49 protein-coding genes (2 of these 49 cut by a window edge) are annotated in these 57,671 nt (G+C 42.8%); 32 read left to right on the top strand and 17 right to left on the bottom strand.

Features of this window, described 5'->3' with window-relative positions; translation table 11 throughout:
• On the bottom strand, window positions 1-974 hold the 5' portion of the coding sequence (locus tag L0991_12385; protein ID XGB62171.1) for a polysaccharide biosynthesis protein. It extends 898 nt beyond the left edge of the window; only the first 974 of its 1,872 coding nucleotides appear in the window; the start codon lies at window positions 972-974; the stop codon falls past the left edge of the window.
• A gap of 187 nt (window positions 975-1,161) precedes the next feature.
• Here L0991_12385 and L0991_12380 point away from each other — a divergent pair, with 187 nt between their 5' ends.
• The 25 genes from L0991_12380 to cysN all read left to right on the top strand — a co-directional run bounded on the left by L0991_12380 (window position 1,162) and on the right by cysN (window position 31,619).
• On the top strand, window positions 1,162-2,106 hold the full coding sequence (locus tag L0991_12380; GenBank protein XGB62170.1) for an SDR family oxidoreductase: 945 nt from the start codon (window positions 1,162-1,164) through the stop codon (window positions 2,104-2,106).
• A gap of 112 nt (window positions 2,107-2,218) precedes the next feature.
• Window positions 2,219-2,767: a sugar transferase gene (locus L0991_12375; GenBank protein XGB63899.1), complete on the top strand. Its 549-nt coding sequence runs from the start codon at window positions 2,219-2,221 to the stop codon at window positions 2,765-2,767.
• A gap of 453 nt (window positions 2,768-3,220) precedes the next feature.
• A complete protein-coding gene (locus L0991_12370) occupies window positions 3,221-3,763 on the top strand; it encodes an outer membrane beta-barrel protein (GenBank protein XGB62169.1) in 543 nt (180 codons plus the stop codon).
• Window positions 3,764-3,782: 19 nt separating this feature from the next.
• On the top strand, window positions 3,783-4,676 hold the full coding sequence (locus L0991_12365) for a serine/threonine protein kinase (protein ID XGB62168.1): 894 nt from the start codon (window positions 3,783-3,785) through the stop codon (window positions 4,674-4,676).
• 133 nt (window positions 4,677-4,809) lie between these two features.
• Window positions 4,810-6,927 carry a YjbH domain-containing protein gene (locus L0991_12360; GenBank protein XGB62167.1) on the top strand — a complete coding sequence of 706 codons (2,118 nt, stop codon included), beginning with the start codon at window positions 4,810-4,812 and terminating at the stop codon, window positions 6,925-6,927.
• Window positions 6,928-7,536: 609 nt separating this feature from the next.
• A complete protein-coding gene (locus L0991_12355; GenBank protein XGB62166.1) occupies window positions 7,537-8,673 on the top strand; it encodes a polysaccharide export protein in 1,137 nt (378 codons plus the stop codon).
• Between the two features lie 81 nt (window positions 8,674-8,754).
• Window positions 8,755-9,195 carry a low molecular weight phosphotyrosine protein phosphatase gene (locus tag L0991_12350; protein XGB62165.1) on the top strand — a complete coding sequence of 147 codons (441 nt, stop codon included), beginning with the start codon at window positions 8,755-8,757 and terminating at the stop codon, window positions 9,193-9,195.
• Between the two features lie 135 nt (window positions 9,196-9,330).
• Window positions 9,331-11,502, top strand: a complete 2,172-nt coding sequence (locus L0991_12345) for a polysaccharide biosynthesis tyrosine autokinase (GenBank protein XGB62164.1) — start codon at window positions 9,331-9,333, stop codon at window positions 11,500-11,502.
• Between the two features lie 879 nt (window positions 11,503-12,381).
• On the top strand, window positions 12,382-13,698 hold the full coding sequence (locus tag L0991_12340; GenBank protein XGB62163.1) for an APC family permease: 1,317 nt from the start codon (window positions 12,382-12,384) through the stop codon (window positions 13,696-13,698).
• A gap of 20 nt (window positions 13,699-13,718) precedes the next feature.
• Complete coding sequence (locus L0991_12335; protein XGB62162.1) at window positions 13,719-14,822, top strand: hypothetical protein; 1,104 nt, start codon at window positions 13,719-13,721, stop codon at window positions 14,820-14,822.
• Window position 14,823: 1 nt separating this feature from the next.
• Window positions 14,824-16,044, top strand: coding sequence for an oligosaccharide flippase family protein (locus L0991_12330; protein XGB62161.1), 1,221 nt, complete (start codon window positions 14,824-14,826; stop codon window positions 16,042-16,044).
• Window positions 16,045-16,047: 3 nt separating this feature from the next.
• Window positions 16,048-17,028 carry a hypothetical protein gene (locus L0991_12325; GenBank protein XGB62160.1) on the top strand — a complete coding sequence of 327 codons (981 nt, stop codon included), beginning with the start codon at window positions 16,048-16,050 and terminating at the stop codon, window positions 17,026-17,028.
• Between the two features lies 1 nt (window position 17,029).
• The gene (locus L0991_12320) at window positions 17,030-18,145 is read left to right on the top strand and encodes a glycosyltransferase (GenBank protein ID XGB62159.1); all 1,116 of its coding nucleotides are present in this window, start codon (window positions 17,030-17,032) and stop codon (window positions 18,143-18,145) included.
• Window positions 18,132-18,683, top strand: coding sequence for a serine acetyltransferase (locus L0991_12315; GenBank protein XGB62158.1), 552 nt, complete (start codon window positions 18,132-18,134; stop codon window positions 18,681-18,683). Before L0991_12320 ends, L0991_12315 begins: the two co-directional genes overlap by 14 nt.
• 11 nt (window positions 18,684-18,694) lie before the next feature.
• Entirely contained in the window at window positions 18,695-19,873 is a 1,179-nt protein-coding gene (locus L0991_12310; GenBank protein XGB62157.1) for a hypothetical protein, read from the top strand.
• Complete coding sequence (locus tag L0991_12305; protein XGB62156.1) at window positions 19,821-20,912, top strand: glycosyltransferase; 1,092 nt, start codon at window positions 19,821-19,823, stop codon at window positions 20,910-20,912. Before L0991_12310 ends, L0991_12305 begins: the two co-directional genes overlap by 53 nt.
• A gap of 4 nt (window positions 20,913-20,916) precedes the next feature.
• A complete protein-coding gene (locus L0991_12300; GenBank protein XGB62155.1) occupies window positions 20,917-22,047 on the top strand; it encodes an NAD(P) transhydrogenase subunit alpha in 1,131 nt (376 codons plus the stop codon).
• Window positions 22,048-22,051: 4 nt separating this feature from the next.
• Window positions 22,052-23,218 carry a nucleotide sugar dehydrogenase gene (locus L0991_12295; GenBank protein ID XGB62154.1) on the top strand — a complete coding sequence of 389 codons (1,167 nt, stop codon included), beginning with the start codon at window positions 22,052-22,054 and terminating at the stop codon, window positions 23,216-23,218.
• Between the two features lie 9 nt (window positions 23,219-23,227).
• A complete protein-coding gene (locus L0991_12290; protein XGB62153.1) occupies window positions 23,228-24,232 on the top strand; it encodes an NAD-dependent epimerase in 1,005 nt (334 codons plus the stop codon).
• 201 nt (window positions 24,233-24,433) lie between these two features.
• Window positions 24,434-25,537, top strand: a complete 1,104-nt coding sequence (gene wecA / locus L0991_12285; GenBank protein ID XGB62152.1) for a UDP-N-acetylglucosamine--undecaprenyl-phosphate N-acetylglucosaminephosphotransferase — start codon at window positions 24,434-24,436, stop codon at window positions 25,535-25,537.
• A 287-nt stretch (window positions 25,538-25,824) separates the two neighbouring features.
• Window positions 25,825-27,564, top strand: a complete 1,740-nt coding sequence (locus tag L0991_12280; GenBank protein XGB62151.1) for an SLC13 family permease — start codon at window positions 25,825-25,827, stop codon at window positions 27,562-27,564.
• Between the two features lie 19 nt (window positions 27,565-27,583).
• Window positions 27,584-28,498: a sulfate adenylyltransferase subunit CysD gene (gene cysD / locus L0991_12275; protein ID XGB62150.1), complete on the top strand. Its 915-nt coding sequence runs from the start codon at window positions 27,584-27,586 to the stop codon at window positions 28,496-28,498.
• 6 nt (window positions 28,499-28,504) lie between these two features.
• Entirely contained in the window at window positions 28,505-29,152 is a 648-nt protein-coding gene (gene cysC / locus L0991_12270; protein ID XGB62149.1) for an adenylyl-sulfate kinase, read from the top strand.
• Window positions 29,152-30,111: a DHH family phosphoesterase gene (locus L0991_12265; protein ID XGB62148.1), complete on the top strand. Its 960-nt coding sequence runs from the start codon at window positions 29,152-29,154 to the stop codon at window positions 30,109-30,111. The genes cysC and L0991_12265 overlap by 1 nt, the downstream gene beginning before the upstream one ends.
• A 98-nt stretch (window positions 30,112-30,209) precedes the next feature.
• Entirely contained in the window at window positions 30,210-31,619 is a 1,410-nt protein-coding gene (cysN, locus tag L0991_12260; GenBank protein XGB62147.1) for a sulfate adenylyltransferase subunit CysN, read from the top strand.
• Window positions 31,620-31,741: 122 nt separating this feature from the next.
• Here the strand turns inward: cysN and wecA (L0991_12255) are convergent, their stop codons facing one another.
• Complete coding sequence (wecA, locus tag L0991_12255) at window positions 31,742-32,806, bottom strand: UDP-N-acetylglucosamine--undecaprenyl-phosphate N-acetylglucosaminephosphotransferase (protein ID XGB62146.1); 1,065 nt, start codon at window positions 32,804-32,806, stop codon at window positions 31,742-31,744.
• 349 nt (window positions 32,807-33,155) lie between these two features.
• Here wecA (L0991_12255) and gpmM point away from each other — a divergent pair, with 349 nt between their 5' ends.
• On the top strand, window positions 33,156-34,688 hold the full coding sequence (gene gpmM / locus L0991_12250; protein XGB62145.1) for a 2,3-bisphosphoglycerate-independent phosphoglycerate mutase: 1,533 nt from the start codon (window positions 33,156-33,158) through the stop codon (window positions 34,686-34,688).
• Window positions 34,689-35,077: 389 nt separating this feature from the next.
• Here the strand turns inward: gpmM and L0991_12245 are convergent, their stop codons facing one another.
• Both L0991_12245 and L0991_12240 read right to left on the bottom strand, forming a co-directional pair.
• Complete coding sequence (locus tag L0991_12245; GenBank protein ID XGB62144.1) at window positions 35,078-35,572, bottom strand: methylated-DNA--[protein]-cysteine S-methyltransferase; 495 nt, start codon at window positions 35,570-35,572, stop codon at window positions 35,078-35,080.
• A gap of 226 nt (window positions 35,573-35,798) precedes the next feature.
• Window positions 35,799-37,142, bottom strand: coding sequence for an MATE family efflux transporter (locus L0991_12240; GenBank protein XGB62143.1), 1,344 nt, complete (start codon window positions 37,140-37,142; stop codon window positions 35,799-35,801).
• 498 nt (window positions 37,143-37,640) lie between these two features.
• Here L0991_12240 and L0991_12235 point away from each other — a divergent pair, with 498 nt between their 5' ends.
• From L0991_12235 to L0991_12220, 4 genes are all read left to right on the top strand, one after another.
• A complete protein-coding gene (locus L0991_12235) occupies window positions 37,641-37,931 on the top strand; it encodes a co-chaperone GroES (protein XGB62142.1) in 291 nt (96 codons plus the stop codon).
• Between the two features lie 51 nt (window positions 37,932-37,982).
• Window positions 37,983-39,629 carry a chaperonin GroEL gene (gene groL, locus L0991_12230; protein XGB62141.1) on the top strand — a complete coding sequence of 549 codons (1,647 nt, stop codon included), beginning with the start codon at window positions 37,983-37,985 and terminating at the stop codon, window positions 39,627-39,629.
• A gap of 316 nt (window positions 39,630-39,945) precedes the next feature.
• The gene (locus L0991_12225) at window positions 39,946-40,503 is read left to right on the top strand and encodes a phaC PHA synthase (GenBank protein ID XGB62140.1); all 558 of its coding nucleotides are present in this window, start codon (window positions 39,946-39,948) and stop codon (window positions 40,501-40,503) included.
• Window positions 40,504-40,697: 194 nt separating this feature from the next.
• Window positions 40,698-42,176, top strand: a complete 1,479-nt coding sequence (locus tag L0991_12220) for a diguanylate cyclase (GenBank protein XGB62139.1) — start codon at window positions 40,698-40,700, stop codon at window positions 42,174-42,176.
• 86 nt (window positions 42,177-42,262) lie between these two features.
• On the opposite strand, the gene L0991_12215 is transcribed toward L0991_12220, so the two are convergent.
• The 3 genes from L0991_12215 to epmB form a co-directional block, all read right to left on the bottom strand.
• Complete coding sequence (locus L0991_12215) at window positions 42,263-42,751, bottom strand: MgtC/SapB family protein (GenBank protein ID XGB62138.1); 489 nt, start codon at window positions 42,749-42,751, stop codon at window positions 42,263-42,265.
• Window positions 42,752-42,854: 103 nt separating this feature from the next.
• Window positions 42,855-43,382, bottom strand: a complete 528-nt coding sequence (locus L0991_12210) for a prepilin-type N-terminal cleavage/methylation domain-containing protein (GenBank protein ID XGB62137.1) — start codon at window positions 43,380-43,382, stop codon at window positions 42,855-42,857.
• Window positions 43,383-43,395: 13 nt separating this feature from the next.
• On the bottom strand, window positions 43,396-44,418 hold the full coding sequence (gene epmB, locus L0991_12205; GenBank protein XGB62136.1) for an EF-P beta-lysylation protein EpmB: 1,023 nt from the start codon (window positions 44,416-44,418) through the stop codon (window positions 43,396-43,398).
• Window positions 44,419-44,451: 33 nt separating this feature from the next.
• Between epmB and efp the strand changes: the two genes are divergently transcribed.
• Window positions 44,452-45,018, top strand: a complete 567-nt coding sequence (gene efp, locus L0991_12200; protein XGB62135.1) for an elongation factor P — start codon at window positions 44,452-44,454, stop codon at window positions 45,016-45,018.
• A gap of 97 nt (window positions 45,019-45,115) precedes the next feature.
• Here the strand turns inward: efp and L0991_12195 are convergent, their stop codons facing one another.
• From L0991_12195 to frdA, 5 genes are all read right to left on the bottom strand, one after another.
• A complete protein-coding gene (locus tag L0991_12195) occupies window positions 45,116-46,111 on the bottom strand; it encodes a histidine ammonia-lyase (GenBank protein ID XGB62134.1) in 996 nt (331 codons plus the stop codon).
• Window positions 46,112-46,393: 282 nt separating this feature from the next.
• Window positions 46,394-46,780 carry a fumarate reductase subunit FrdD gene (gene frdD / locus L0991_12190; protein ID XGB62133.1) on the bottom strand — a complete coding sequence of 129 codons (387 nt, stop codon included), beginning with the start codon at window positions 46,778-46,780 and terminating at the stop codon, window positions 46,394-46,396.
• Window positions 46,781-46,792: 12 nt separating this feature from the next.
• Window positions 46,793-47,176: a fumarate reductase subunit FrdC gene (gene frdC, locus L0991_12185; GenBank protein XGB62132.1), complete on the bottom strand. Its 384-nt coding sequence runs from the start codon at window positions 47,174-47,176 to the stop codon at window positions 46,793-46,795.
• Between the two features lies 1 nt (window position 47,177).
• The gene (locus L0991_12180) at window positions 47,178-47,957 is read right to left on the bottom strand and encodes a succinate dehydrogenase/fumarate reductase iron-sulfur subunit (protein XGB62131.1); all 780 of its coding nucleotides are present in this window, start codon (window positions 47,955-47,957) and stop codon (window positions 47,178-47,180) included.
• Window positions 47,957-49,789 (bottom strand): fumarate reductase (quinol) flavoprotein subunit, encoded by a 1,833-nt coding sequence (gene frdA, locus L0991_12175; GenBank protein XGB62130.1) that lies wholly within the window; start codon window positions 49,787-49,789, stop codon window positions 47,957-47,959. Before frdA ends, L0991_12180 begins: the two co-directional genes overlap by 1 nt.
• Window positions 49,790-50,240: 451 nt before the next feature.
• On the opposite strand from frdA, the gene epmA reads away from it, so the two are divergent.
• On the top strand, window positions 50,241-51,212 hold the full coding sequence (gene epmA / locus L0991_12170) for an elongation factor P--(R)-beta-lysine ligase (protein XGB62129.1): 972 nt from the start codon (window positions 50,241-50,243) through the stop codon (window positions 51,210-51,212).
• Window positions 51,213-51,247: 35 nt separating this feature from the next.
• On the opposite strand, the gene L0991_12165 is transcribed toward epmA, so the two are convergent.
• From L0991_12165 to rsgA, 5 genes are all read right to left on the bottom strand, one after another.
• Window positions 51,248-52,135, bottom strand: coding sequence for a DMT family transporter (locus L0991_12165; protein XGB62128.1), 888 nt, complete (start codon window positions 52,133-52,135; stop codon window positions 51,248-51,250).
• A 152-nt stretch (window positions 52,136-52,287) separates the two neighbouring features.
• Window positions 52,288-54,168 (bottom strand): methyl-accepting chemotaxis protein, encoded by a 1,881-nt coding sequence (locus tag L0991_12160; GenBank protein ID XGB62127.1) that lies wholly within the window; start codon window positions 54,166-54,168, stop codon window positions 52,288-52,290.
• A gap of 561 nt (window positions 54,169-54,729) precedes the next feature.
• Entirely contained in the window at window positions 54,730-56,145 is a 1,416-nt protein-coding gene (locus tag L0991_12155) for an SLC13 family permease (protein ID XGB62126.1), read from the bottom strand.
• Window positions 56,146-56,411: 266 nt separating this feature from the next.
• Entirely contained in the window at window positions 56,412-57,323 is a 912-nt protein-coding gene (gene asd, locus L0991_12150) for an archaetidylserine decarboxylase (protein ID XGB62125.1), read from the bottom strand.
• Between the two features lie 124 nt (window positions 57,324-57,447).
• On the bottom strand, window positions 57,448-57,671 hold the 3' end of the coding sequence (rsgA, locus tag L0991_12145; GenBank protein ID XGB62124.1) for a small ribosomal subunit biogenesis GTPase RsgA. Its footprint extends 832 nt past the window's final position; 224 of the gene's 1,056 nt are visible here — the last part of the coding sequence; the start codon falls outside the window, past its right edge; it ends in the stop codon at window positions 57,448-57,450.

Here is a 57,671-nt window from a genome sequence, read left to right as displayed (position 1 = left end):
TCTTGTTCAATTTTGTATAGGTTGTACTCATTGAGTTCGAATAGAACTAATGTTTTAGGTTGCTGTGCCAAGATTTGACGACATAGCTCTGAACCAATGGAGCCACCGGCACCGGTTACCATGACACACTTGTTATGAATATTCTTTGCCAGCAATTCACCGTCGGGTGTGATAGGCGCTCTGCCCAATAGATCAGCTACGTCGAGATCTTTGATCTCTGTCGCAGTTGCTTTACCTGCTGCTATGTCCTCTACCGATGGGACAGACTGAATTGCAATAGGCCAATCAGATAATTTTTCTACGAGTCTTAATCGCTTACCTTTATTAATATTATTAATAGCTAGTAATAGCTTTACTGGCTGATAAAGAGATTGAAGCTGCTCAAATTCGCTTGGGTGATGGACTTTTAGCCCAAATAAGATATTTCCCCTTTTGCTCGGGTCGTCGTCTAATAATATAACCGGGTTATATTCATCACCGTGTATTAGCGCATACACTAGCTCACGACCAGTAGCTCCTGCACCGTAGATAAATACATTGGGTTTTTTTCGCTTGATCATCTGATCATAGACAGAGCGAATCATTATTCTTGGTCCACCTAAGGTCAGAGTTGCTAACCCTGCGTAGATAAACGGAACGCTTCTTGGGATAAAGCTATGAAAAAAGAACTCACTAATCACTAATGTTAGAGATGAGATAAATACAGCGAGGAAGATGTGACCTACGGCAGGAAACATCATGTAACGTAGGACTGCACGATACATCCCAAGTTTGGTAAATGTGAATATCGTGACTGAAATTGTCAGGAATAATGTGACCCATTCGTTAGGCCCTACGTCAAAGGTATATGTTCCCAACCTTAAAGCAACGGCAAGGTAAATCGACATTGCTATTGCAAATATGTCGTAGCCAATACTAATTAAGCGCTTATTTTTCCGCTTGGTGTTGAGAATCGCTCGTATTGGCTTGATCATTATTTTCCTTGATAACTTTTAATTCAGTCTAATAAGCTGTAGCTGAGTATTTGATATGAAGATATTTTAATGTTCTTAAGTGCGGTAAGCTAGATGTAATTGGTTGTTATGTGTTGCCTAATCAATTTACTGTTGATTTTTTTAATTTTTGTTTAATTTTTGTTCGTTTTTTTTGAGCGTTTTTTTTATGAAACTTTTGGTTACGGGTAGTACGGGGTTTGTTGGTGCTCGAGTGGTCGAGCTAGCAGAAGCGCGTGATTGGGAAGTGGTGTCTGTAGTTCGTCAGAGTTCCAGAACACAAGCTAACTGCTTTAGGGTTTCCTCTATAGGTGCAGAAACTGACTGGTTTGATGCATTCGAAGGTGTAGATTGTGTTGTTCATTGTGCTGCTCGCGTGCATCAAATGAATGAAAGTGAGCAAGATGCTTTGGCTGCCTATCGAGATATCAACACCCTTGGCACTTTGAACCTAGCGAAGCAAGCGGCTGAAGCCGGCGTTAAACGGTTTGTGTTCGTCAGTTCTATTAAAGTTAACGGTGAGTTTACCGAACCTGGTTCAGCTTTTTTACCTAACCTAGATAACATCCCAAAAGACCCTTACGGTTTGAGTAAGTATGAAGCGGAAGTTGAACTAACGAAGCTCTCAAAAGAAACAGGCTTAGAAGTCGTTATTGTTAGGCCCCCACTGGTTTATGGACCAGGTGTGAAAGCAAATTTCTTATCAATGATGCGTATGGTTGAAAAGGGCATCCCACTTCCATTTGGCGCGATTCATAATAAGAGAAGCTTGGTATATGTAGATAACTTATCAAGTTTGATATTAACTTGTTGTGAGCACCCCGCTGCGCCTGGGTATACCTTCTTGGCTTCTGATAACCAGGATGTTTCGACTAGCCAATTAATAAGAGCTATTGCGCTTTCAATGGATAAATCACCGAGGCTTTTACCGATTCCAATGCCTTGGATAAGAGCAGGTGCGTCTGTATTGCGAAAGCAGCATGTAGTACAAAGAGTATGTGGAAACCTTCAAGTGGAAACTCGCCATACAAAAGAGATTTTGGGCTGGATCCCTCCGGTGACTTTCAAAGACGGGATCAGTAAAACCGTAGAATCATACTTGAAGTCACACTGATGTGTTTCCGCTGACTTATACCATTCATATAAGTAATTGAGTCAGGTACTTTTTATCAACGAATGTCAGTCACGGCATTCTCAATATTCGTTTATTAGAGTTTAAGGCATCCATTTTGATTCGTTTATTAGATTTCTTTTTTGCATTGTTCGGCTTGCTGGTCCTTTGGCCTATTTTTGTTGTCATTTGTATTCTTGGTTACTTTGACACTGGCTCCCCTGTCTTTTTTCAAACTCGGGTAGGGCGTAACAAAAAGCCATTTACCTTAGTGAAATTCCGTACTATGCCGGTAGAAACACAATCAGTGGCCACTCACTTGGTGGGGGCGAGCTCAGTGACTAAATTGGGTGGGTTCTTACGCAAGACTAAGCTGGATGAACTACCACAGTTATACAACGTCCTGAAAGGCGAAATGAGTCTCGTTGGTCCGCGACCATGCTTATTCAACCAGCAAGAGCTCATCGATGAGAGAGAGTCGAGAGGCGTGCTGGCGGTAAGACCCGGTGTTACGGGGTTGGCTCAAATCAATGATATCGATATGTCGACACCTAAGCTATTGGCGGAATGGGATCAACGTATGCTCAAGACCTTAACGACCAAGCTTTACTTTCAATACATCATTCAAACAGTATTGGGCAAAGGAGCAGGTGATCGAGTGTGAGTTGCGATGCTTAAGGCTCACGATATATGAGATGTGTGCCAAACTTTACAGGTTTGCGTACCGGCGAGCTCTAATGTGATGCTTTATAAGGTATTGTTTATGATTTACCCATTTACTTGAATGTGCTTATTAACTATCATGTTGTTCAATTAGTTGTTTAAGCTGAGTGCTTTATTTTGAGATATCTAATAAGTAAGAGGTTTTAGGGTCGCCTTACGTCTCTTGCTTGTGGTGTTTTTTCATATCGCTTTCGAAATATCTTGCTTAGTTGATGTTCGGTGTTTAACCCAATCACTTTCGTGAAGGAAAGCCGTGCAGTTAAAGTGTCACGATACATGAACAAGTGAGGTGTACTGATATGTCCCTCGTTTGTATCGATATGATTTGCCTATAGCTCAAATTTGCTAGGAAAATCAGCCTCAGTTCAGTTTGAAATATGGAAGATATAATTATATGAAAATGCAGTGGTTAGCTAGGGTTTCACCGTTGTTGTTGCTATCAGCATCAGCTGTCGGAGCTGAAAACTTATACGTAGGTGCTAAAGTCGGTAATGTAACGGCCGATAACTTTGCACCATTAGTCGAAAGCCGCACGGCTATCGATGATTCAGATACGTCTTACGGCTTATTTGTTGGTTACCATATCGTAGACACACTAGCGATCGAGGGTGGTTATAACTACCTTGGTGAGTATGATCTAAAAGATATTGCCGGTGGTAGCTACGAAGCAAGCAGCTTTGATGTTGTTCTAAAAGCATCTGGCAATGTAACGGATAGCCTAGCGTTATACGCAAAAGGTGGTTTTGCAGTTTATGACTGGAAAGCAAACGGCCCAGGTGTTGAGTCTGACGATTCTGGCGTTACCCCAACGATTGCTTTCGGCTCTGAATACTCGATCACACCAGCGATGAAGGTTGGTATTGAATACCAAATCTATGATGATATCGGTGGTGTGAATATCGACTCGTTTAATGTTGCTTTGTCACATAGCTTCTAATCATTTGTAGGGATAAATTGTGAAATATAAAATTTTAGCGTTATCAGTCGTTGGTGCAATCCTTGGTGGTTGTGGCAGTGACAACAACAACAGCGTGCCACCTGAGCAAGCGTACCGTAATATCATGGCATTCGACCCTGCAGTTATGGGTATGAAAGGTACTTACAGCTGTGACAATGGTGCAACTGGTTCTCTAGAAGAAACAAACTACCACGGTATTTCTGAAGTTACAGACCTTACCGTTTTAAACTACCCTGAAACTTGTACATTTGCTTACAACGCAACTGCAGGCGCAGTGGACGTTTCAAACGGTAAAGACATGAGCAAGGTAAGCTACAAGTTCCCTAAAGGCTTAGCGAACTACGATGACTTAGTGACATCTTCTCCAATCTCTACTTTGATCGAGAAAGAGCTAGATGGGCAGCCATATACTGAAGCTACAGGCGTTCAAGTGCTTACAGACCTTGGCTTAGATGGCTTGCTAAACAATGGTGTTACTTCAGTAGCTGATTTCCTGCGTCGTACTCAAGAAATTATTGAAGACCTTCCAGCAAAAGATGCTAGCTTAGTTTCAGCGACAGCGGCGGTACTATCAGATGTTCTTGTAGTAAGCCCGGATGCATCAGCAACTCAGATATCTGACGCAGCGGTTGCAATTACAGAAGAAGTTATTAAAACCTACCCAGCCTATCCTGAAGCACCGGGTGGTGGTGAGATTTATTTAGATCTAACAGAAGATCCGAAGTTAATTGAAGATGCAGTGAAAGACCCTAGTAATGTAGGTACTCTTCCACCGCCAAAAGACTCTGAACCTGTTCCAGATCCTGATGAAGGTACTCCTCCACCAACTGGCGGTACTGGTGGTACTGGCGGTACTGGCGGTGGCGGTAACGGCGGTGGTACTGGCGGCTAATTTTAGTATTGTAATAAAAAGGCACCAATCGGTGCCTTTTTTACATGCTGTTCCTATCCACATAGTTACAAATAAACATGGTCGCTATTCAAGATAGCCACTTGCGAATACTGTTATAACTTATTGCATACTAATGAAAATACTCAGCCACTCTAGAAACGCAGCGCTCATTGTATCCGTCAGTGCATTCGCTATTGCTCCCAATGCATACGCTGTCGATAACTTGATGTCGTCCCAAAGCTACACTGGTGCGATCATCGTGCCCAATGCTCAAGTGATGGATACGGGCGATATCTCTTACCTCTATGGTCAAGGTGTACCGTACAAAGGAAAAACCAGCGACCTAGATAACATTTTGTTTAGTGTTGGCCTGTTTGAAGGCTTTGAAGCCGCGGGACGAATTGTTACCAAAACCTACGATTGTCACCTTTACACCAATGTACCGAACTACAACCCAAACTGTGGGAACGGCATTCGTGATCTGTCTGCATCGTTTAAGTACCAGCTCCCGTTCGTTAAAGATTGGACTGGGTTTGATTTGGCGGTAGGTGTTCAAGATTTAGGTGGTGCTGCCAGTAACTTTGAAACCTTCTATGCGGTTGCTGATTTTGAGCCTGATTTTGTACCAGCGAGGTTTAGTGCGGGTTACGGCAAGTCAGAAGTAAGCCATGGCGTTTTAAACGGGCCATTTGCTAGCTTAGAGTATCAGCCTCTGGACTTTGTTCAGCTTATTGCAGAGCACGACTCTCACCAATTCAATGCTGGCCTTAAGGTGTTTACACCAGAACATTATTTGCCGCTGGATACGCAGTTATCTTTTCAATATCAGTTTTATACCAGTGGTAATGCCGATATCGATATTTGGTCGGTAGCGGCATCAACTCCTTTAATGGGCTTTTCCGAGTCTCGCCGAGTTAATGAATTAACCCTAGAAGACAAGATCGCAGTAGAACAAGCGCATCATAAATTCGCCGGTCTGGTTCAGCTTAAAAAAGCACTGGTCGATGAAGGTTTTCTTAATGTTAGAGTCTCTGCGGACGATATTGGTTTAAACGTCGCGTTAGAAAACCGCCGTTATAATCGTAACCAAGTGGATGGTGTGGGTGTGGCTTTAGGTATCATCTCTTCTTATGTGGGAGAGGGCATGCTTCAAGACCTTGGTGTTAAGAATTACCAACAGCAAAATATTCGTCTGTTTAACTTGGTTAACGACATGCCGATGATGGAAGTGATCACTAGCGCACCATGTTACCGCGAGTTTGTAAAAACAGGTGAGCCTTGCAAAACACTTCTTGTTCGTACCTCTGATGTTAAAAAGAGCTACGCTAAAGCGAATTTTGGTGAAGAGGTTACTCGTTCTGGTTTCGGCCGTACACAAGTGATTGTGTCTCCAGCTTTGTATCACAACACGGCGACAGAGTACGGTGTATTTGATTACTCGCTAGCACTAGCGACTAACTTGTACACACCGCTTTGGAAAGGTGCCGCTTTGGATGTTCGACATGTCATGCCACTGGCTGAAAGCGATGATTTCGAAGAGGGCGAAATTTGGGGCGATGATGCGTTTGAGAATGAAGTCGATAGGGTTCTTTTCCATCAAGCATTCCAGCTGCCTTATAATCTCACCACTCAATTCTCATTCGGACAAGTCTACGGAAACTATTTAGGTGTCTTGAATGAAACCCAGTATGCGAGCAATAGTGGTCGTCATATATTGGGTACTGAATTCGCAAACTTTTCCGCTCAAGATAAGTACGACTCAAGAGGCAAAGCTATCTTAGATGCGACTCCAATGATTGGCCATTACACGTACTCAAGACCGGACTGGAACTGGCAAGGTAAAGTGCAAGCTGGTCAATTCTGGAAAGGCGATGAAGGGGTGCGTGTGACTACCAGCCACTGGTTGGGTGACGTAAGAGTTGATGCTTCATACCAAACGACAAAAGCGGTTGGCAAAAGTGAATATGAAGACTTTGTGACGCTGGGTATCGCGATTCCTTTAACACTATGGCGTGATATGAGCCCAGGCTACGTGCAGTTGCGCGGTATTGATCAATTTGTATACGCACTACAAACTCGTGTTGGTGAAAGTCATAACCAACTTGGCACAGGCTTAGGTGTCGATACAGGCTTGCAACACAATATTGAAAGGCAGTACTTCAACCGTAACCGCATTGGTGCAAGTTACTACCATGAAAACCGACAGCGCTTACGCAATGCTTACCTAAAATACTTAGAAGCCGTTAAATAGCGTAAATATAAATGGAGAGCCAACACCAAGCGTGCTGGCTCTTTTTTTTTGCTCTTAGCTTACTCGTATCTCGCTACTCTCATGCTTTTCGCATCCCGCATATGCTTTTATCTATCTTTGTCTCGATGTTAAACATGGGGGCGTGGCGGAGCAGAGATTCCAGACATTTCGTTCCTCAATTCTGGAATGACGGCGTGATTTAGATGAGAGTCATGGAATGCTACTCTCGGGCTCTCATGCTTTTCGTGTCTCGTTACTGCTCTTCCCCCTTAAAACCATTCAACTAGGTTGATAATAAACACAATTTGTGGATAATGCATACGGATTAAACAAACCGTATGCAAACGCTCTTTTTTGTTACGTTTTGGGCAAAAATTCCAACTCAATTCCCATATTGATGGGAACATATGATCTACGCAGTGTGGTGTCGCGGACTATCAAAGGGCGGTAGCGTCTTTTAATTTTATGAGACTAAATGGGAACAGGATCACAGTAACTCTAGGTCCTGACTCTATTAAACACGGTGTAGCTGATAAAATAACTCGCTTAATTTCCTTTGGGTGTCCTTTGGGGTATCACAACACATTCCGTTTCTAGAACTTGGTTAACATGAAGATTAATAAAAATCGTCTCCTTTTGGCGCTCCTTCCCGTATTACTTGCAGGGTGTACGACTCCAGGTAGTCACCTATCTACTGGTGGCAAGAATGTGATTCAGACTTCTGAAGATCAGCAAGAGTCTGATATTTCTGAAGTGGTGAACGTTTACCCACTTACTGCACAATCAGTATCGACTTACCAAACGGGCGAACTATCGGTTTCAAGAGCAAACCCTGAGTTAGACGTAGACATCGCAAAGTATGAATACAAAGTCGGTGTCGGTGACATCTTAAATATTACGATTTGGGATCATCCAGAGTTGACCATTCCAGCAGGTTCTTACCGTAGTAGCACCGAGGCCGGTAACTGGGTACATGCTGATGGCACCATCTTCTACCCTTACATTGGCACTGTAGAAGTGGCAGGAAAAACGGTTCGTCAAATTAGATCTGATATCGCGACACGTTTGGCTAAATACATCGAAAGCCCGCAAGTAGATGTCAACGTGGCGGCGTTTCGTTCTAAAAAAACCTACATTACTGGTGAAGTGTCTAAACCGGGCCAGCAACCGATCACCAATATTCCATTAACGCTACTGGATGCCGTTAACCGCTCCGGTGGTCTTTCAGAAGATGCCGATTGGCGCAACGTGTCATTAACGCGCAACGGTGTAGAAGAGAACCTGTCTCTTTATGGCTTAATGCAACGTGGTGATTTAACGCAAAACCGCTTACTGCAAGCGGGTGACATCGTTCACGTGCCGCGTAACGATAATCAGAAAGTCTTCGTTATGGGTGAAGTGAAAGAGCCTAAACTTCTGAAGATTGATCGCGTGGGCATGAGCCTAACCGAAGCGCTAAGCAATGTCGGCGGTATTAACGAACTGACGGCAGACGCAACCGGTGTGTTTGTGATTCGCACTTCTGATGATAAATCAGAGCGCATGGCAGACATCTACCAACTAGACATTGAAGATGCCTCAGCGCTAGTGATTGGTACCGAGTTTGATTTAAAACCTTACGATGTGGTTTACGTAACGGCAGCACCAATCAGCCGCTGGAACCGTGTAATTGGTCAATTACTACCGACCATCAACGGCTTCAACAACTTGACTGAAGGTGCATTGCGTATTCGTAATTGGCCGTAGGTTGAGAGAAAATGGCAATCAGGTCGCATGTTAAATGCGGCCTGATTTTTATGTATGAGCCAAATACAATTAGAGACAACTATGTTTAATAAAATTTTAGTCGTGTGCGTGGGCAATATTTGCCGTTCTCCAACGGGAGAGCGCGTTCTTCAAAAATTACTTCCAGGCAAAGAGATAGCCTCTGCCGGAATCGCGGCTGAAAAGAGTCGTTTACTCGGCAAGCCAGCCGATGAGACAGCGATTTTAATCGCAGCAGAAAATGGCGTAGATGTGGAAAGCCATCAAGCCCAACAAGTGACGCCTCAGCTGTGTGCTCAATACGATTTGATTTTGGTGATGGAGAAGGGCCATTTAGAAGCGCTCACTCAGATCTCACCAGAAGCACGCGGTAAAACCATGTTGTTTGGCCAGTGGATTGGTCAGAAAGACATTCCCGATCCGCACCGTCAAAGCCGAGAAGCATTTGAATACGCTTATCAGTTGATAGACGAAGCCGCGCAAGCGTGGGCCAAAAAGCTGTAGCTTGATATTTCGTCTTTAATCCGCGTATACGCCATTGACCGTCGAACCGTCACAAAAGCAACAATAACAGAATCATAGACAAGAGGTGCGTCGTTCACCCTCTTGAATAGCAATAATTTAGGAAGTAGCAAACAAATGACAACACAACCCTCCCAGTCATCGCATACAGATAACTCTGATGAGATCGATTTAGGAAAACTGCTTGGTATCTTATTAGATGCTAAATGGCTAATCATGCTCACCACATTCATCTTTGCTGTGCTTGGTATTGCGTTTGCACTGCTTTCAACACCGATCTACAAAGCCGATGCGCTGATTCAAATTGAAGAGAAGAGCTCTGGCGGCATCTCTTCTATGGTCGGCGATATGGGCGAGCTATTCTCGCAGGAGTCATCAGCAACCACCGAAGTCGAAATTATCAAATCGCGTATGATCTTAGGTGAAACCGTTGATAAATTTAACCTAACGACGGTGACGGCACCGATTTACGCACCCATCGTTGGTAAAGGCTTTGCACGCTTAACTGGTGACATCAACCATATTGCGGTCAGCCGCTTTAACTTGCCAAGCTATGCAAGTGCTTATGGTCACACCATCCAGATTCTTGATGCTGAACAAGGCACTTACCAACTGGTGCGTGATGACGAGCGCGTTATCCTTCAAGGTAAGGTGGGTGAGCTTGCAACGGCCGACGACTACAGCCTGTTTGTGGCAGGGTTTGAATCTCACAACGGTTTTGAATTCTCTATTGCTCAACGCAGCCGACTAGAAGCGATCGAATGGTTGAAAAAATCCTTATCTTTGTCTGAGCAAGGTAAGCAAACCGGTATTCTGAAGTTGAGCTTTGAAGGCGAAAATAAACAACAGATTACTGAAATTCTTAATCACATCAGCCAGATCTACTTCTTACAAAATGTGAAGCGCAATTCAGCGGAAGCAGAAAAGAGCTTACAGTTCCTAGAAAGTCACCTGCCAGGCATCAAGTCTGAGCTGACTGGCTATGAAGATACGCTAAACAACTACCGTCAGAAGAACGAATCGATCGACCTGGGCTTAGAAGCGCAATCTACCCTAAAAGTAATGGTAGAGCTTGAAGCGCAATTGAATGAACTGACGTTTAAAGAGAGTGAGATCAGCCAGCGCTTCACCAAAGATCACCCCGCTTATAAATCACTGCTTGATAAGCGCAAAACGCTGCTACGTGAGAAAGACCGCCTGAACGAACAGATTCAAAAGTTACCAAAAACGCAGCGTGAAGTACTGCGTATGACACGCGATGTAGAAGTGAACCAACAAATCTACATTCAGCTGTTAAACAAGGTGCAAGAGCTGAGCATCATTAAAGCGGGTACTGTAGGTAACGTTCGTATTCTAGACGACGCCCAAGCGTATAAGCGCGCTGTAAAACCGAAGAAGCCGCTGATCGTAGTATTAGCGACCTTGCTTGGTGGTATGTTGAGTGTGGCGTTTGTATTAGTGAAAGCGGCATTCCACCGCGGTGTTGAAAGCCCAGATCAAATTGAACAAATTGGCTTACCCGTTTATGCGGCTGTACCAAAATCAGATTTGCAAATTGAGCTAACCAACCGCTTTAAATCGAAGAAAATACAGACCAAAGGCGCGCAGGCACTGCTGGCAGAATCTAACCCGGCAGACCTTTCAGTTGAAGCGCTGCGTGGCCTTCGCACTAGCTTACACTTTGCGATGCTCGAAGCCAAAAACAACGTGTTAATGATCTCTGGCCCTGCGCCGGGCATTGGTAAATCTTTCATCTCGACCAATTTTGCGGCAGTAGCGGCCAAAACCGGCCAGAAAGTGCTGATCATTGATGCTGATATGCGTAAAGGTTACCTACAGCAAAGTTTTGGTGTGAAATGGGATAATGGCCTTTCTGATGTATTGAGCAACAAACAAGAGTTTGCGCAATCTATTAAAGCAACACCAGTAGAAAACCTAGACATTCTTACTCGCGGTCAAGTGCCACCAAACCCATCGGAACTGCTAATGCACCCGCGCTTTGCAGAGCTAATGGAGTGGGCGTCAAAAGAGTATGACTTGGTGATCGTCGATACTCCGCCAGTATTAGCGGTAACCGACCCGAGCATCGTTGGTGCGTTCGCTGGCACCACACTAATGGTGGCACGTTACGGCCAAAACACCATCAAAGAGATCGACGTTGCCCGCAACCGCTTCGAACAATCCGGTATAGAGGTGAAAGGCGTTATCTTCAACGCTATCGAGAAAAAGGCCTCAAGTTCTTACGGTTACGGTTACTATAACTACGCATATTCGAGCGACAAGAAATAACGGGATGTTAGTAATCTGGTAAACGAAGAGCTGAAAGGCAGATACGGGGTACGAGTGGTGAGATACGAAAAGCGCCACTTGCATCCTGTTTAATTGTATCTTATCTCTTTATCTAATCGTAAAAATAACCGCTAAAAAGTAGTACCAGTATTCTTGCAACCCTATTTCAACAGATACGGGGTGTAGCTACTACATCTCGCCATTCCAGAACTGAGGAACGAAGTATCTGGAATCTGATCTTAGTACTTTCGCATCCCGCTTACCCTACACTCGCATCTGCTCCTAAAGCCCTTAATCAATCTAAATAGGGAGAAAGCAACATGGACGATATTGGGACTAAAACTAAATCCCGGACAACAAGCCGAATTAGTGATGTGAGTGGAAGGGCGAGTTCTTTAAGATACTGGCGAGCCGTTACCCATAAGGGTTAACCCGCACTGAAATCAAAACGCTACTGCGACGCAGCACAAGAAAACCGACAATACGTAGGGATGCTATACCTCTAAAGCGTACAATGATATCGCTGGGTGAATATGTGGTGAGATCTTGGTTCAAATTTCAAGCTAGTCAATATGCACTTAATTTGCTAAAATCAGCGCCTTATAAAAACCGTATAAAAACCGTATTAAAATGAAGTACGGTGAAAAAACACGATCTATTGCCAGTAGGAGCCAAACCTAAGGGCGGTAGCGTGCTTAGATTTGACTGCAATGGGAGGTCTGATGGTTTTTAGCTGGGCCTATCAACTATAAATTAATTCAAATCTAGATGAGCAAAGCAAAGAGTGATTTAGTGTCTTTTAGATTTTTATTTAGGTGTTGAAGCGAGTCGGTGTAGTTAAACTTATCATAAAATAGGAGTAAAAAATGGGGTTCTTTTATGAAGTCGATAGGCAAAGTTGAGCTATTTACAGTCGCACTAGGTTCTGTAATTGGATGGGGGGCTTTCATGCTACCCGGAAATTTCTTTTTAAAAAATGCCGGGGTTATTAACACTGCAATTGGATTTATTATTTCAGTTATAATGATTGCATTTATTGAAAAGAGCTACTCGATCATGATGTCAAAGCATAATGATATTGGGGGAGAGTATACGTATGCGAAACATACTTTCGGTAATAAAGTAGGTTTTTTTACGGGATGGCTACTGCTACTAGCGTATATATCCATAATTCCATTAAATGCTACTGCTGTTCCGATGGTTTTTGAAAAGATATTCCCATTCTATAATAAAGGAACATTATTATATACAATAATTGAATTCCCTGTATATTTAAATGATTTGATTTTATCTCTATCCTTTATTGTTTTTTTTACCATCATACAACTGAAGGGTGTAAATTTCTCTACCAAAATGCAGAACATTACAGTGTTCTTACTATTAGCTTCAGTTATTTATTTATTGTTTTTTAGTATTATAAAATTAGAGCAAGTTCAATGGGATAATTTTGAGTCCAACTTCGGAAGCTTAAATCTTGAATTGGTGGTAAGAATTATTGCATTTGCTCCTTGGGCATTTATTGGATTTGATACTGTAGCCCAGCTAACCAGTGAAACTAAATCGAATCCTAAAGCAGCCTCACTAATGGCACTTATTGCTGTAGTATTTGGTGCTCTTGTATACAATACTCTAAACATAATTACTGCCTTTGGTTTAGCGGCTGAAGATATTAATAGTTCTGGTTGGGCTACTGGTGATGCTGTCTATAACCTATTAGGTGGTGTGGCATTATTTATCATTGGTGTTGCAATGTTTGGTGCGGTGTTATCAGGCTTGAATGGTTTCTTTATGAGTTCATCAAGATTAAGTATTGCGATGCTCAAAGGTAGCAATGAATGTTTGATGAAGGAAAAACATAAAAAAGTTATTTTATTTATAGGGTTCGTTGCATTAATTGTTCCTTTTTTTGGTCGAAACGCATTGTTCTGGTTTGTTGATGTGTCCTCAGTAGGTGCAAGTATAGCTTATTTGGTCACTTGTGCTGCTGCCTATAAAGTATGTATAAGTAGTAAAAATAAAATAATATCCGTCTTAGGTATTTTTTCATCACTATTATTTTTATTATTTCTTTTAACTCCATTTTTAAATTCTAATATTCCTCTTATTTCCATTAAGATATTGATTGTCTGGATCGTAATTGGATGTTTCTTATATGTTAAATTTGGGGATATGTCAGGTCAAAGGTTGGTTGGATAAGGTTTCTAAGGTTAGTTTGTATGGTTACAGAAAAATTATTATTGATGATTAAGTCTCCTGTTACTTTGTTTAAAATTATTTCAGCAAATATTAAAACTCTCAGAGATAAGAGATCTTACAGTCACTTCGAAAAAAAACATAAGTTATTACAAGCAATAGATTTGTTTCTCTGGAGCGTTAAACATTGGGAGGAAAATGATTACTACTATCATTACAAACTTGATGATAAAGGAAGTAACGCTGAAGGATATATTTCAAAAAAATCGTTTATGGCCTTGAGATATAAGTCTAATACTTATTTTAGTGGGAATAGGGCTATTCAGTATATTTGTTTTCTCTCAGACAAAATTTTATTCTCTAAAACTATGGAAGGTAGCGTAAGGATACCTAAAACAGTTTTTTATATAAGGGATGGTAAAATCAACGATAAATATGATATCTCTATAGAAAATATAAAGGTAATCGTTGGTGGAAGAAAAAAATTCATTTTGAAAGACTCTTTTGGTCAGGAAGCGGGTAAAATAGGTGTTGAGTCAGATGGTGTTCTATTAATAAAACTTGAAGGAAGCAAGGTATATATTAATAATAAAGAAAGAAATGAAACCTATTTTAATGAACTACTTTTGTCTAAAAGTGAGTGGATAGCACAAGAGCTTATAATACAGGCTAAGGATATTAGCGCTTTAAATCATTCGTCAGTAAATACTATTAGATTGTTGACTGTAATAAACCATGGAAAAGTTGAAATTTGCAAGGCTGTAATGAAAGTTGGTGCTTCTGGTGAAATTGTCGATAATTTTTGGACTGGCGGGGTTCTGATAAATATAGATATTGAAACAGGCTGTTTTACCGAGCAGTGTCTTTATGAAACTTCACTTCGAGATCGTCAAGAAACTGATAAGCTAATAAACTCCGTGAAAGGAAAGCGAGTTAAAAACTGGTGTGATGTTATCAATCAAGCTTCAAACGCGCATCAATTATTACCGAAAATTAAATCAATAGGTTGGGATGTGGCTATTACTGAGGAAGGTGCTTGCATCATAGAAGGCAATGACAATTGGGATGTTGTTATGTTTCAAGCTTTTGAGCCGCTTGAAGATTATATAATAGAAAAACTATCATAAAATGGATAAAAATAGATTTTTTAAAAACATTTTAGCTTTTGCTACGGTTGATATTCTGACATTACTGATTCCTCTAATCACAATGCCGCTATTAACCCGTAGTTTAGGTGTAGAAACTTATGGGCAATATTTATTATATATGACATTTTTAATGTTTGGCCATATGTGTGTGGATTTTTCTTGTAATTATGTGGCTGTTAGAGACATAGCAAAACAGAGTGAAAAAGCTAACCATTATAAAGTAAGTAAAATATATTCAGTTACTCAAAGAATTAGATTGATTACATTGGTGTTATATTGCTCGTCGTTATATATCTACTATATGTTTTTCTTTGATGGTTTATTTGGTGAGCATTTATTTATTTCATCGATAATATACTTAATTGGTTATTACTTTTCAGCAAACTATTTTTTTATTGGTATTGATAAAGCAAAGGTAGTGACATATATAGTTATACCACCAAAGGTGATTACTTTATTATATGTTTTATTTTTTCGAGATGTTAACTTGGTCGACTTGCTATATGTTCAAGCGTGGCCAACATTAGTTATAGGGGTAGTGTCATCGGTATACTGTAAAAAAATAACGAAGAAAATTAAGTTCTCAGTGTTGTACTTTAAAACTTGGTTTAAGAAAGGTTTTGATGTTTTCTTAGGAATTATAATTCCTAATACTTATTTGGTTTTACCATTACCCTTACTTCAAAGTATATCTAACCCAACTGATTTTGCATATTTAACTATTGCGATGAGATTAGCTGGTGTTATGACAACTTGTATTAATGTTATAAATAAATCTGTTTTTCCGATATTCAGTACAAAAATTAACAATAATAGCATTAATAAATACTTATTTTCTGTTTGTTTGATCTCTTTATTGATGATATCTATCCCTTATTTTTTTGAAAAGGAAATATTGCATTTTATAACAGGGCAACAATACCAAACTGCGCTACCAATGTTGAAGGTTGTTTCTATTGGTGTGTTATTTTCATTGATAACTAGTGCGATATGTCAGAACTACTTGTTGGCAACGGGTAAAATAAGTATTTATAAAAGATTGTCGTTAGCAACAGCGATGCTATCCGTGATTGTAATATATGTTAGCATTTATCTTTGGGCTGTTGATGGATACGCTATTTCTTTAACGATTAGTCGTTTTATCACATTGATTATATTTGTTTTGTCATATACAAGTTTAGTCAGAAAAAAAATAGGTTGATTTATGAAAAAAATAGGAATTATTTGTTACCCTGGTTTTGAGTTAAAACAAATGATTGACTCGGTTAAATTTCATGGTTGCGAATATAAAGTTATCGATTTTTTTTCACCTCATTGGTTAGAGCAATGCTCTAATGATATTGATGGATATATTGTACGTCCCCCTTGTATGTATTCTGAGCACAAAGATATTTTCGATGAAAGGTTGTATATCCTTAGTAATGAGCTTCAAAAGATAATATACCCATCATTTAAAGAACTTTATATATATGAAAATAAAAGGCTAATGCATCTCTACTTGAAGACTAAAAACTTACCTCATGCAGAAACCAAAATTTACCTCGATAAAAAATCATTAATTTCAGAAGAGCATAAGTTTCCTTTAGTCATTAAAAGTAATATTGGTGCAGGAGGGAGTTGTGTTGAAATCGTTAATAGCATCAAGAAACTTAAATTAATAGCTAGGCGAACATTTGGTATCCATCCTGACTTTGCTTTTGGCAAGATTCCATTTATTAAGTATAAAAATATACCAATACCAAGGTTTGGCAGAGCTCAGAAGCATTACCTTATCACACAAAAATATTTGGATATTAAAGTTGAGTGGCGGATGATTAGAATTGGCGATTACTTTATGGGGCATCAGAAACTACTAGGAGAAAACGGATTTGCTAGTGGCTCGGAGTTGGTTGGTTGGGAAAAACCAAGTGACGAGCTTTTATCCTTAGTTCATGAATCTACTAATAAATTGGGTGTTGATTGTATGGTTTTGGATATTTTTGAAACTAACAATGGTGAGTTTTATATCAATGAACTACAGTCTATCATCGGTGCTTATAGACCTTATCAAATGAAAGTTTCTGATTTACCTGGTAGGTACATCTTTTCTGGAGGCACATTTAATTTTGAAGAAGGAGAGCATTGCCATAACTCTTTATGGAACTTGCGAGTTGAGAGGTTACTAACCAATTTAGGGAAGAAATAAGATGAAAACTGTCCTGCATATTATCACGTCTTTGGGTAGTGGCGGAGCCGAAGGGGTTTTATATAGGCTATGTAAAAATTCATCAAATTTTAAACATATTGTACTTAATTTAACTAGTTACTCTTTTTATAACGAAAAATTGGAAAGTAATGGTGTGATAGTCCATGACTTAGAAATGGACAAATCTTTCTTGAATTTTTATAAAATATATAGGTATATTAAAAAATACAATCCTGATTTGGTTCAAACATGGATGTACCATTCTGATTTTTTGGGTGGAATAGTTGCCAAAATAGCTGGTGTTAAGAAAGTATACTGGTGTATTAGAAACTCAGATCTTATTTTTGGTAAGTCTAGTTTTAATACAATTTTCATTAGTCGAGTTTGTGCATTGTTATCATATATTGTTCCGACTAGAATAATATCATGTGCACATGTTGCTAAAAATTATCACACAAGTATTGGTTATAATAAAAAAAATATAGTTGTAATTCCAAACGGCCTAGATACAAGAAAGTTTAATACTAAGTTTGAGTATATTTACGCATCAGAAGAGCCAATTAAAATGGGAATGATTGCACGGTTTGATCCACAGAAGGATCACATAACATTGTTTCGAGCATTGCAAGTAATTAAAAATGAAGGGTATGAATTCAAATGTACCTTAGTTGGTAATGGTATCAACAGTCAAAACTCTTCACTTTCTACACTTATAAATGAGTTTGGCCTAGCTGATTATCTAGAATTACACTCCGAAGTTGATAATGTTGAGACACTGATGAAGGAATTAGATTTACACATATTATCTAGTGCTTATGGAGAAGGTTTTCCTAACGTTTTAAGTGAAGCTATGGCTTGCGGAGTACCTTGTATAGCAACTGATGTTGGGGATAGCCGCTATATTATAAATAAATTTGGTATAATTGTTCGCCCCAATGATCCTTCAGAACTAGCTGAAGCAATGGTAAGCATGATTAAAAAATATCAAACAAATATCAATAATGACTGGTTAAAGTTAAGGAGTGATGCATCTAAATACATAATGGGTAAATATACAGTTGAAAGAATGGCATCTAATTTCGAAGCTAGTTGGAATGGCATATATGAAGTTGAATAAGTGTTTGAAATATATTAAAAGTGATTTGTTCAGGTATCATGGACAAATTTCTATAAAAATCTTCATCAGAGAATTTTATTTTAATAATGGTTTTAAGTATACGTTTTGGTTTAGGTTGAGTAAGGTAGATAATAAATGCTTTAGATTATTTGCAATGTTTTGGTTATATCGTGCTAGGGTTAATTACGGTATCCATATCTCCTCAAAAGTTCAATGTGGTTATGGTCTTTATTTAGGGCATGGCATGAATATAGTTGTCAATCCAAATACTGTTATCGGAAACAATGTTAATTTTTCTCAATTTACAACTTTAGGTTCTCATAGTCAAAAGGGAGCTACGATCGGGGATGATGTATATATTGGCCCGAATGTAAATATTATCGGCGATAAAAAGATAGGTTCTGGGTGCATCATAGGTGCAGCAAGTGTTGTTACAAAGGATGTTGAGGAAAGCTCAATTGTTGTCGGGAATCCAGCAAAACTAGTTAGATATACTTGTTATAATCAATATGTTAACAATCGTTGGCTATGTGATTAGTAGGTTTTTTCATGATTTATAATCTTGACTATATCAAGTATCTTACCGATTATGATGGTACTGGTAGTGTTATATTAGATTTACCAAACTACCTTTTCTTAGTCGTGGTTGCTATTTCTATGAAGTACATATATAGAGTGCCTTGGCCTTATATTATTGCTCTTATTCTTGTAAGCATTTTGCCATTCTTTTTAAATGGATTGCTATTTTCTCCCGAGTATTTTCCTGATCAATACCGTTATTGGATATTATCTAATGATTTTAGGAATCTTGACACCTCAAATTTTGGTGTTGCTACTTCTGTCGACACTGCTTCAATATTACTTAGTTTTATACCAATACCGACCTTATTTACAATAAGTAGTTTAGGTTTCGCAAATCGAATTATAGCGGTGTTACTTTTTGTTTTTTTGTATAGAAAAGGGTATTTAACTAGTTTTTCTTCTTGGTTTTTTATTTTATACCCAAGTTTTTTATTGTATTCATCTTTATCCTTGAGAGACACTTTGATATTGATGCTTATGTTTTTATCTATAGTATTTCTTTTGGAGAGAAAAATTTTACTATATTCGATATGCATAGTTTTCCTTTTTCTTGTTAAATTTCAAAATGCGATCATTCTATTTTTGTTAGGCATCTTTACTCTAATTTTTAGGCTAAGCGATACCGGGGTTAGTTTTAAGAAATTCTTGTTTCTATTCATAGTGTCGGTTGTGATTTTAATTTCTATCTCTCCCTTTATAATTGAACCTGTAAATTATTATAGACAAGCGATGTTCATAGAAGACGGAGGAGAAGGCTTAGTTAAACCTATCGCTTCTATCACAGATTTTATTTTGGGTTTATTTTCAGGGACTACTAAGTTTCTTCTAATGCCGACACTCTTTGATGCCCAGGGGGGAATGCAATTGATTCAAGCGGTTGAAAATTTAATTGTATTTTCGCTTATGGTTGTATGCTTTTTTCGCCTGGTTAAAAATAATGTTTCAAGACCTTTTGCTTTATATTGGTTGTTTTTTATGATCTGTTGTTGTGGGATCTATGGTTTGGTTGTTTTTAACTTCGGTACTGCAGCAAGGTATAGATTCCCATTTGTTTTGATATTTGTTGTTATGGTTTGTTATGAAGGGAAAAAGAATGAGAAGAATTATAATCGTTCAGAACTCAGTCAAAACAACTTTAATATTTAGAAAACACTATATAGAGAAGTTGCTAGAAAAAAATCAGGTGTATTTAATTGCCCCTAATGATTGCGATGAAAGCAAGATGAAACTTGAAACGTTAGGTGTTGTTATCTATAGCTTACCCAAATTAAGTAATAAAACTAACCTTGTTAAATATTGGTTTCTTTCAAACTTATTAGTAATAAAGCATAGATATCATGGTGATACTTTTATTTGTCACTTTTTAGTTACGTTGTTAATTCATTTTTTATTTATAATTCCATTTAATCGAAGATTGATAATTTATACTGAAGGGTTAGGCAGTATTTTTTCATCTAATCGATTTGCAAGAGGTACAATTAAAAAAATATTGCATTTGAGTTCTGGCAAACGTTTATTTTGCAATAATGAAGAAAGGTTACTTCTAGGTTCGCCTAATGATATTGTCACTGGTGGGATAGGGGTTGATTTTAATTTATTTCCATTTAAAAAATTTAAACCGAAATTCTTAGAAGCTAATAGCCCACTGAAGATTCTCTATATCGGACGATTGATTGAGGACAAAGGTACTATGGACGTTATTTGTTTACTCAGAAAACTATTGGAAAAAGGGATAGACGTTCAATTAACATTAGTTGGGGATGTTTATCCAAATAATCCAACTTCTTTAACTCTAGAGGATATTGAAAGATTTAAAGATGAATTTGGGATGATGATTAGGTTTGAAGGTTTTCAAAAATCTGTAGTAAAGTACTACCACGAATCTGATTTGTTAGTTTTACCTTCAGTTCGAGAAGGTTTCCCTGTTTGCGTTATGGAGGCGAATAGTTGCGGCTTGCCAGTTATAGGATATGACGTTCCTGGAGTGCGTGATGCCATTGAAAATAATATTAATGGTAAGCTTGTGCCTTTAAAATCTATAGATCAACTTGTAATAGAAATAACTAATATGATTGATGACGATACAATGTTGAGGCTAAATCATCAATCTCGAATTTATGCGAATAATAACTTTGATGTTGAAGATAAATCAAAGTTCTTAGTGAATTTATTAATAGGATTATAATTAAATGACTCTATCTGTTTTTGGTACATCAAGTAAGAAAAACGAGAACCGTATCCCAATTCATCCCAAACATTTTGATTCTATTCCTAAGCACATTTTGCAAGAAATGTATTTTGAAGAGGGTTATGCAAGCAATTTTGGTTTTAATATTAAGGATTATGATGTTAAAGGTATTGTTAGCCGCAATGAGTTGTTCAGTCTTAGTCAGAATTTGTTGCTACCGAAACCAGAGATGGATGATTTTGCTTTAATGAACGAGGGGAGTTTGGTCTGGGGGTGGCCACATTGTGTGCAAGGAACCGAAATTACTCAATGTGCAATTGATAAAAAGCTAACGCTTGTTGCGTTTGAATGTATGCATGGTGCTAACAAACATCATATATTCCACAAAAATAATGAGATGGCAGGAAATGCTTCTGTAATGCATGCACTTCAACTTAAGGGGATAATGCCTTTATTTGGAGAACAATTAAAAGTTGCTGTTTTTGGTTTTGGTTCAACTGCTAGGGGGGCTGTCCATGCATTGATAGGACTTGGAGTGAATGATATTACAGTATATACTAAGCGTCCTACCTATATGGTTGCAAACCAAATACCTCAAGTTAAGTATGAACAGCTTACTCATCATCCTATGACAAGAGCTTTAACCACCAATGATAGTTATTTGTTCGATGAAGTGAGAAATTGTGATGTAATTGTCAATTGTGTACTTCAGGATGTAAAAAATCCGCTCATGTTTATTTTGAATGAGCAAGTACAACTATTAAAAGATAATATGCTTATTGTTGATGTTTCTTGTGATTCTAAAATGGGATTTGAATTTGCGCGTCCTACAAGTTTAGATTCACCTATGTTTAATGTTTTAGACAGTTCTGTATCTTATTATGGTGTTGATCATACTCCTTCTTTATATTGGAATACAAGCTCTTTTGAATTAAGTAGATCATTATTACCTTATTTGAGTTACTTTATTAATGACGATGGTTCTTTTTATGAGAATGAAGTGTTGAGAGGTGCTACTGAAATAAAAAATGGCGTAATTCTAAATAGAGATATATTCCAGTTTCAAAATAGGAGTAATAAATATCCTTTTGACATATTAGAAAAATTAAAATGTTCAACGTTAGAAGGATAATTAATTGAAGATTTCAATTGCCGGTACTGGCTATGTAGGCTTATCAAATGCGATGCTATTGGCCCAGTATCATGACGTTGTCGCAGTAGATATTATCGAAGAAAAAGTAAAATTATTGAATGATAAAATATCGCCAATTGTCGACGCAGAAATAGAAGATTTTTTGGCAAACAAGCCATTAAACTTTACCGCAACACTTGATAAAGAACTGTCGTATGCCGATGCAGAATTCGTGATTATCGCCACGCCAACAGACTACGATGTTGAAACCAATTACTTCAACACATCTTCTGTAGAAGCAGTAATCAAAGACGTAATGGCGATTAACCCGAATGCGGTAATGGTGATCAAGTCTACTGTCCCTGTGGGTTATACTGCGCGTATTAAAGAGGAACTGGGTTGTGAAAACCTGATGTTCTCGCCAGAGTTTTTGCGTGAAGGTAAAGCGCTCTACGATAACCTGCACCCATCACGTATTGTAGTGGGTGAGCGCTCGGAACGCGCGACAGTATTCGCGAACTTGTTGTTAGAAGGGGCGGTGAAGAAAGACGTTGAAATTTTGTATACGGACTCGACTGAAGCGGAAGCGGTAAAACTGTTTTCCAATACTTACTTGGCCCTGCGCGTCGCTTACTTTAATGAACTCGACACTTACGCTGAATCGCACGGCTTAGATACCCGCCAGATCATTGATGGCGTCTGTTTAGACCCACGTATCGGTTCACATTACAACAACCCTTCTTTTGGTTACGGTGGTTACTGTCTTCCAAAAGATACTAAACAGCTGCGAGCTAATTATTCAGACGTACCGAATAACATCATTGGTGCAATTGTAGATTCAAATACCACACGTAAAGATTTTATTGCTGATTCAATTATCAAGCGTAACCCAACGCGCGTGGGCATCTACCGTTTAGTGATGAAGTCTGGCTCGGACAATTTCCGCGCTTCGAGCATTCAAGGCATTATGAAGCGCCTGAAAGCCAAAGGCATTGAAGTGGTGGTGTTTGAGCCAGAACTGAAAGAAAAAGAGTTCTTCCGCTCATTGGTGCTAACGGATTTTGAGCAGTTTAAATCAAGCTGTGATGTGATTGTGTCTAACCGCATGGCGCAAGAGCTGGCGGATGTAGAAGACAAAGTGTACACACGCGATCTTTTCGGTTCAGATTAAGGGTAAACAATGAAGTATTTAGTAACAGGCGCGGCGGGTTTTATCGGCAGTGCGGTGGCAGAGCAGCTTACAGCGAAAGGTCATCAAGTTATCGGTGTCGATAACCTCAACGACTACTACGATGTGGCTCTGAAAGAGGCCCGCCTCGCGCGTATTCAACATGCCAATTTTAAATTGGTTGAGTTAGACATTGCCGATCGCGATGGTGTGGCTGACTTGTTTGAAGCGGAGCTGTTTGATCAAGTGATCCATTTAGCGGCGCAAGCTGGTGTTCGCTACTCTATTGAAAATCCACACGCGTATGCGGATTCAAACCTTGTGGGGCACTTAAACATTCTAGAAGGGTGTCGTCACAATAAAGTGCAGCACTTGGTGTATGCTTCTTCAAGCTCGGTGTACGGCTTAAATGCGAAAACGCCGTTTGCAACGTCCGATTCGGTGGATCACCCTGTTTCATTGTACGCCGCAACTAAGAAGTCGAATGAATTGATGGCGCATAGCTATTCTCATCTGTACGACATCCCAACGACAGGCCTGCGTTTCTTTACGGTTTATGGTTCATGGGGCCGCCCGGATATGGCGCCGTTTATCTTCACTAAGAAGATTCTGGATGGCGACACGATCGATATCAACAACAATGGTGACATGTGGCGTGATTTTACCCACGTCAACGATATTGTTGAAGGTGTAGTACGCATCGCGGATGTACTGCCAACCCGTGATAACGAATGGACAGTAGAAGCTGGTTCACCAGCAACCAGTTCTGCCCCTTATGCGGTGTATAACATTGGCCATGGCTCACCAATCAACCTGATGGATTTTGTGAAAGCCATTGAAGATGAACTAGGCATTGAAGCGAAGAAAAACTTCCGCGAAATGCAACCTGGTGATGTGTACCAAACTTATGCTGATACTCAAGACCTATTTGCCGCAACCGGCTATACCCCCAAGGTTACCGTGAAAGAGGGTGTCGCTGAGTTCATTCAGTGGTACCGCGAGTTTTACAACAAGTAAACTCCCAATAGGGCTTTCTAAAGCTCAAATATAGAAACCTGTCCATTCCTATAAACCTCTTCTATATACATACAGCATCTCTGACGTTGCTAGTGCCTCATTCCATTCTGGCTTGGGGCACTTTTGTTTGTCATAAATCGCTAACAAACTATTCCCAAGCAATAAAAGCACAAAGTAACAACCAATTATAGGCTTACCCTGATGTCACTGTTTGAGTACCTCATCGAACTCTCGATGTTTTTCTTTATTTCCCTTGCTGTGTTGTACTGCATGCGCAAAGTCGGTTATGCGATTGGCCTAACCGACAAACCCAATGCCAGAAAGCACCACGAAGGCGTAGTTCCCCTCGTAGGGGGCATCTCTTTGTGCATTACCTTGTTGTACTTCCTGTATGTGAATGCAGAGCAGTTCAATAACCTAGAGATAGCTGCCACGTGTTTAACTGTACTAGTACTGGTTGGGGTGGCAGATGATCGCTTTGACATCAGCTTTAAGCTCAGAATGGGCGTACAAGCGATGTTGGCGATGGTGATTATGCATTACACCGAATTAACCCTCTCTCACGTCGGGGATGTATTTGGGTTTGGTGTGTTAGATTTCCCTGTGGTGCTCGACAGCGTGATTACGGTGATCGCCGTAATTGCTGCGATCAATGCCTTTAATATGGTTGATGGTATTGATGGCCTGCTGGGCGGTTTGAGCATGGTAGTGTTTACCTCATTAGGTGTCGTGTTCTTTGCTTATGAACTCGAGTTTTATGCCTTTTTTATGGCGGTCATGGTGGTCATGTTATTCCCTTTTGTTCTGTTCAACTTGGGCTACTTTGGCAAGCTTCGTAAGGTGTTCATGGGCGATGCGGGCAGCATGATGATCGGCTTTATAGTGATTTGGGTGTTGATTGGTGGCACGCAGTCCGATGACGGTCACTATATTATTCGCCCAGTGACAGCCTTGTGGCTTATTGCAGTCCCTTTGATCGATATGATGGCGATCATGATCCGTCGTATTCGCAAAGGGCACTCGCCATTTAAACCGGACCGCGAGCATTTTCACCACATTATGCAACGTATCGGCTTTACCCCTCGTGAGTCGTTAGTGGTGATATGTTTAGTACAATTGCTTTATTCAACCTTGGGGTTATTGGGAGAGTACTTCCAAGTGCCTGAGTTCGTCATGTTCTACACCATTGTGATGTGTTTCTCATTACACACCTACGCAATGACACACTCGTTCAAGATGGCGAAGATTGTTAGAAAGTGGAAGAAACTTGAGGAAAAACAACCTGGGGAAACAGCTGTATTATAAGGTGATGGGAATGTCGAAATACTAGCATTCTCGTGTGCGCGGGTAAGGCTTCATCTATCGTCTGTTTTATCCATCGATATCTGTTGGTGTTCCTCCGCCAATTCTGTTTTAGGTTGCCATCACTCGTTACCACAAGCGAAAGGGCCCAATCTCGATATGAGGTTGGGCCCTTTTCTGTTCAGGTTATCGATACAATACAAGTACACTTAACTCAATATGTTCAACATGATAGGCTGTCGAGTCTATTGTGCTTTCATACCCTAGTGCGTTTATTCGGAGCATTCATTTTGCTTGATTGGTTAATAAGCCCTGCAGTGCAGGTGATTTTCTTGTTCGTTGCTACCGTTTTTGGCTTGATTCGTTATCAGTCTCATTCTGATAAAGTGTTTGGCGTGTTATTACTGACTTTGTTGGTAACTTCGCTGGTGAGCACAGAGCAAGTGATTCAAAGTTTTTCCAATAAAGGTTTGCTTACACTAATGCTGTTGATGATTAGTTCGGTAGCACTGGAGAAAACTAAACTGTTGCGTCTTATTACTAACTATGTGATTGGGTCGAATTATCGGCTCACTTGGCTTCGCTTGTTTAGTTTAACAACATTCTCGTCTGCCATATTGAACAACACCGCGGTTGTCTCAACAATGTTGGCACCAATTCGCAATAACCCTCATCATAAAGCCAGCAAGCTGCTTTTGCCTCTTTCTTATGCTGCGATATTAGGTGGCACATTAACTCTAGTTGGAACATCAACGAATTTAATCGTAAATAGCTTAGTGATTGATTCTGGCTTACCAAGTTTGAATTTTTTCGATTTTACCGCTGTTGGTTTATGTTTAGTGTTAGGTTGCGGTGTTCTACTTTTCATTCTTAGTCCCTTATTGCCTGAGCGTGGTAGAGGCAACGTAGAAATTCGTGATTATCTTATTGATACGGAAGTGTCTGCTCTATCTGATTTGGTAGGTAAAACAGTTGAACAAAATGGCCTTCGACACCTAGATTCGTTGTTCTTGGTTGAGATTTTACGAAGTGGGCGTTTGATATCTCCTGTTACACCTCTGGAAGTGATACAGCCTTATGATCGCTTGCTGTTTAGTGGAGATGTTAAAAAAGTCACTACTTTAACTCAATTTGATGGCTTGTCGTTATTTGCAAGTGATAATGGCCTCCCTCTTGATAACCTATCTGAGGTGGTAATTCGTCCTGAAAGCCATTTGATTGGAAAAACACTAAAGCACTCTGGTTTTCGTGCTTTGTTTGATGCCGCGGTGGTTGCGATTAAGCGAGACGGAGAGCCGGTATCGGGTAAGCTAGGTGAAGTGACACTTAAGGCTGGAGACTACTTAGTCCTTGCTGTGGGGGGCGATTATTATTCGAGAAAGAACATACGTAAGAATTTTTACTTGCTGAGCGAAGTCGAAACAGAGCAGAGTCTTGATGGTTGGAAGGAACAACTGGCGGTTGTTGGTTTTCTCGGATCAATTTTGCTAGCGGCGCTGGGAATAGTCTCTCTGTTTAAAGTCATGTTAGTTCTATTAGGTGCGCTATTGCTATCTGGGTGTTTAACTGCAAATGAAGTTATATACCGTTTACCTAAAAACATTTGGTTAATTATATCTTCAGCCCTTCTTTTGTCTCAGGCGTTAACGAATAGTGGTGCTCTGAGTGGTTTAGAATACATTGTTCATTCATATGATTATTTATTTACACCACTCACTGGCTTGATTGTAGTTTATTTGCTGTCTTGGTTGATGACAGAACTTGTCACTAATAATGCAGCGGCTGCGCTGGTTCTTCCAATTGGAATTGAGTTAGCTTCAAGTTTATCGGCAAACCCTCAAGCGTATATACTTGCAGTAGCATTTGGCGCGAGTGCCAGCTTTATTAGCCCGTATGGATATCAAACTAACTTGATGGTGTTTAATGCCGGGCAGTATAAACTACAAGATTTTGTTAAAGTTGGTGTTCCTATGTGCCTGCTTTACGGCGCGATTGTGTTAATCGCAATTCCTGCCTTTATTGGATTGTAATTTTAAGGACTCCTTTGAAATGAATGTTTCTCCAGAGCGAATGACTCACCTAAAACAATTAGAAGCTGAGTCTATTCATATCATGCGTGAGGTGGCTTCTGAGTTTGATAACCCTGTGATGTTGTATTCCGTGGGTAAAGACTCGTCTGTGATGCTTCACTTAGCGCAAAAAGCGTTTGCTCCGGGCGCGCCTCCATTTCCATTGATGCATGTTGATACCACGTGGAAATTTAAGGAGATGATCGAGTTTCGTGACTATATGGCCCAAAAGTTAGGAATGAAGTTGATTGTTCATCAAAACCCTGAAGGGGTAGAAATGAACATCAGCCCGTTTGTACATGGTAGTTCGTTACATACAGATATCATGAAAACGCAAGGCTTGAAGCAGGCGTTGGACAAGCATGGTTTTGATGCGGCCTTTGGCGGAGCACGTCGAGATGAAGAGAAGTCTCGTGCAAAAGAGCGTGTTTACTCCTTCCGTGATGAACACCATCGTTGGGACCCTAAAAATCAACGCCCTGAGCTATGGAACATTTATAACGGCAAGGTGAATAAAGGCGAGAGTATTCGCGTATTCCCACTTTCAAACTGGACTGAGCTCGATATTTGGCAATATATCTATCTAGAGAATATTGAAATCCCTGGCTTATACCTTGCTGCTAAGCGACCTGTTGTTGAGCGTGATGGCATGCTTATCATGAAAGATGATGAGCGTATGGAGCTAAAAGAAGGCGAGGTTGTTGAAGAAAAAATGGTTCGCTTCCGTACTCTTGGTTGTTACCCACTTACAGGGGCTGTGGAATCTGAAGCAGCAACGTTGCCTGAAATAATACAAGAGATGCTGCTGACGACGACTTCAGAGCGTCAAGGCCGTGCTATCGACCACGACAGTTCGGGATCGATGGAGAAGAAAAAACGCGAAGGGTACTTCTAAGCAGTTATGACAACTCCTTATCAACGTAAAGAGCACGACTCGGTATCAGCTGATGTGGTGTGGCACAACTCGACGGTGACTCACGCAGATCGCGTTGCTCTAAAACAGCAACGGTCAGTTTGCTTGTGGTTTACTGGTCTGAGTGGCTCAGGTAAATCCACCGTGGCCAATGCGGTGGAAAGCAAACTGTTGCAAATGGGCAAGCACAGCTATCTTCTCGATGGTGACAATTTGCGCCATGGTCTCAACAAAGACTTAGGCTTTTCAGATACTGACCGCATAGAGAACATCCGCCGCATTGGTGAAGTGGCGAAACTGTTTGTGGACGCAGGCAACATTGTATTGACCGCGTTTATCTCTCCTTTTACCTCAGACCGTAAGCAAGTGCGTGATTTAATGCAAGACGGCGAATTTCTTGAAGTGTTTGTGGATACGCCTCTTGAAGTGTGCGAGCAACGTGACCCTAAAGGCTTGTATAAAAAAGCCCGCGCCGGTGAAATTAAACACTTTACTGGCATCGATTCAGAATACCAAGCGCCAGTGAGTCCCGAGATTCATCTCAAAACAGAAAACCTCAGTATTGAAGGCTGTGCTGACTATGTTGTAAGTGAGCTTGAGAAGAAAGGATATCTGAACCTAAAGGATGAAGCGTAATGCATTACGATGTATTTAATGGCGATGCTGATGGCATCATTGCGCTGCTGCAACTGCGTTTCGCTGAGCCGAAAGACTCGACTCTAATTACCGGTGTGAAGCGTGACATCAAACTGCTTAAGCAAGTGGACGCGGAAAAAGCGATTTCGGTTACCGCGCTCGACATATCCATGGAGAAGAATCTGCTTGAGCTGGAAAGTTTGCTTGCAAAGGATATTCCCGTATTTTACTGCGACCACCACCGCAGCGGTGATATCCCAAACTCTGACAAGCTTGAAGCGCTGATTGACCTTGATGCTGAAGTGTGTACTAGTTTACTTATAAACAAAAAGCTTGATGGTCAATATGCTAAGTGGGCGGTGGCGGCAGCGTTTGGTGACAACCTGTTTGTTTCAGCACAAAAACTGGCACAAGAGATTGGTTTGACCGACTCAGAGACTGAGTTTCTAAAAGAGCTTGGCACACTAATTAATTACAACGGTTATGGTGCAACCCTTGGTGATTTGCATATTGAGCCTGCAGAGTTGTATCGGCAGTTGAGTGAATTTGAAGATCCGCTTGTATTGCTTTCTGATGAAGATTCACCGTATCACGTGTTAAAAACAGGTTATGCCTACGATCGTGCAAAGGTGACTAATATTGAGCCTTCCCATGTCGACGCGCAATGTAAAGTGTTTGAGCTACCGTGTGAAGCTTGGGCTAGACGCATCAGTGGTGTTTTGGGTAATGAGCTTGCCAATCAAAATCCAGAATTAGCTCACGCTGTGTTAACACTGAACACAAACGGTGAAAATTACACAGTGAGCGTGCGTGCGCCACTGAATAATCGTCTTGGCGCAGATGAGATTTGTTCATCATTCCCGACTGGAGGAGGGCGTAAGGCCGCTGCTGGCATCAATCAATTGCCAAAAGACAACGTTGAAACGTTTACTCAAGTGCTGAGTGACTTCTACCAGTAATGAAATAATCAATGCCCACCTAGATCTCTGTGTGGGCGGAAAACAGAATTTACGTTTGGGCAGGAAAGCCGAAACAGTGAATACATTAGGAGAGCGTTATGTCTCATAGCTCCGAGCTAATCGCAACCGATATCGAAGGATATTTAAAGGTCCATGAAAACAAAGACTTACTGCGCTTTCTAACGTGTGGTAATGTCGATGATGGTAAGTCTACATTGATTGGTCGTCTGCTTTATGATTCAAAGCTGATATACGAAGATCAAATGGCAGCGATAGAGAAAGATTCCCAGAAGTTTAATACCACCGATGGAGAGTTCGATCTGGCGCTGTTAGTCGATGGCCTTCAGTCAGAGCGTGAGCAGGGTATTACCATTGATGTGGCATATCGCTACTTCTCAACTGACAAACGCAAGTTTATCATTGCTGATACTCCGGGGCATGAACAGTACACGCGTAATATGGTAACGGGGGCATCTACCTGTGATCTCGCGATTGTAATGGTTGATGCACGTTACGGTATTCAAACGCAAACTCGTCGTCATAGCTACATTTGTAGTTTATTGGGTATCAAACACATCATAGTAGCTATCAATAAGATGGACTTGATGAACTACAGTCAAGATGTTTATCAAAAGATCAAGGCCGATTACCGTGAGATGGCTAAGAATTTCGATATCGATGATATTCGTTTTGTGCCTATCTCTGCATTAAATGGTGACAATGTAGTAACACCAAGTGAAGTTATGGATTGGTATCCGGGTGCTACGTTAATGAAGTTGCTCGAAACGGTAAAAATAGGCCAAGGTAAAGACTTTAATAGTATGCGTTTCCCTGTGCAGTATGTTAACCGTCCAAACCTTAATTTCCGTGGTTTCTGTGGTACGCTGGCCTCAGGACTTGTTCAGGTGGGGGACGAAGTTACTGCCCTGCCTTCCGGCAAACAATCGCGTGTCAAATCAATATTTACTTTTGATGGTGAGCTCGAAACCGCACGCCCCGGTCAAGCCATCACCATTACGCTTGAAGATGAAATCGATGTGTCACGTGGTGACATGCTTGTACACAATGGGCATGAGCCAAATGTGACCAATAAAGTGCAAGCGCATGTGGTGTGGATGGATGAAAACCCAATGCGCACGCACAAAGAGTATACTTTTAAGTTTGCGACCAAATCGTGTACGGGCAAAGTGACGGCAATCCCACACAAGATCGATGTGAACACGTTAAATCAACACGCAGAAAACAGTAACTCTTTGGAACTTAATGAAATCGCACTGTCAGAGATTTCATTGACTGATAAGATTGCTGTAGATACTTATAAAGCTTTGCCGCAAACCGGTGCGTTCATTGTGATTGACCGCCATACCAATGTGACTGTCGGTGCTGGTATGGTTGAAACTGTGGTAAATGGAAGTGAAGAGCAAGGTCGTGTGTATTCTCAAGCAGAGAAAGACTTGAATGCGTATGTACGTAAACACTTCCCTGAATGGGGGTGTACTGAAATATAAAGTGAAAATCCATATTGTCATAGAATAAAAAATGGCCAAGTTCATATTGTGAATTTGGCCATTTTTGTTTCTCGATTCGTTACAAACCTTGAGCTGTAGTTTAAAGCCTACCTTTATGTAAATTAATACACTTTCTCAGGAAGGTTACGCCAACTTCTAATCCAGCTTGTGATACGCCAAACATAGCTCATCGCAACGGTGTACGAAATAAAGCAAAGCATAAACAGGATGAACATAGCTGATTCAGATATCCCCAAGAACTCACCGTAGATACCGAAACCGGCAAAGCCACTGGCGATCAAACAAATGATGGCCAGTGTCTGGCGTGATGTAAAGCCAAGGCGCTGGAAAATATGGTGTAAATGTTCACGATCGGGTTTGAATGGGGAATCCCCACGTCTTACTCGTCTAAACATGATAGCGGCCATGTCCATTAACGGGACAGCAATTAGCCATAACGCCGTGATCGGTCGCATTAGTGCTTCGGAAGGATTTTGGCTGGCACCAAGCAGTAGCCAGATGACGGTAAAGCCAATCATCATGCTGCCAGCATCCCCCATGAACACTTTGCGTTCTCGGCCTAGTAGACCAAGGTTCATCAGAATATAAGGGATAGTCGCGGCAATGAATACGGCGCACAAATACGCTAAGCCGTGTTGGCTATCGATTTTGAGTAAAATGGCGATACCAGCAAAGGTGACGATAGCAAGCCCACCTAATAGGCCGTCGATACCATCAACCATATTGAAAGCGTTGATAGCTCCAATCACGGCAAGTATTGTGATTACTGGACTCAGAAATCCTAAATGTAATTCACCTGTGCCAAAAATATTACCAATGTTTTCTAAGCGAATATCGGCAAAGTGCATCATGCAAATGGAGAGAATGGCTTGAACGACAAGCCGAATTTTGAAGCTAATATCAAACTTATCATCGAGCGCGCCGATAACGATAAGCACTGCGATAGAAGCTAAAAAAAGTTGGCTATGCGGTATCACATTGGGGTGAGTGAGTATGAATTGGGCTATCGATAAGCTGATTGCGATTCCGCCTACGAGTGGGATCGCTCCGCTATGCAGTTTTCGTTCGTTGGGTTTATCTACTAAGCCGACGGCTTTTGCTGCTTTTCGCATTATAAAGAGCGACGAAAAGGAGAAGAAGCCAACAAATGATAGCTCTAATAACATGATGAACTCTAGCCAAATTTTTAATGGTTTTATTTACGTGTAGCTTACGTTAAAACTATCAATATGTACACTTGGTTGAGTATGAATTGTTCACTTTTTTGGAACAAAGTCTACATTTTTAAATGCGCGCCTAGATTCATATTTGGTGTAAGTATTGCGTTGTTATGCGCTGTCTAATTCCTAATGTTGCCTCGGAGTCTTGAACACAAAGTGACATTTTTTTTCACTTCCGATCGGCCTACCTGAGACGTTTCTTGATCTTCCGCTACAGTTTTGACTGTAAACTGTAGTAAAATTACGCTAATTTGTTTTTATACCGATTTATTTTGAATTGAACGAGGTCAGTCCTATGTCAGCTAAGAAGCCAATGGCTCTAGTGATCCTTGACGGTTACGGTTACCGTGAAGACAACCAAGACAACGCTATCGCGAACGCTAAGACACCAGTATTAGACGGTCTTATTGCTAACCAACCTAACACGCTAATCTCTGCTTCTGGCATGGATGTAGGCCTACCTGATGGCCAAATGGGTAACTCTGAAGTTGGTCACACCAACATCGGTGCTGGTCGTGTGGTATACCAAGATCTTACTCGTATCACTAAGTCAATTGCAGACGGTGAATTCGGTCAAACTGAAGCGCTAGTGAATGCTATCGACAAAGCGGTGAACGCGGATAAAGCGGTTCATATCATGGGTCTTATGTCACCAGGTGGCGTTCACTCTCATGAAGATCACATCTACGCAGCCGTTGAAATGGCAGCAGAGCGTGGCGCAGAGAAAATCTACCTACACGCATTCCTAGACGGCCGTGATACGCCGCCACGTAGTGCAGAAAACTCTCTACAACGCTTCCAAGATCTGTTCGCTAAACTGGGCAAAGGCCGTGTGGCTTCTTTGGTTGGTCGTTACTACGCGATGGACCGTGATAACAACTGGGATCGCGTTCAAACTGCATACGAGTTGCTAACTGAAGCAAAAGCAGATTTCACATTCGACACGGCAGTTGCTGGCCTAGAAGCCGCTTACGCTCGTGACGAAAACGATGAATTCGTTAAAGCAACTGAGATTAAAGCAGAAGGCGAAGAGTCTGCTGCTATCGTTGATGGCGATGCAGTTATTTTCATGAACTACCGTGCCGACCGTGCTCGTCAAATCACTCGCACATTCGTTGCTGATTTTGATGGTTTTGAGCGTAACGTATTCCCAGCAATCGACTTTGTGATGCTGACTCAATACGCTGCTGATATCCCATTGCTGTGTGCATTCCCACCAGCTTCTCTAGAGAACACTTACGGTGAGTGGTTATCTAAGCAAGGTAAAACGCAGCTACGTATTTCTGAAACTGAGAAATACGCGCACGTGACTTTCTTCTTCAATGGCGGTATCGAAGACGAATTTGAAGGTGAAGAGCGTCAACTTGTTGCTTCTCCAAAAGTAGCAACTTACGATCTTCAGCCTGAGATGAGCGCACCAGAACTAACTGAAAAGCTAGTTGCAGCAATCAAAGGCGGCAAATACGACGCTATCGTTTGTAACTTCCCTAACTGTGACATGGTTGGTCACACTGGTGTGTACGATGCAGCAGTGAAAGCAGTAGAGTCTCTAGACGAGTGTCTTGGTAAAGTGGTTGAAGCAATCAAAGAAGCTGACGGTCAACTGCTTATCACAGCAGACCACGGTAACGCAGAAATGATGGTTAACCCAGAAACGGGCGGTATCCATACTGCACACACTAACCTACCAGTGCCACTTATCTACGTAGGTAACAAAGACGTTGAGTTCAAAGAAGGCGGTAAGCTGTCTGACCTTGCACCAACAATGCTATCTCTAACGGGTACAGAAATCCCAGCTGAAATGTCAGGTGATGTTTTAGTTAAATAATGGTTCGGCTCAGCGGTGCACGTTGAGCTTTAACGATTTTGAAAGCCCGCACTGCAAAGTGCGGGCTTTTTTATAGATGCGAGATACGGGTAGACGAGATTCGAAGAGCTGAAGGGCAGATGCGGGATGCGAGTAACGAAAAGCGGTAAAGCTAAAAACAGGAAGGTAATGCCCTGTTTCTTTTCGCATCCCGAATCTCGTTACTTTCATCTGCTCTATCTCGTCATTCCAGAATTGAGGAACGAAATATCTGGAATCTCATGTCATGTCTGATGTGTCGCATTAAGTATTTTGAAAGAGATTCCCTATCACGCTCGTAGCTCGCTGTAGGGAATGACGTAATTAAAGGGACTAGGTTCGGGATCGAGTAACGTTCTTTTCGTATCTCGTCACTCGCTACTCTCATCCTTCTTTACAACTGAACGTTCAAAATCCAACAACCACTCTTTGCGATTCATGCCGCCGGTATAGCCGGTTAATGTTCCATTGGCACCAATCACTCGGTGGCAAGGGACTACAATACTAAACGGGTTCTTGCCGTTCGCACCACCCACTGCTCTTACTGCTTTAGGTTTTCCCATTCTCTTTGCTTGTTCGCCATAGCTGATGGTTTCGCCGTAAGGAATAGAGGTGAGAGCCTGCCAAGCCGTTTTTTGAAAGTCCGTGCCTTTTGTCGCTCTCAATGGCAAATCAAATTCAGTTCGTTGACCAGTAAAATACTCGTTTAGTTGGTGAGATACCTTGATACATAATTCATCGGGGTTACAATCAATAGCCTCATCATGGTTCACATGGTCGATTTCAATAATTGCTTCGCCATTGCTAACAATGATCATCTTGCCAATTGGTGCTTCGTAGAGCATTTTGTAAGTACTACCTTCCATGTCATCTTCCTTCTTCTAGTCTATTTCTGCTCTCAAGCAACGCGGTATTAGCAATGGATAATAGATTCCCTACTGCGCTCGTTCCTCGCTATAGGGAATGACGAGGTTGAACTCGAATGTCACTTGAGCCTGATATTTGCTCCGAAATTCTTTCGTATCTGCTTTTTGTCTTTTCGCATCCCGCCACTCGAATCCCGTATCTGCTTTTTATCTTTTCGCATCTCGGTTACTCGAATCCCGCATCCGCCTTAACTCTTATACGAAGCGCAAACAGGTACCCTGAAATGCCACCCATTATGTTTCCTAGCGCTAGGCCAATAAACAGCCCTTCGACACCATCAAGTTGGCTGCCTACCCAGGCAAACGGCAAGGTAAATACAAACAGCCGCATGAAGCTCCATTGGAAGGCTTTGAGTGGTTGATGCATGGCATTCATTGCACTGATTAGCATCATCACAATGCCTTGGAACCCGTAACTAAATGGCACGACTAACAGGTAGTGCCACAAGATACCTCGAACCGAGTCTTCTTGAGAAAAGAGAGCGGCTAAAGGAATGCTCAGTGGCACCATCATTAAAAAGATCAAACCTTGGAATAGCACGGCGAAACGCATGCTCAAGAATAGAGCTTTGAAACTGCGTTGTGGATTCTCTGCTCCAAAGTTCTGTGCCATAAAAGGGGTGAGTGCTGAAGTGAGAGACATCAAAACTATGATCAGAATCGACTCAATACGCTGAGCAGCACCATAAGCGGCAACGGCTTCGGTTCCTTGTTTGGCCAGCATCATCATAATGATGGCACCCGCGAGCGGGTTTAGCGCGTTTGAAAGTGCAGCGGGTGTTCCAATGGTGAGGATTTGTTTCCAGTCGCGGACAACCTCTTGAGTTTTTGGCGGAGCGAGTAACTTCTCTCGTTTGATTAATACGTACAGTGAGCCACACAATGCACCAAACCAACTGAAACCACTGGCGATGGCTGCGCCTTGAATACCGAGTTCTGGGAAAGGCCCGTAACCGAAGATCAGCAAGGGATCGAGAATGCCGTTAATCAGGCCCGCCAACATCATGATCTTGGCGGGGGTTTTGGTATCACCACTCGCTCGTATCGCGCTGTTGCCTGCCATTGGAATAACAAGCAATGGAATGGCTAAGTACCAAACCGCCATGTATTCAGATATCAGTGGCAGTAATTTTGGTTCTGCCCCCAATAAGGTAAACATCGGCTTAAGTGTCACCAATCCTAGTGTGGATGCAAAGCCAACAAGCAGCACGGCAAGCAATAATCCATGACAAGTAAAGCGAGCGGCATTTTGTGCGCAGCCTTGGCCCAGTAACCGCCCAATACATGTAGAAAGTCCCACACCGATGCCCATGGTGATGCAGTTAATGGCGAAGGTCACTGGAAAGGTAAAGCTCACTGCTGCAAGTGCTTGTGTGCCGAGTAATGAGATAAAGAAAGTATCAACCAAGTTAAACATCAAGATCGCAACCATGCCGAAGATAGTCGGAATGGTCATGGTACGCAATGTACTCGCAATGGGGGCGGTTAATAGCCCGTGCTTATCTTGCATGTAAAACGCCAGTTGGAACGAAAGGTTTAGGATAAACAGATGTGGGCGGGAAGGAAAGCAGATACGGGATTTGAGTAAATGAGATGCGAAGGGCGGGAGTAGTCGATGCGAATGGTTTTTGAACAAGTATAAGTAACTTCGTCATTCCCTATAGCGAGGTACGAGCGTGGTAGGGAATCTCTTGCGACTGTGTGGTTATTCGCGTGCTGTATGAGATTCCAGACACTTCGTTCCTCAGTTCTTGAATGACGGATAAGCCCAGATGAGGGGCACGGGGTACGAAACGCCTTTTGCTCTTCGCCACTCGTTTATCCGAATCTCTCATCTGCCCTCCTATCTTTTCGTATCTCGCATCCCGGTTACTCGTATCTGCCTCTTAGATCACAAAATTTCCCTTCCACCCCTTGGGATCTTTCACTTCGCCCCAACATACTCTTTAACCCCATGCCAATCGTGGCAACTATCAAATTAAATGGAAATTATCAGGAGATACGACCGATGAATATCCGTCCTCTACACGACCGAGTTATCGTTGAGCGCCAAGAAGTTGAATCTAAATCTGCTGGTGGCATCGTTCTAACTGGTTCTGCCGCTGAAAAATCAACTCGCGGTGTAATTCTAGCTGTGGGTAAAGGCCGCATCCTAGAAAACGGTTCAGTACAACCATTGGACGTTAAAGTTGGCGACACTGTTATCTTTGCTGAAGGCTACGGCACTAAGTCTGAAAAAATCGACGGTAAAGAAGTTCTGATCATGTCTGAAAACGACATCATGGCGATCGTTGAGTAATCCGATCCATAAAACTGAACTGACTGAATAAAGAATTTAAAGGAAATAAAGATGGCTGCTAAAGACGTTAAATTTGGTAACGACGCACGAGTTAAAATGCTAGAAGGTGTAAACGTTCTGGCTGACGCAGTAAAAGTAACGCTAGGTCCTAAAGGCCGTAACGTTGTTCTAGACAAATCATTTGGCGCACCAACGATCACTAAAGATGGTGTTTCTGTTGCACGTGAAATCGAACTTGAAGACAAGTTCCAAAACATGGGCGCACAAATGGTTAAAGAAGTGGCTTCGCAAGCGAACGACGCTGCGGGTGACGGTACGACTACGGCAACTGTTCTTGCTCAAGCTATCGTGAACGAAGGCCTAAAAGCGGTTGCTGCTGGTATGAACCCAATGGATCTTAAGCGCGGCATCGACAAAGCAGTTGTTGCAGCAGTTGAAGAGCTAAAAGCACTTTCAGTTCCATGTGCAGATACTAAAGCTATCGCGCAAGTAGGTACTATCTCTGCAAACTCTGACGCGACAGTAGGTAACATCATTGCTGAAGCGATGGAAAAAGTAGGTCGTGATGGCGTTATCACAGTTGAAGAAGGTCAAGCACTGCAAGACGAGCTAGACGTAGTTGAAGGTATGCAGTTCGACCGCGGTTACCTATCTCCTTACTTCATCAACAACCAAGAAGCAGGTTCTGTTGATCTAGAAAGCCCATTCATCCTTCTTATCGACAAGAAAGTTTCAAACATCCGCGAACTTCTTCCGACTCTAGAAGCGGTAGCTAAGGCATCTCGCCCACTTCTAATCATCGCTGAAGATGTAGAAGGCGAAGCGCTTGCAACTCTAGTTGTGAACAACATGCGCGGTATCGTTAAAGTTGCTGCTGTTAAAGCTCCTGGTTTCGGTGACCGTCGTAAAGCAATGCTACAAGACATCGCTATCTTAACTGGTGGTACGGTTATCTCTGAAGAGATCGGTCTAGACCTAGAGAAGGTAACGCTAGAAGACCTAGGTCAAGCTAAGCGCGTAACTATCACTAAAGAAAACTCAACTATCATCGATGGTGCGGGTGAAGAAGCAATGATCCAAGGTCGCGTTTCTCAAATCCGTCAACAAATCGAAGATGCAACTTCAGACTACGACAAAGAAAAACTTCAAGAGCGCGTAGCTAAGTTAGCTGGCGGTGTTGCAGTAATCAAAGTTGGTGCTGCGACTGAAGTTGAGATGAAAGAGAAGAAAGATCGCGTAGAAGACGCACTTCACGCAACTCGCGCTGCAGTTGAAGAAGGTGTGGTTGCTGGTGGTGGTGTTGCACTTATCCGTGTTGCTTCTAAAGTTGCTGGCCTTGAAGGTGACAACGAAGAGCAAAACGTTGGTATCCGCGTTGCACTACGTGCAATGGAAGCGCCAATCCGTCAAATCACGAAGAACGCAGGTGACGAAGAGTCAGTGGTAGCGAACAACGTGAAAGGCGGCGAAGGCTCTTACGGCTACAACGCTGCGACTGGCGAATACGGCGACATGATCGCAATGGGTATCCTAGATCCAACTAAGGTTACTCGCAGCGCACTACAATTCGCAGCATCAGTTGCTGGTCTTATGATCACCACAGAAGCGATGGTAACAGACCTGCCACAAAAAGACGCTCCAGCAATGCCTGACATGGGCGGCATGGGCGGTATGGGTGGCATGGGCGGTATGATGTAATCATCCCTCGCTATTCATAGTGAAATTGAAAACGGAGACTTCGGTCTCCGTTTTTTTATGTCCTGACATCGTCATTCCCTACAGCGAGGCACGAGCGTGATAGGTAATCTTTAGTGTTATGCATCGAAATGTGTGTCGATGGCTACTCTTAACTCTTATCGTATCCCTTTCTTTATATTGCTCTTTCTGATTTACCGTCTTATATTCAACAGTACAGTTATGACATTGATATAACTGTACTGTTGAATAAAGGACAATAAACGCTTGATTGATAATGTATAAATCAAGTTAACAATAAGTCAGTGGAGACTCCCCAATGAAAAAACTACTTTCAGTACTTGCTGTGTCGGCAGCAGTAATGGCACCAGCGGCATTCGCTTCTTCGCCTGTTATGTTTTCAACAATCAACGGCTTCAACGCACCTGATTCAGATGCGGTTGGTGGTGTGCGCTTGGCTCTGCTTCACGGACAAGTAAACGACCTTAAGGGTGTCGACCTTGCGGTTGTGGGTATGTCTGAGACTCAAACAACAACGGGTGTGAACCTTGGTATTTTTGGTGCATCTAAAGTGAACCAAGAGATGACAGGTGCATCACTGGGCTTCTTTAACTGGAATACGGGTAAAACAACGGGCCTTAACTTAGGTGCTGTGAACATCACTAACGATGTAAAAGGTGCAAACGTAAGTTTCGTAAACTACTCTGAAGGCGACACTATGGTCGATGTTGGCGCAGCTAACCTTTCAGATGTTTCTACGGTTCAGGTTGGTATCTTCAACAAAACCAACAAAATCGAAGGCGTACAGGTTGGTCTGATTAACTGTGCGGATAACGGTTTCTTCCCGTGCTTCCCAATTGTAAACTTTGCTAAGTAAGGCTTAGTGTTACTATTGTGACTCATAACGCCTGAGTGCTTCTTACTTAGGCGTTATTGCAACTCTGCATTTTCTTATAGATTTCCAAATGCCTCTTCCTAAACAAGATAAGCATATTGTTTTATATTTGTTGTTGCAGTGAGTTTATTTATAAGTACAATGTGCGCTAAATTTTTAACGATGATTTATATGCTTTGATTAATCCCCATACTATCGATTTTAAGAAGGCTTTCTTAGGCCTGACCGCCAGTTTTTTAGTAGTTTTGAGCTTGTTGCTCGTTGATTCAGCGGAAGAATCAGGTAAACAGTATGGAGTTGAAAAGCAAGGCGTGACACGCTCTTTGGCGGAGCTCACACAAATTATTAATGCGCTTGAGTACAACATCACGGCGCTCTATCCGTTGCATGGTGACACTTACGCTTTTCCGCACGATAAAAAGGTAGAAGACGAGACGTGTTATTTCATTAGTGAGGATCAGCAAGCCCCTCGCTTTGATTTTATGTTTTCAGGCCCCACCGAGATGTGTGACCCTAATTCCGGGCTATATTCGGAGGCGGGTAAGCGTTTGTTTATCGCACCCACTATGGCTTATTTCGCCAATACCATTGATACCATCTCAGCGATTTATTTTATCTCGAAAGAGAAGTTTGTTATCTCTTCCCCCTCTGATATTGCCCAATATATGAAAGGTGATACGTTCGACTCTGTTGTAAATAGCCGACCTTATTGGATTAATACGGTTCGCTTTGGTTTATCGCAGGACAAACATCAGGTTGTGTATACCGGCCAATACGATGATTACCTAACCGGTGAGAAGGTGGTGACTTTGACCAAGGGAATCTACGTTGACGGTGAGTTCAAAGGGATATTAGGTGTTGATGGTTACGTTTCTAGCCTAGTATCAAATCCAACGCACGGGTATGAGATAACCAGCGTTAGAGGGATAAACAAGTATGGTCTGATGGACTTTACTCACTCTCGTCCCCTGTACATTGATGGTAACAACACCCAACTCTATCTGACCATTGAAGAAGATAAGAGCGAACACTTCTTACATGTATTGGAGATGGAGCGTGCTCAATTATCGATATTGTTAGCGCTGTATATCGTCTCGGCATTGTGGTTATGGCGCTTCTATACCAAGCAAGAACATGAACGTTTGAATAGCTTGGCGATGCAAGATCCATTAACTGGTTTGTTGAATCGCCGTGGCTTTGAAGCGCGACTGTTGGCACAAGATGAAGAACCTATTATTGGTGTTGGCGTGTTTGATATCGATGACTTTAAAGTGGTTAATGATCACTACGGTCATAAGATAGGGGATGAGGTGATTTGTCATGTAGCTCAGCTGATGACAAATAGCGTTCGACAGCAAGACATCGTCGCTAGATTTGGCGGTGAAGAGTTTGTAGTCGCTATTACGGGCGAGTCTTCCGAGCTGTTGTCATCCATCTTTGAGCGAATTCAGAATGACATAAGCCTACAGTGTTACCGCTCTCAGGCTGGCGACAAGATTAATATTTCTGTATCTGGCGGAGCCACACTTTACTCTTTGTATAAGTTCGACAGTGTAGGGCACTTGTGGAAAAACCAGAGCATTCGTTCCTCTGATGAACAGCTTTATAAGGCTAAAGCTGCGGGTAAGAATCGGGTGTGCATACAGACGTATTGATGAGCCATTAAATAATGCAAAGCCTAGTCGGTTGACTAGGCTTCTTTATATCAGTGGAACAACAATTGAGTCTATCGAGTACGGCACTATTTCTTAACGCGGCCTTTTCTCATCCATTTCTGGTGAACACCACGACGTAGGCTCTGGAAGCTGTTTTCCACTTTATCGACACCAAGCAAGATCGCCAACGCTAATAGCGTGATAATAACCGATTGTGAAAGGTGACCAAGCGCTATCATCATCCCAAGTGCTGCCAATACCCAAATAATGGCAGCTGAAGTCACACCATGAATTTTGCCATCGAGTGTCATCATCACACCCGCACCCAGGAAACCAACACCAGTAATGATCTGGCCAAGTACGCGAGCCTGATCGAGTGTGTTTGGAGATAGGCTAATCGCCATGGTAAGGAAGAAGTAGGTACCACTGATGATCAGAATCGAGGTTCTGATACCTACTGGTTTACCGCGTGTTTGTCGCTCGATACCGATTAACGAACCACACAGCATACACACTGCTAGTCCTGCCCAGCTAAAGGGGGCAAGGTTTAAAGTTTGTTCTATAAATTGTGACATATCACCCCTCCTAAAAATTTAGAATAGAGTCGAGTATGCTAATAATAGACCGGACGATCGAACAAAAACTTTTTGTCTTAACGATTGATGTTGCTAATAAAATCTAACAGCCTGTTGTAGTTAGTGTGAAGACAGGTGTCGTAGTCTCAGTCGCCTCTTGATACTCAAGGTAGCAGTGATCAGATTGGTTTTTTCGGCTAGAAGGTGCGTACAAAATGATGCCATCATCCGCATCTATATTAGTAAAAAACCAGTCAGCCCTACCAGTGTCCCAAACTGCATCTAAAAATGTGGATTCGATAAGCAGTGACCAAGTTTGATCATTCATTGCTGCAGGATAGCCATACGCTACTAGAATATCGTCGCCTTCAACATTAATCGATGCGCTGACTGCCTTATCTAACCCTAATGCTGATGCCTTACCATAAAGCATAGCACTTGCGCTCTCCATGCCACCTTTAAGGCCATTTAATGTCGAGATACGTGCATCGGTTTGAAGGTTGAGAAACTTGGAAGCTGCCGTTACAGAAACAATGCCCAGAATCACGATCACCACAACCAGTTCAATAATGGTAAAGCCTTTTGAGCGGCTAGCTATCACCGGTGGAATAACCGAGGCATGGTGCTTCATGGATACAACTTCTCTATTCAATGTGTAGGTCGAGAGGTGTCTTGCTGCTACGACCACCGATCTCGCGGGTTAACTTGGGTACTAGGTAGCCAGAAACCTCAGAGATTAACCCCTTGAAGTGATGCTTCGCCTCTTCATCTGAGATGTAGAAGTGAGCGGCGCCCTGAACCTTATCAAGCACGTGCATATAATACGGTAAGATACCGGCATCGAACAGCTTTTCACTCAATTCTTTCAATGAGTTAGTGCTGTTGTTCACGCCTTTCAACATGACGCCTTGGTTAAGTAGCGTCGCGCCACTGAACTTTAATTTAAGGAAGGCTTGTTTGAGCTCTGCATTGATTTCATTGGCGTGATTAATATGGCTCACCATCACTACATTGAGGCGAGTCTTAGATAAGATTTGGCACAGTTCGTCTGTAATACGTGCTGGGATCACCACTGGCAAACGGCTATGAATACGAACGGTTTTTACATGTGGAATTTGTTCGATAGCGTGAATCAGCCACTCGATTTCGCTGTCTTTTGCCATCAGTGGGTCGCCACCCGAAAGGATAACCTCGTTGATCTCAGAGTGTTGAGCGACATAATCGAGGCTGGTTTGCCACACCGACTTTGAACCCTTGTTGTCTTGATAAGGGAAATGACGACGGAAGCAGTAACGGCAGTTAACCGCACAGCCTCCTTTCACAATCATCAGAGCACGGTTTTTGTATTTGTGTAGTAGCCCCGGAATTGCATTGTCTTGCTCTTCTAGTGGATCTGCAGAGTAGCCTTCATGAACTTCGAACTCCTCGCTTAACGGCAAAACCTGACGTAATAGCGGGTCATGCGGGTTGCCTTTTTCCATTCGCTCGACAAAGCTTAACGGTACTCGCAACGCAAATAGGTTGCGTGCGGCAAAGCCTGCTTGCCATGGTGTTGGGTCTATTTCTAATGCTTCAAGGAGTTTTGTCGGGTCTGAGATCGCATTCGATAGTTGTTTGAGCCAGTTTTGCTCAACAGATTCGACTTTTCGGGTTATGATATGCGGCATTGAAATCAACTCAAAGATGTGTAAGAGGAAATCATGGCGTCAGTAAGCACCAATGAATTCAAAGGCGGTTTAAAATTCATGATGGATAACGAGCCTTGCTCAATTATCGAAAATGAATACGTTAAGCCGGGTAAAGGCCAAGCGTTTAACCGTGTAAAACTTCGTAAACTGCTGTCAGGCAAAGTGTTAGAGAAAACATTTAAGTCAGGCGACACAGTAGAACTAGCTGACGTTGTAGACGTTGAACTAGGCTACCTATACAGTGATGGCGAATTCTACCACTTCATGAACAACGAGACATTCGAGCAAATCGCAGCTGAAGTAAAAGCAGTTGGCGACACAGCTAAATGGCTAGTTGAAAACGACGTATGTACTCTAACGTTGTGGAATGATAACCCTATCACAGTAACTCCACCAAACTTTGTTGAGATCGAAGTAACTGATACAGATCCTGGCCTAAAAGGCGATACACAGGGTACTGGTGGTAAGCCTGCAACTCTAGCAACTGGCGCGGTAGTTCGCGTACCTCTATTCATCGCTATCGGTGAAGTTGTAAGAGTAGATACTCGTACTGGCGAATACGTTGGTCGTGTAAAGTAATTTGATTGTGCTCACCTTTATTTAAGGTGATTCAATGAAATGAAAAAGGTCGCTTATAAGCGACCTTTTTTGTATCTGTTAAACGACAGTCAACCAATTACTTATTGGCAAAGAAGTGTGTCTCTAGGTAGTTGTTCAACGGCATGAATGCAGGGTTCGCCCAAGAGACAAATACAGAGGCTGGGTCATTATCTAAATTGCCAGAACCGATCTCGCCAGCGATTTTGAACTTAGTGCCTTTTGAACCGATCAGTTCACCGCCACCTTCACTCAGCTTTGGAGAGACTTTGTACTCGTAAATTAAACCAAGCAGTGAACCTGGGTTCAGGTTTACATTGGTATCTTCATGTATAGGGTCAATCTTGCCATTAGAAATGTCATTTCCGTCATCATCGGTTGTTTTACCACCCTCAGTACACGGGTTTGGTGTCCCCAGTGCTCGCTGAGCTGTCAACTGGCCATTTCCGTAGTTACATTCGTTGAAATGGAGTGACTCCATACCAGCGACAGTTGCCAGGCCATCTTGAACGGCAAGCACCACTCTGAATGTGTCGTATGCGTCACTTAAGTCCGAACCTAACAGGTTGTTTTGGTTATCATCAACGTAGTAATCGAAAAGCTGCATCAGCTTTTGGTATGTCGTCGACTTTTTTGTCTCATCTTTTCCGCCAAGAGCGGTATACACCAACTCAACACCATCTACGATTTGTTTCGCTTGGCTCAGTGCAATAACAAACTGGTCAGCAGCTGAAGAGCCATCAGGTTCTGTCTCCATGACCCCAATGATTAGGCTTTTCTTGTTCAACTGCTTTTGAACGTCTTCACTTGCCCATGTCGTGAAGTTTTTTACTTGGCTTATTACACGCTGGTGCTGTTCATCCGTTACGGTTGAGTTCGCTTTTAATACGTAAATGCCTTTCTCGAAGTTACAGTTTGGTACATCTGCTGCTGTTGAGCAGTTATCTACAGATGAATAAACGGTGACTAGTGACTTTGGTTTCGCTGATGAAGTAGAAGTCGAAGAGTTGCCGCTAGATGAACCATTACAACCCGCCACGGCCAGGGTAAGTAATGCTAAAAAGATAGGTTTCATAATATTCACTAATTTAATTAAATGGGTGTTGAGTGATTTGTTTTTATTATTTGTCGCAACGGTATCATTTAGTGAAATGAAGGAATGTAAGTCAGCGTAAGCCTATGTAAGGAGGGGCGCTTGCCTTTATTCATTGCTATCGGTGAAGCTGTAAGAGTCAGAGATAAGATATTCGATAAACAATAAAAAAGCAGAACAAGATAACCTTGCTCTGCTTTTAGTCTTTTCACTCTTAAGCTCTTCGAGACTCGTTTACTCGAATCCCGAATCTGCTCTTAACTCTTAAATCATAAAGATGAAAATAACAGACAACGCGCTGATTAGGCCTGCAAAGAAGTAGCAGCCCACTTTACCAGCAACGCCGACGTGGAACTTCAGGTCGTGCATGCCGTGGTGAAGACGGTGCATAGCATGCCACATAGGCAGTGCCAGAGTACCGATGATGAATAGTGCACCGATAATGCTGGTGGCAAACTCAGACACACGTTCGTAACTCATAGCTTCTGCATCGATGATGCCCATTGGCACTAAGATACCTAACACTAGAATCGTGATTGGCGTGATCATCGCAAACCAAGTACCGCCAGCGCCGAATAGACCCCACCAGATTGGCTCATCAGAGCGTTGAGGATTGTGGTTAACGGGTTTCACTTTGTAATTTGTGTTCATAACGAAAGCTCCTTACACCACAACAAGAACGATTAAAGAAATAAAAGCTACCGCTGCCCATTGGGTCAGTACGATGATTCTTTTATCAACCAATTTGCCTTTCAGGCGGATTGGCATTACTTGAGGCATCATGCTGAAGAAGGTTTGAGCGTGCATTAAGCTGCCTAACAGAGCCACAATATTAATACCGACAATGATAGGGTTAGCCATAAAGCTCAACCAACTAGCCCATGCCTCAGGGCCTTTCACTAGTGCACCCAGACCAAAGGTTAGGAATACAGTGAACAGAATCAAAGGCAGTACAGTTGCTTCACGTAGCATGTAGAAGCGGTAGAACGGATGGTTGCTCCACCACGTTCTCTTCATCTCACGAACATAAGGCTTACGATTGCTCATCTTATGCCTCCTCTGCAGTTTTTACTTGGTTCTTGCTAACAGATGTACCGTCAGGTTTGAACATCGAGATAACGAAGTCCATTGAAGACTCAACTTTACCTTGGTTAACCGCTGCTGCTGGGTCTACTTTCTTCGGACATACTTCAGAACAGTAACCAACAAACGTACAGCCCCAAGCGCCGTTTTCACCGTTGATAAGCTTCATACGCTCATCTTTACCGTTGTCACGGCTATCTAGGTTGTAACGGTGAGCAAGAGTCAATGCTGCAGGGCCAATGAACTCTGGGTTTAGACCGAATTGAGGACACGCTGCGTAGCAAAGACCACAGTTGATACAACCTGCGAACTGTTTGTACTTAGCCATTTGTTCAGGTGTTTGTAGGTTAGTGCCGTCTTCAGGCTTACGGTCGTTACCAATGATGTAAGGCTTGATAGCTTCAAGGCGCTCGATGAACGGCGTCATGTCGACAATCAAATCTTTCTCGATTGGGAAGTTAGCTAATGGCTCGATAGTCAGGCCGTTCGGGTAGTCACGTAAGAAGCTCTTACACGCTAGCTTAGGCACACCATCAACCATGATGCCGCAAGAACCACAGATCGCCATACGACAAGACCAACGGTATGAAAGGTCTTTGTCTTGGTGGTCTTTGATGTAACCAATCGCGTCGAGTACCGACATGGTTTCATCGAATGGGACTTCGAAAGTCTGCATGTAAGGTTCTGCATCTTTCTCTGGGTCGTAGCGCAGAATGTCTACTTTTTGGATACGATTCGCTGACATTACGCTTTCTCCTCTTCACGGTTCTCATCTTGAGCGACATTCGCTGCTGCAGCTTTTTCAGCGGCCGCGGCTTTCTCTGCAGCTTCACCGTACAGACGTGCTTTTGGTTGAGACTTGGTGATCTTAACGTCGCTGTAATCGATGGTTGGTGCTGCATCTTCATTGAAGAAAGAGAGTGAGTGTTTTAGGAAGTTCACGTCATCACGCTCTGTGCAGTTGTCGTCGAGACGTTGGTGTGCACCGCGAGACTCTTTACGAAGGATTGCTGAGTGAACCATTGCTTCTGCGACTTCTAGTCCGTAGCCCACTTCGATAGCGTAAAGTAGGTCAGTGTTGAACACCTTGCCTTTGTCTTTGATGCTGATCTTCTTGTAGCGCGCTTTCAGTTCAGTGATCTTGTTGATGGTCTCTTGCATCAAGTCTTCTTGACGGTAGATACCACAACCCGCTTCCATGGTGTGACCCATTTCAGTACGGATATCTGCCCAGTTTTCGTCGCCTTCTTGGTTCATCAACGCTGCGATGCGATCTTCAACCGCTTTTACTTGCTTAGCGATAGACTCTTCATTCCAGCCTTTGAACTCTGCTGCGCGTTTCACAGCGTGTTCACCGGCAACGCGGCCAAATACTACGAACTCAGCCAGAGAGTTAGACCCTAGGCGGTTTGCACCGTGTAGGCCAACCGACGCACATTCACCCACCGCGAATAGGCCTTTGATGCGAGTTTCACAAGTACCATTGGTTTCGATACCACCCATGGTGTAGTGAACGGTAGGACGGATTGGGATTGGCTCTTTTGCTGGGTCAACGTTCACGTACGCTTTTGCTAGCTCACAGATGAACGGCAGACGCTCTTGCAGGTACTCTTCACCTAGGTGGCGAAGGTCAAGGTGTACTACATCACCAAGAGGGTGCTTGATGGTGTTGCCTTTCTGCTGCTCGTGCCAGAATGCTTGAGAAACTTTGTCACGTGGACCCAGTTCCATGTATTTGTTTTTCGGCTCGCCCACTGGTGTTTCAGGGCCCATGCCGTAATCTTGTAGGTAACGGTAGCCGTTCTTGTTAACGATGATACCGCCTTCACCACGACAACCTTCGGTCATCAAGATCCCCGTGCCCGGTAGGCCTGTTGGGTGGTATTGAACGAACTCCATGTCACGCAGTGGCACACCGTGGCGATAAGCCATTGCCATACCGTCACCGGTCACGATGCCGCCGTTAGTATTACAGTGGTAAACACGACCTGCGCCACCTGTTGCTAGAACAACCGACTTTGCTTTGATGGTAACAAGCTCACCTTCAGACATATGAATCGCGATAAGGCCTTGTACTTCGCCTTCTTCAACGATCAAATCCACCACAAAGTACTCGTCAAATCGTTTGATTTGGTCGTACTTCATCGAAGTCTGGAACAGAGTATGAAGCATGTGGAAGCCAGTTTTATCGGCTGCGAACCACGTTCTTTCTACCTTCATACCGCCGAATCGGCGTACGTTTACTTCACCGTTTTCTTTACGACTCCATGGGCAGCCCCATTGTTCCATTTGGATCATTTCGCGAGTCGCGTTTTCAACAAAGTATTCAACAACATCCTGTTCACATAGCCAGTCGCCACCGCCAACAGTATCGTTGAAGTGGTTGTCTAGGCTATCTTCGTCTTTAATTACCGCTGCTGAACCGCCTTCTGCTGCTACCGTGTGCGAACGCATTGGGTAAACTTTAGAAATCAGTGCTACTTCCAGATCAGGATTAGCTTCAGCTGCTGCAATAGCTGTACGAAGACCAGCGCCGCCTGCGCCGATGACTGCGATATCTGTGGTAATTGTCTTCACAGTTATTCTCCAGTGTGATGCGGAGTATTCCGCTTGTTATTATAAAAAGCCTATTTAGAGAGCAGTAAACGGCATCAACCGATTATCACCTCTAAGCCTTAAGTGGTAGGTTCAGTGTAAGAGAGGAGGGTGTTTGAAAAATTGATGTATTTAGGTTTTTGCTCCGGTAATGCATATGGAGGCATAGAAATTATAGGTTATGTGACTGCAATCACGGCAATCAATTATTGATAACGATTCGTCCACAGGGCTTGTGTTAACGGCTTGTTGAGTATGATTTTTGTTATCAATGTTGGGTGGGGTTGAATATTAATAATTGTATTGTAGAACGTGATTTTATGGCTTCATCTAAACAACACGACGGTTTAATTAATACAAAGATAGAAGCTTACAAAAGCAGCGAAAAGTGATAATTTTCGTCGCCTAGAATTCAGTGATATGGAACTTAGTAATGCACTCTACATGGCAACCTGCCGCAACCATTAAGCAGTTAAAGCAACGTGCTGATATCCTTAGTCAAATCCGCCATTTTTTTGCAGAGCGAGACGTGATGGAGGTCGATACGCCAGCCATGAGTCACGCCACGGTGACGGATGTGCATTTGCATACTTTCAAAACTGAATTCGTTGGCCCAGGTTACGCGCAAGGGCAACCTCTGTTCTTTATGACAAGCCCTGAATTTCATATGAAGCGCTTGTTAGCTGCAGGAAGTGGTTGTATTTACCAAATTTGTAAGTCGTTTCGTAATGAAGAGAACGGCCGTTACCACAACCCTGAATTCACCATGCTGGAGTGGTACCGTGTCGGTTTTGACCATCATAAGTTGATGGATGAGATGGACCTGCTATTACAGCAAATCCTAAAATCAGGCAAAGCAGAGCGCATGACTTATCAACAAGCCTTCATCGACGTGCTAGGCGTGTGTCCACTTGAAGATTCGATGGATACTCTAAAACAAGCGGCAGCCAAGCTTGGGTTAAGTGATATTGCTGATCCTGAAGAGGACCGCGATACCTTGCTGCAATTGCTATTTAGCGTGGGTGTTGAAGAAAAGATTGGTCAGACGGTACCTGCATTTGTTTATGACTTCCCAGCTTCACAGGCAGCATTAGCCAAGATTAACCCGAACGATCCGCGAGTGGCTGACCGTTTTGAGGTGTACTTCAAAGGCATTGAGCTAGCAAACGGTTTCCATGAGTTAGATAAGCCACAAGAACAGCTTAAACGCTTTGAAGATGACAATGCCAAGCGTATCGAGATGGGCTTGTCGCCTCAACCGATTGACCATAACTTGATTGAGGCATTAAAAGCGGGTTTGCCTGATTGTGCGGGTGTTGCATTGGGTATCGATAGGCTAATCATGTTGGCTTTAGGTTACGACCATATCGATGACGTGACCGCTTTCCCATTCCCGCGTTCTTAATGTTAGTTAGCTAGAGAAGTTAGCGAGCAGATCGATTAGCTGACCAGAATACCAGTACCCACTACGGCAACAATGGCACCGATCCAAGCATAGGCGTTTGGTCTTTGCTTGGTGTACAGCCAGAGAATGGGTAGCAACATGATAGGTGTGGTTGAAGAGAGTAGAGCAACCATGCCGACATTGCCTTCCTGCAGTGCATACAAGATCAGCGTCATACCTACTGCCATCGCAAGAAAACCGTTTACTGCAGTAATCGCGAATATTTGAGTATTCATCGGGTTCAGTGCGCGTGAAAGCTTAGCGCCTGTTAAGCGAAATGCGGAGTGACCAACAAAGGCGGTGATCATTCGAATCGCAGAAGCGGCTACTGGGTCGATGCTAGTTTGCATCACAGGTTTGGCAATAATACCGCCCAATGCTTGGCAGATAGCCGCAGTGATGCCCAGAGCAACACCAATCCACACCGTACCCTTGATGGTTTCAAGCTGGTTGTTTGCTTGGCCTCGACGACCAAAGAAGATCGCAGTTAATACACCACTAAACACCAACGCCGAGCCAATAAGCTCGCCAGAGGTCATGCTCTCGCTAAACAGGAAGTAACCGAGAATCGCAGAAAATACGGCGTGACAAGAGAACAGTAAGCCAGCTTGGCGCGGGCCCATTCGGTTCAAGCAGGCAAATAGGGCGGTATCACCAATGAAGATACCAATCAGGCCAGACAGCATCATCGGCGTGATTAGCTCTGTTTCGACAGTTGACCAGCCACCAGTAAACCAAGCCATGCTCGATAAGATGACCGCAGTACAGCCCATACGCCAGCGGCTATAGGCAAAAGAACCTAAGTGTTGAGCTGGCTTTACGGACATTAGGCTTGCGATAGCCCAAAGAAAAGCAGCGGCGAAAGCCAACCATTCGAACCCCATCGATTAACAGTCCTTGTGTCTGGGATAAATTAGCTCATCAATATGCATCAAACCGAACTGAGAACAAAGCGATTCTTAATAAATGCACCGCTTTGCTCCTCAGTGATAGGTTTGCTTCGGTTATCCGTTTCGCTTGCTTGAGTCGCGAGGCTTTATACCTTAAAGCGCTCCACATCTCGACGCATCGATTCAGCTGCACTACTCATCTCATTTGAGCTATTACGGCTGCTTTCAGCTTGTTGGGCTAGGTCGTCAGAGGCATCTTTGATCCCTTGTGTATTTCGGCTGATGTCTTCACTTACTGCTCGTTGCTCTTCTGCTGCGCTGGCTATCTGCAGTGCCATGTCGTTGATTTCACTAATGGCTTGCGTGATTTTAGACAGGCTGTCGTGTGCTTGCTCTGCGAAGCCAACACTGTTTTCTGCCAATTGAGTGCTGGTGGTCATGCTATCCACCGCATGTTCTGTATTCTTTTGTAGGGTATCGATCATCACACGGATCTCTTCCGTTGAGCCATGCGTTCTTTGGCTTAGCACTCGAACTTCATCGGCGACAACCGCAAACCCACGACCTTGCTCTCCAGCACGTGCCGCTTCAATGGCAGCATTCAATGCTAATAGGTTGGTTTGCTCAGCAATGCCTTGAATGGTGGATAAGATCTGGTTGATGCTTTGTGCGTTGTTTTCCAGCTCTCGGATCACATTGGCTGCGTCTTCCACTTGGGTCGCAAGGCGAGTGATGGCATCACGGTTCTGTTTAATTACTTCTTGGCCGTCATTACAAGCGGTTGCAGAGGCTTGAGAAGCGGATGCGGTTAATTCTGCATGGCTCGCCACTTCGGCGGCAGTTGCTGACATCTCATGAATTGCAGTCGCAATCTGGTTGATATCGTTTTGTTGATTCTCCACTCGAATAGAGGATTGCGTTGCCAGTTGGTTCGCTTTTTCGGCGTGGTTGTTCAAGTCATGGCTGTGCTCAACGACGCCTTTCAGCATGATCTGCATTTGACTTAAGAATTGGTTTACCAGCTCAGCAAGCTTACCTATCTCATCCATGCGGGTGATATCGATACGTTGTGTAAGGTCACCTCGACCTTGAGCAAGTTGGGTCAGCGCTTCTGACAAGGTTTGTAATGGGTAAAGCAGTCGGTTGATGACCATGGTGCTAGCGATTGAAATCACGATGTACAGAACAAGTGAGGTTAGTGCGATGAATTGAATCGCATCCGTGACCGCCGAGAACGCTAGCTCTTTATCGATAACAATGCCCAGAGACCAATCGGTATTCGGCACGTTAGCAATGTAAACCAACTTATCTCCCTGACCCGGCCAAGCCAATGTGGTGATCGTTTGGTTCTGAATCAGTTGTGACACTCGGTTTGCGGTCAACTCTGGATTTAAGCTTGTGAGTGGTTTTTGACTTAATGCTTCATCGCTGTACGCAACGATGTTGTTGTTACCATCCACCAAGAAGGCGAAGCCATCGTTATCCAGTTTTACGTTAAGAACTGTATCGATAATGCTCGTCACGGTTAAGTCCGCAGCTAGTACACCCTGTTTTTGACCGCTAAAGGCTTTCGCAAAGCTGATGACGATACTGCCATCGAAATCTTGATATGGTTCAGTAATGATAAGATCGGATGCGGCGTTGGCATCTTTGTACCAAGGGCGGGTACGAGGATCGTAGTCTGCTGGCCAGCTTTCCGTTTTATCACCATAAGCGATCGTGCCGTCACTAAAACCCGCATAAACCGATAGGAATTGTCCGGCTTGTTTGGTGATCAATAACTCACGGTCTGAATTACTGTTGCTTGAAATGGTTGGCTCATTGGCTAGCATCATGTCACTGCGAGTCGAAAGCCAATCGGCAATGTAGTTGGTCGTTCCTACACTGACATTCTTCATTTCTTGGTTGATCGCGACCTCAGTCTCTTGAGTGAGTTGGTTAACCGATATCCAGGCTTGGGTGCCACTCACGACAGCGATAATGATCGCAATAGCGACCTGAATCTTAAATTTAATAGTATGTCTCAAGGTCCATTCCTCTCTGATTAGACAAAACTAGGGCGTGTTGACCTTGCGTGATTAAATTTTGTTCGAGATAAAAGCGTTTTAATCGCGGCGAGGGAGAAGTAGCCTAGTCACCCTAAGCAAATCTCCCTCAACAAAGAGTAAAACGCTTTTAGCCGAACCCTTCGGGCAGCGTTTGCTAGTCATTTCTACTGTGTTATCGGCTTCTCATGTAGGTTAGCTACACATCAAAGCCTCTGCCTTGTAGAAACACCCAGCAATTCGCTGCAAAAATCAGCTCGAAAGGTCAATACGCCCTAATGACGTTGACGTACTTAATAATGAATTAATGTGTCTTTAATAAGCGTATAGTGCCGCTGTCTTAGGCAGAATGAATGTGTTTAAAATCATAAATTATAAATATATTTACTCTGCTTTTTGCAAAACAGTGAAGTAAAGTCACAGTTGCTTATTGATTTAAAAATCAACTGCTTGTTCTGGGTGTTACTCGTGATGCAGCGCGAATAGGCGCTAAATTTACATTTAGCGCCTTGGTTCGTAATAGAAATGAACGCTGAACGTCTACTAGGTGATGATAAACAGAGCGAGGTAGACCAAGAGCAAGCCGACAATACCTAATATGATCCCCATCTTCGCCATGTCTTTGCTTTCGATAAGCCCGGTTGAGTAAGCCAGTGAATTAGGTGGCGTTGATACGGGAAGAATCATACCGAGTGATGCAGAGAAGGCGACCACAACCAGCAAGCCTTGTAAGCCACCAATCGTTGCCAAGCTCTCCATAGAAGCGCCAATTGCCGCAGCTATTGGCATCAGCAAGTTGGCCGTAGCGGTGTTCGACATGAAGTTCGCCATTAACCAACACACGATAGACAGCGTGATGACTACGGCTGCAGGAGAGAGTGACTCATAGTCAATCGCATGTGCCAATGCAGACGCCAAGCCTGTTTTATCTAAGCCGATACCAATCGCAATACCACCGGCGACTAGCCACAACACATCCCAGTTGATCAGCTTGAGCTCTTCTTTACCCATAATGCCCGTCAAGGTGAAGACCGCTAATGGAATGATAGAGACCACATAGGTGTTCATACCATGCAGCTTGGTGGTCATCCACAATAGGATGGTGGCGGCAAAGGTGACGTAAACCACGATCGCTCGCCAGCTCTTTCTGAATTGCCCATCGAGTTTAAGCACCATGTTTTTCTGTGTGGAAGGGAAGATTTTCTGAAGAAGGAACCAAGCAATGGTGAGCTGGATGATCACAAAGGGTAAGCCCATCATCATCCAGCTCAGGAAGTCGATGGTGTTTTCACCGGTCAGATATTGCAGTGCGATGGCATTGGGAGGCGTACCGATTGGTGTTGCGATACCACCAGTATTAGCGGCAATCGGAATACACAATACGAGTGCTTTGATCCCCATATCGCCTTTGGGTGCAGAAGCCACGATAGGGCCAAGCAGAGCTAGCATCATGACCGTGGTTGCGGTATTCGACATAAACATTGAGAACACGGCGGTGATCAGCATTAAGCCAAGCATGATGAAGCGCGGTTCTGTACCGAATGGTTTCAGCAGCACTCGAGCTAGGTTGTTATCGAGTTCGTACTTAGATGCCGAGATTGCGAGAGCAAAGCCACCCATGAATAGAATGATGATTGGTGATGAAAATGCACCGAATATGTCGGTATATTTGATTAACTCACCGAGATCGTGCCCTGCTGGTGGGTTTCTAAATAAGTGCAGACCTTTGTCGGAAATCATCACCAGTTCAAGTGCAATGATCAGTATCGAGGTAGCGAAAACCGGAACGGGTTCAAGTACCCAAAGCAGGGCAGCAAGTAGGAATATCGCCAGCAGGCGGTGTTGAATCAGCGTCAGGTCATCGATAGGTATTGAATCTATTGGCATGAATAACACGCCTAAGGGAATCGCAAAACAAATCAACAGCTTGACCAGAACGCCAACATTGAGTTTAGGCATGTACAAAGACCCTATGAATAAAATATCTTCAAATAGAGTAAGTTATCTGGATTTTTGGTACTTGGAGACGGGTTGGAAAATCAAAAAGTTGTTTAAGGTTTCGGCAACTGTTTTGTTTTTGGTCAATCTTTTATAGCGCTGATTTATGCATTGCTCTTTTAGGTCAGGTTTTAGGGGGATTGGAAGGTTAGAGAGCTGGGTAATAAAAAGGCGCGTTATTCATTCAAATAAAGCGCCTTGAAAGCTAAATGAGTTTACTCAAATTATTACGCTTGGTCTGTGCTCTCTAATGAATCAACAGCTTCAGCCTCAACGTCTTTACCAGCGATGTGCGCGTAAGGCGTACCAAGAACCGTTTTCTCGCCATTTTGCATCGTGTCGTCGAACTTGATTGCATCTTTCGCAAATAAGTTGATCACGGTTGAGCCAAGTTTAAAGCGACCCATCTCTTCGCCTTTCTTCAAGATGATTGCTTTGTCACCTTGTGCTGGGTAATCCCACTTGTAAACCGAGTTGCCACGAGGTGGAGTAATCGTGCCAGCCCATACTTGTTCGATGCTACCTACGATAGTCGCACCAACTAATACTTGTGCCATTGGGCCAAATTCCGTATCGAAGATACACACTACGCGCTCGTTACGTGCGAATAGGTTTGGAACGTTCTCTGCCGTTAGCGGGTTTACAGAGAAAAGATCACCTGGAACGTAGATCATCTGACGCAGTGTACCGTCACATGGCATGTGTACGCGGTGGTAATCACTTGGAGATAGGTAAAGCGTTGCGAATTCACCATCTTTAAACTCTTCAGCAAGACTAGCATCACCACCTAACAGTTCACGTGCAGAGTAGTCGTGGCCTTTCGCTTGAATCAGTTGGCCGTCAGTGATTGGGCCAAATTGGCTTACGCGAGCGTCAGCTGGGTGAACGATAACAGAGTCACCTTCAGCGATAGGGCGCATGCCCTCTTTCAATTCACGTACGAAGAATTCATTGAATGTTTTAAAGTGTTTTGGATCGCTATGTAGTGCTTCATCCATGTTCACTTTGTATTGTTTGATGAACCAATTGATGATCGCTGTCGTTAAGCCGCCCGCTTTAGCAGACGCCAGTTTGCCGACTAGACGAGTTAGTCCATGTTGTGGAATCCAGTACTGCAATCCAACTTTAATCTTATCCATTGTATTAATTTCCAATGCTATGTGTTTTTCAATTCAATCTGTCGATGACGCTTTAGGGCGCGAGATGTTACTTAAATTCGCGCCAATTGTCAGTAACTGCACATATTTGTTCACAAAAACGCGATTAAAGATCCGCTTTTTTGTTTCGTGAATACTGACGGTTGTCTTTGTTGTTGACCATGCTCTCAATGATGCGGTGGTAGTTGTCGAAACGTAGTCGACTGATTTTCCCATCTTCAACGGCTTCACGCAGGATGCAGCCTGGATCATCATTATGCTTACAGTCTCGGAACTTACAGCCGCCGAGGTAAGGCTTGAACTCAACGAAAGCTTCAGTGATTTCATCGG

This window comes from Vibrio chagasii (genome assembly GCA_041879415.1).
Lineage (GTDB): Bacteria > Pseudomonadota > Gammaproteobacteria > Enterobacterales > Vibrionaceae > Vibrio.
This window is presented reverse-complemented; position numbering and strand designations above follow the sequence as displayed.

What these genes read in the sequence shown, in the direction of transcription:
- L0991_12380 (XGB62170.1), top strand. Translation starts at nt 1,162, where the DNA reads ATGAAACTTTTGGTTACGGGTAGTACGGGGTTTGTTGGTGCTCGAGTG.
- L0991_12370 (XGB62169.1), top strand. Translation starts at nt 3,221, where the DNA reads ATGAAAATGCAGTGGTTAGCTAGGGTTTCACCGTTGTTGTTGCTATCA.
- L0991_12360 (XGB62167.1), top strand. Translation starts at nt 4,810, where the DNA reads ATGAAAATACTCAGCCACTCTAGAAACGCAGCGCTCATTGTATCCGTC.
- L0991_12355 (XGB62166.1), top strand. Translation starts at nt 7,537, where the DNA reads ATGAAGATTAATAAAAATCGTCTCCTTTTGGCGCTCCTTCCCGTATTA.
- L0991_12350 (XGB62165.1), top strand. Translation starts at nt 8,755, where the DNA reads ATGTTTAATAAAATTTTAGTCGTGTGCGTGGGCAATATTTGCCGTTCT.
- L0991_12345 (XGB62164.1), top strand. Translation starts at nt 9,331, where the DNA reads ATGACAACACAACCCTCCCAGTCATCGCATACAGATAACTCTGATGAG.
- L0991_12340 (XGB62163.1), top strand. Translation starts at nt 12,382, where the DNA reads ATGAAGTCGATAGGCAAAGTTGAGCTATTTACAGTCGCACTAGGTTCT.
- L0991_12335 (XGB62162.1), top strand. Translation starts at nt 13,719, where the DNA reads ATGGTTACAGAAAAATTATTATTGATGATTAAGTCTCCTGTTACTTTG.
- L0991_12330 (XGB62161.1), top strand. Translation starts at nt 14,824, where the DNA reads ATGGATAAAAATAGATTTTTTAAAAACATTTTAGCTTTTGCTACGGTT.
- L0991_12325 (XGB62160.1), top strand. Translation starts at nt 16,048, where the DNA reads ATGAAAAAAATAGGAATTATTTGTTACCCTGGTTTTGAGTTAAAACAA.
- L0991_12320 (XGB62159.1), top strand. Translation starts at nt 17,030, where the DNA reads ATGAAAACTGTCCTGCATATTATCACGTCTTTGGGTAGTGGCGGAGCC.
- L0991_12315 (XGB62158.1), top strand. Translation starts at nt 18,132, where the DNA reads ATGAAGTTGAATAAGTGTTTGAAATATATTAAAAGTGATTTGTTCAGG.
- L0991_12310 (XGB62157.1), top strand. Translation starts at nt 18,695, where the DNA reads ATGATTTATAATCTTGACTATATCAAGTATCTTACCGATTATGATGGT.
- L0991_12305 (XGB62156.1), top strand. Translation starts at nt 19,821, where the DNA reads ATGAGAAGAATTATAATCGTTCAGAACTCAGTCAAAACAACTTTAATA.
- L0991_12300 (XGB62155.1), top strand. Translation starts at nt 20,917, where the DNA reads ATGACTCTATCTGTTTTTGGTACATCAAGTAAGAAAAACGAGAACCGT.
- L0991_12290 (XGB62153.1), top strand. Translation starts at nt 23,228, where the DNA reads ATGAAGTATTTAGTAACAGGCGCGGCGGGTTTTATCGGCAGTGCGGTG.
- wecA (XGB62152.1), top strand. Translation starts at nt 24,434, where the DNA reads ATGTCACTGTTTGAGTACCTCATCGAACTCTCGATGTTTTTCTTTATT.
- cysD (XGB62150.1), top strand. Translation starts at nt 27,584, where the DNA reads ATGAATGTTTCTCCAGAGCGAATGACTCACCTAAAACAATTAGAAGCT.
- cysC (XGB62149.1), top strand. Translation starts at nt 28,505, where the DNA reads ATGACAACTCCTTATCAACGTAAAGAGCACGACTCGGTATCAGCTGAT.
- L0991_12265 (XGB62148.1), top strand. Translation starts at nt 29,152, where the DNA reads ATGCATTACGATGTATTTAATGGCGATGCTGATGGCATCATTGCGCTG.
- cysN (XGB62147.1), top strand. Translation starts at nt 30,210, where the DNA reads ATGTCTCATAGCTCCGAGCTAATCGCAACCGATATCGAAGGATATTTA.
- wecA (XGB62146.1), bottom strand. Translation starts at nt 32,806, where the DNA reads ATGTTATTAGAGCTATCATTTGTTGGCTTCTTCTCCTTTTCGTCGCTC.
- gpmM (XGB62145.1), top strand. Translation starts at nt 33,156, where the DNA reads ATGTCAGCTAAGAAGCCAATGGCTCTAGTGATCCTTGACGGTTACGGT.
- L0991_12245 (XGB62144.1), bottom strand. Translation starts at nt 35,572, where the DNA reads ATGGAAGGTAGTACTTACAAAATGCTCTACGAAGCACCAATTGGCAAG.
- L0991_12240 (XGB62143.1), bottom strand. Translation starts at nt 37,142, where the DNA reads ATGCAAGATAAGCACGGGCTATTAACCGCCCCCATTGCGAGTACATTG.
- L0991_12235 (XGB62142.1), top strand. Translation starts at nt 37,641, where the DNA reads ATGAATATCCGTCCTCTACACGACCGAGTTATCGTTGAGCGCCAAGAA.
- groL (XGB62141.1), top strand. Translation starts at nt 37,983, where the DNA reads ATGGCTGCTAAAGACGTTAAATTTGGTAACGACGCACGAGTTAAAATG.
- L0991_12225 (XGB62140.1), top strand. Translation starts at nt 39,946, where the DNA reads ATGAAAAAACTACTTTCAGTACTTGCTGTGTCGGCAGCAGTAATGGCA.
- L0991_12215 (XGB62138.1), bottom strand. Translation starts at nt 42,751, where the DNA reads ATGTCACAATTTATAGAACAAACTTTAAACCTTGCCCCCTTTAGCTGG.
- L0991_12210 (XGB62137.1), bottom strand. Translation starts at nt 43,382, where the DNA reads ATGAAGCACCATGCCTCGGTTATTCCACCGGTGATAGCTAGCCGCTCA.
- epmB (XGB62136.1), bottom strand. Translation starts at nt 44,418, where the DNA reads ATGCCGCATATCATAACCCGAAAAGTCGAATCTGTTGAGCAAAACTGG.
- efp (XGB62135.1), top strand. Translation starts at nt 44,452, where the DNA reads ATGGCGTCAGTAAGCACCAATGAATTCAAAGGCGGTTTAAAATTCATG.
- L0991_12195 (XGB62134.1), bottom strand. Translation starts at nt 46,111, where the DNA reads ATGAAACCTATCTTTTTAGCATTACTTACCCTGGCCGTGGCGGGTTGT.
- frdD (XGB62133.1), bottom strand. Translation starts at nt 46,780, where the DNA reads ATGAACACAAATTACAAAGTGAAACCCGTTAACCACAATCCTCAACGC.
- frdC (XGB62132.1), bottom strand. Translation starts at nt 47,176, where the DNA reads ATGAGCAATCGTAAGCCTTATGTTCGTGAGATGAAGAGAACGTGGTGG.
- L0991_12180 (XGB62131.1), bottom strand. Translation starts at nt 47,957, where the DNA reads ATGTCAGCGAATCGTATCCAAAAAGTAGACATTCTGCGCTACGACCCA.
- epmA (XGB62129.1), top strand. Translation starts at nt 50,241, where the DNA reads ATGCACTCTACATGGCAACCTGCCGCAACCATTAAGCAGTTAAAGCAA.
- L0991_12165 (XGB62128.1), bottom strand. Translation starts at nt 52,135, where the DNA reads ATGGGGTTCGAATGGTTGGCTTTCGCCGCTGCTTTTCTTTGGGCTATC.
- L0991_12155 (XGB62126.1), bottom strand. Translation starts at nt 56,145, where the DNA reads ATGCCTAAACTCAATGTTGGCGTTCTGGTCAAGCTGTTGATTTGTTTT.
- asd (XGB62125.1), bottom strand. Translation starts at nt 57,323, where the DNA reads ATGGATAAGATTAAAGTTGGATTGCAGTACTGGATTCCACAACATGGA.